The organism is Salinicoccus siamensis (assembly GCF_042429615.1).
Classification (GTDB): Bacteria; Bacillota; Bacilli; order Staphylococcales; family Salinicoccaceae; genus Salinicoccus; species Salinicoccus siamensis.
Genome location: NZ_JBHMAH010000029.1, coordinates 136,291 through 186,800 on the forward strand (window position 1 = coordinate 136,291; position 50,510 = coordinate 186,800).

Below are 50,510 nucleotides of genomic sequence, written 5' to 3' on the forward strand. Positions count from 1 at the left end.
CGGCGGGTGATTTTTATCAACTAAGATCACTTTGTGGAACTTGCTTAATTCCACCATCTCTTTCCGCATCATTGCGGATGTAGGTAAGCGTCTTGCCGGTCACTCCGAACAGGATTGTCATAATCGGACTGAGCAGGCAGAAGAAGGCGAATGGCAGATATGAAAGTGTAGGGACACCCAGCACACTTGCAATGAAGACGCCGCACACGCTCCACGGTACAAGGGGATTGATGACGGTGCCTGCATCTTCTGCAACCCTTGAAAGGTTCTTGTTTTCAAGCCCCACTTTCTCATATTGCTTCTGGAACGTCTCGGTCGTCAGCAAAATGGATAAGTATTGTTCGCCGATCAGTATATTGATGCCGATAGCATTGAGGGCCGATCCGATGATGACTGATTTCACATCCTTCAGTGTTCTCTCCACTGATGCGAACAATCGGGGCACGATGCCCAGCTTAAAGAGCAATCCACCCATGCCGAGGGCGAGGAGGACAATGCCGATTGTGAAGAACATACTCTCCATGCCGCCACGGGTCAAAAGTTCATCGATCTCCGCCACGCCGGTTTCAGAAACAAAGCCGCCGAACAGAATATTGAATATCCCTGTAAGAGAAGGCGAGGTATGTAGAGTCGACAAGAGGAGCGCACTGACGATCCCGGCTGTGAGTGAAAGCAGTGCTGGCGCACGCAGCATTGAAAAGACAAGAAGAACAGCCAGTGGTACTGCTGCGTTATACCAGCTTATCAGACCAGTATCAAGTAAACCTTGCTGGTAGACTTCCATTTCACCAAAGTTGACAGAAGATATATCCGGAGATAATAAGGCGAACAGAATAAATGTAATCAGGAAAACTGGAATGGTGGTCCACATCATATTTTTAATGTGATCAAACAAATCCACTTCCAATATACCGGATGCCATATTAGTCGTGTCGGACAAAGGAGACATCTTGTCGCCGAAGAATGCTCCAGACACAATGGCCCCGGCCGTCATGGCTAAAGAAAGGTCCAATGCACTGGACACACCGATAAAAGCGACCCCGACGGTACCGACAGTCGTCAGAGAACTGCCGACACATATACCGATGATGGCGGTTACGATGAATACGATGGAAAGATAGAAATAAGGGGTCACCAATTCAAAACCGCCATATATAAGCGTTGGGATGGTACCGCTGTAGATCCATGAAGCAATGAGCATGCCTATCAGAAAGAAGATGAACACAGCTCCCATCCCTGACTTAGCACCTTCAGAAAGTCCTTCTTGAAGTTTCTGGTGGGGGACGCGTTTGACGGTTCCGTAGATGACGAGCAGTATGATAGAAAACATCAATGCCATGTGAGGGGTAGTTTCAAAATGGATGATGCTTGTGCTGATTATAATGATGATGCTGATGACTGTAATGAGTGCTTCCAGTAAAGATGGTGTCTGGGCAGGTTGAATGCGGAACATCTTTGAACCTCCTATATAATTGGACTATGCAATAGAAACATGTTAACAGGTTTTTTTATGAAAATCTCGATTCATTCCAATTACGTTTAATTAAGAATATTCCCAACATTGTGATATAATCCCCTAAACTGAACTCAACAATAGGGGGGATGACTTATGAAACTTTTAACGTTCTATAAGGAAGGCAGACTTCAGCCGGGAATCTTGACTGAAAAAGGCATCCTGGATATTTCAGGGGCATACCCCACGATGATCGAAGCGATTGAAAGGCATAAGGGACTCGATGATTTCCTTGATTTCGCCATGGAAGCAGAGACCAACTTCTTTATAGAATTGCATAAAACTAAACTTGGCCCCTCAATAGATTGCCCGGAAAAGATCATTTGTGTCGGGCTCAATTACCGGCAGCACGCTATTGAGTCAGGAATGGCGGTGCCAGATAACCCCATCCTCTTCAGCAAGTTCAGAAACAGCTTGTCCGGCGATAAAAACATTGTGAGAATCCCGTCAGAAGCCAAGCAGGTGGACTATGAAGCGGAGCTTGCCATAATAATCGGCAAGAAGGCCTGCAAGGTCAGTGAAGTCGAAGCTGAAGATGTAATATTCGGCTACAGTGCGGCGAACGACCTGTCGGAACGTTCGTTCCAATTTAGAACTTCGCAGTGGCTACTTGGCAAGAATTTGGACGGATTCTGTCCAATCGGTCCATACATCGTCACAAAAGATGAAATTGAAGACTCCGATAAACTCAGGATCAAGTGCACAGTAAACAATGAAGTGCGTCAGGACTCAAATACCAATGATATGATCTTCAAATGTAAAGCGCTTGTCAGTTATATCTCCCATCACATGACGCTTACACCGGGTGATGTCATATTGACCGGCACTCCTGAAGGGGTCGCAATGGGGCACGGGGGAGAAGTACAGCCATGGTTGAAGGCAGGCGACGAAGTGGTGGTGGAGATTGAACAGCTCGGCCGGCTGACAACATATATCCAAACAGAATAATGGATGTGTCACAGGAAGGTCTGGGTGTGATGTTTGATTTTTGGTGCAGGCATATGCATGATATGGGTATAACAGAACATAGGAGGCAGACATAATGAGAGTACTCGTCATAGGCGCCAACGGCCAAATTGGCCAGATGGTCGTCAGTCGACTGAAGGAAAAAGGACATGAGCCTGTAGCCATGCTGCGTAAAGAGGAGCAGGCACAAGCTTTTGAAGATGATGGCATCGACACGGTAATTGCAGATCTCGAAGAGGATTTTAGCCATGCTTTTGAAGATGTGAATGGAGTAATATTCACAGCAGGATCTGGTGCTTCGACTGGAGGCGATAAGACCATCCTGATTGATCAGGAAGGTGCAATTGAAGCCATTGACCTCGCAAAATCACATGAACTGGATCATTTTGTCATGGTCAGTGGTCTTGGTGTTGAAAATCCCCGCGGTGTAGAAGGTGAGATACGCCCCTACCTCCACGCCAAGCACCGGGCTGATGAACATCTGATCGATTCCGGAGTCCCCTACACGATACTTCGTCCAGGATTATTGAAGAATGGAGAAGGTAAGGGCACCGTCACTTTCTATGAATACAAAGGAGAAACCAAGTCCGGTGAAATCATCCGTGAGGATGTAGCTGATGTGCTGGTTAAAATAATCGGCTATCCACCAGAGGATAAGATCTATTATGTGGTTAAAGGAGAGACTTCAATCAGTCAGATTCTATAAATACATTGGCAGTCATCTGAGAGATCTCTCGGGTGACTTTTTTGAGGTGATGAATGTCTTAGGTTCTTAAGTATGGGGCTGGGTTTTGTGTATATTAAAAGAAACGATATAATATAGGGGAAGCATAGGAGGTTTCATCATGAAACAGTATATGATCGGGCTCGATATCGGCACAACTGCGGTAAAGGCTGTCTTATTCACCACTCGGGGTGAATACATAGATAAGGAGACCCAACACTACCCGCTGCATACACCGGATGTCTACACGGCAGAGCAGGATCCGGACGAGATTCTAATGAAATCCATGCGTGCGCTGAATGAACTGGTGGAACGGAATGGATGCGGTGACGAGATTGCCTTCGTTTCCTGTTCTGCTGCCATGCACAGTATAATCCTTCTGGATCATTCAGGTGAACGGCTGACGGATTGCATCACCTGGGCAGACCGGCGGAGTGAGGATACGGCGGAGAAATGGAATGGTGACAAAGGGCTTGCCATCTACAGGCGTACAGGCACCCCAATCCATCCCATGAGCCCGTTCATCAAGCTACTTCATTTTAAGGAGGAGACGCCTGAAATCTACAGTCAGATCGGCAAGGTCGTGGGCATCAAGGAATATGTGCTCCATCATTTGACGGGAATATACGAAGTCGATAAATCCATCGCCAGCAGCACAGGCATGATGGACCTTGAAACGTCGCAATGGGACAGTGAGGTGCTTGAACTGCTGGATCTGACACCAAAACAACTCCCGGATATCGTCAGTACAATCAAGGTGCATCAAAGTATCGGACGGAATCTTGGCCAGACTGGTCTGGCCAAGGATACGAAAATCATTCTCGGAGCGAGCGATGGTGTCCTCGCCAATCTCGGTGTCAATGCCATACAGGAGGGGGATGTGGCAATCACCATCGGTACCAGCGGGGCGATCCGCACAGTCATTACAGAACCCCGGACCGACCCCAAGATGCGGACCTTCTGCTACCATTTGGTGGGAGATCGCCATGTCATCGGCGGGCCGGTGAATAATGGCGGTGTCATCCTGAGGTGGATACGTGACGAACTGTGCCAAGAAGAGGTGGGACAAGCGGATGCCTATAATGAAGACCCTTATGAAGTCATGACGCGTGCAGCGGATAGTGTTTCACCGGGCAGTAACGGCCTCATCTTCCACCCTTACCTTGCAGGGGAGCGGGCCCCTTTATGGAATGCAAAAGCGGTCGGTTCCTTCTATGGATTGACTTTATCCCACGAGCGGAGCCATATGATCCGGGCAGCTCTGGAAGGTGTAATCTACAATCTCTACAGTGTATATCTGGCGCTTCGTGAACAGATGAATGAAGTGAAAAGCATCAAGGCGAGTGGAGGATTTGCACGCAGTGAAATGTGGAAGCAGTTGATGGCTGATGTATTCGGGGAGCAATTGACTGTACCGAAATCCTATGAATCAAGCGCTTTCGGTGCCTGTCTCCTTGGTCTTTACGCCCTTGGTGAAATACGTGATTTGAATGAAGTTGCAGACTTCGTCGGTGAAAGCGATGCATATATACCGGAAGAGAAGGTATACTTGAAGTATCAGGAAATCATGAGCGTATATATCGAGCTTGGTCGGGCACTCGAACCTTTCTACGATAGGATGGACGAAATCAGATAACGGAGGTGGAACGCATGGAACTGCATGAATTCTTCTCATATTATATGGAAGAAAATGAATTGGCTCGCGCCAACCTCATCAATGACGGAGTGTTCGTGACACTCGCTTCATTGGTTGACTTTAAAGTGGCGGAAATCAAATTGATGGACGGGGACGCCTCCATTACTGATATGGTGACGATGACCGAAATAGCCCTTATCCGACAGCTGATCGATATTGAGCCGCCAGAAGGGTTGCACCGGGTGATCTATAGGGTCGATGATTACCCTATACTCATCGATTTTCAATATATACTGGAGGCTGGCGAGGGGCACGGCGTCATTCATCATGACATTGTAGAGGCGCTCTATAAAGCATTAAAAGAAAATCACACTATACCCGCCCATCCGATGTATATCGACAAAGATGAACCCCTCGACCAGGATGATGTCGCAATGCTTGACCGCATCTACCGTGGACCAATCTACTGGTTATATGACAATATCACCTGGCGTCAGTTGCGCCGGATGCTGAAGCGTCTGAATGCAGAGCCTGATGACCATCAAAAAGAGGACTACCTGCGCCATTTGACATCTATCATAACCAACCCAAAATATCTTGAGGGCATCCTGCTCCAGCTGAATACGGCGGATTTTGAGCAGATCAAAGACAATGTCCAAAAGGGATTCAATGTATATGAGGCGAGCTCAAGGTGGTCGGATGCCCGGAACCTCGGTCTCCTCGTCAAAATCCATGCTGATCATTATGTCATGCATGAAGCTGTCAGATCAGCATTGGAGGAAGTATCATTTGAAGCAGTCGAAGCTCATCGGAGAAAATCTGGCTCGCCGGTTGGGCGCCCGCCTGGTGGCGATTTCAATGCCTATGTCCTCCATGCGCAGATTGAAGATATAGACTTTGAAATTTCCCGGGAAATCATCATGCCGGCAGGCAGCAACTGTTTCGAGCTGCATCTGGTCATCCAGAAGGCGATGGGATGGCGGCAGAAGCACGATGCTTTGTTCGAAGCGGGGACATTGACGTTAGATGCAACAGGAGAGCCGTTGGGAAGTGATGGGCGATTGCCGGCCAGCTATATTCAGCTCGATGCGATGTTTGCACATCATGAGACCATCCGTTACATCTATGGAAAAGATTATCGGGTGACGCTCGACATTGAAGCCAAGACCCATATCCATCGGCCGATACCGAAGGTCCAAAAGCATCATGGGCCCGCCCCGATAGAGAATATAGGTGGTGCAGCACACCTTGCAGACACTCTTGAAGTGCTGGCTTCGGCAGATCATCCTGATTATATAAGGACTTATGAAAAGGTGCGGGCGACCAACTACAGGGAACGGTATCCTGTAACGGCCATCAACAATCAGCTTGAAAAAATGTTCAGGAAGTCATATCCGATTACGGAGTACAACATAGATGAGATAGAGTGACGAGAGGAGTAGCTCATATGGGAAAACCAAAAGTCCGGAAGTTGTTTACAGGTAAAGTAAAGACCATGGGAGATCCAGACGCAGAAAATAAGTTCGATCGGGAATGGCAAAGTGCCATATTCAAGACAGAGCGGCATGAAAAAGTATATCTTACAGAAACTGGGTTTGACACGGATTCAGTGGCAGACAAGAGGAACCATGGGGGGCCAGAGAAGGCGGTCTTTGCCTACCCAGTCGTCCACTACGCTACGTGGCGCCACGAGCTGGGGGTCGATATCGAAGCAGGTGGCTTTGGTGAGAATTTCGCAATTACGGGAATGGATGAATCTTCCGTCTCGATAGGCGATACATACAAGGTGGGAGGTGCAGTCATCCAGGTTTCGCAACCGCGCCGTCCCTGCTGGAAACCGGCACGACGCTACAGGATTATCGACCTTGCTCTGCAGATTCAAAATACGGGGCGTACAGGGTGGTATTTCAGGGTGCTGCAGGAAGGGTATGTACAGCCCGGCGACACTTTGGAACTGATTGAGCAACCATCTCCCGAATGGACAATCAATGCATGCAACGAAGTCATGTATGACCAAGTGGATAATGTCGGTCTTGCCGAAAGTTTAAGTGCATGTGAACATCTTGCCCCAAATTGGAGGAAGACACTCCAGAAACGCCTTTTAGGTAAAGAGGGGAGCAGTACGAAGCGGGTATTCGGTCCGAACAAGTGATGAGCAGACGGGGGATTAATGGTGTTTGATTTCAGAAATTTTCAAGCATTCTTTTAAGTTGACTATAAATAATGCATAAATCTTTAAAAAAGTTTTCTAATGCGGTAGAATTCATATGGAAACGGTTTTAGTGCTTTAGGATTGGGGTGCCCATCACAAGTACTGAACCAATTAAATTAAGGGGGAAGTCATTCATGGTAGTACCATACAGTGCAGAACCAGCTACGGATTTTACGAAAGAAGAAAATAAAAAAGCATTTAAAGATGCTTTGGAGCAGGTGAAGAAGGATTTCGGCGTCAAACGCCCATTGATCATTGGTGGAGAGCATATCGAAACTGATGATCAGATCACTTCCTACAACCCTTCGAATAAGGAAGAAGTCATCGGTCATGTATCCAAAGCCACGACTGAACACATTGATTCAGCAATGGAAGCAGCAGAAAAAGCTTTCGAAACATGGAGCGAGTGGGATCCGAAAGATCGTGCGGAGCTGTTCATCAGAGTGGCTGCGATCATCCGTCGCCGCAAACATGAATTTTCTGCGTTGATGGTTTATGAAGCAGGGAAGCCATGGAATGAAGCTGATGGAGATACGAACGAAGGCATCGACTTCATAGAGTATTATGCCCGCTCGATGATGGAGTTGGCAGACGGTAAACCGACACTTGACCGTGAAGGCGAACACAACCATTATTTCTATCAGCCTATGGGTCCTGGTGTGACAATCTCACCTTGGAACTTCCCGTTCGCGATCATGACAGGGACAACTGCAGCACCAGTCATTGCAGGAAATACAGTACTGCTTAAACCTGCAGAAGACACACCATTGATTGCGTATAAATTGATGGAAGTGCTTGAGGAAGCGGGACTTCCAAAAGGTGTCGTAAACTTCGTTACAGGTGATCCGGCTGAAATTGGGGATTATATGGTCGATCACCATAAGACGCACTTCATCACATTTACAGGATCCAAAGCGACGGGTCTGCGCATCAACAAGCGCGCAGCCGAAGTACAGGAAGGACAGGATTTCCTGAAGAGAGTCATAACTGAAATGGGCGGTAAAGATACAATCATCGTCGATAAGGATGCAGACTTGGACTTGGCGGCGGATTCCATCGTCAATTCAGCATTCGGATTCTCCGGTCAAAAATGTTCTGCCGGTTCCCGCGCAGTCATCCACAAAGATGTATATGATGAAGTATTGGCTAAATCCATTGAACTGACAAAAGAATTGACTGTCGGCAACCCTGTAGATGAAACTTATATGGGGCCGGTGATCAACAAGAAGCAGTTCGACAAGATCAGCGAATATATCGAAACAGGCAAAAAAGAAGGTAAATTGGAAATCGGTGGAGAAACTGATGATTCCACTGGATACTTCATCAAGCCGACAATCTTCTCAGGTCTGGATCCAAAAGCCGTCATCATGCAAGAAGAGATTTTTGGACCAGTTGTAGCATTCGCTAAAGCAGAAGATTTCGATGAAATGCTTGAAATCGCCAACAATACTGAATACGGCCTTACAGGTGCAGTCATCACGAATACCCGTGAGAACTGGATTCTGGCATGCCGTAAATTCAATGTCGGAAACCTCTACCTCAACCGTGGCTGTACTGCAGCTGTCGTAGGATACCACCCATTCGGTGGATTCAAGATGTCCGGTACAGATCAGAAGACAGGTAGCCCTGACTATATGCTCAACTTCCTGGAGCAGAAAGTTGTATCAGAAATGTTCTAAACCAATATAAATGGTAAAACGGTGGATGACTTTCCAGTCATCAACCGTTTTTTTATCCGCTATTTTATTGCTGGCTTTCCTGCGTATGGGATTCTGCCTTGAGATGGCCATCTTCAAGCGTAAGTACGCGGTCTGCGTACTCGAAGATGCATGAATCATGCGTAATCAGTATGCCAATCATACCGCGGTCTTTAACGATATCCCGGAGCATTTCGACGACTTCTATGGCGCGTGCACCATCAAGGCTTGCCGTAGGTTCGTCGGCCAGGAGCATCTTGGGCTTGTTCATCAATGCCCGCATGATGGCAGCGCGTTGCCTCTCACCACCTGACAGCATGCCTGGGTAGCTGTTGAAACGATGGCTGAGGCCGATTTCTTCGAGCAATGCCTTACTGCGCTTACGGGCCTCTTTTTTATTAAGTCCATTTTGCTCTGCTACGAAGCTAAGCTGTGAGACGATATCCATATAGGGTATGAGATGGGAGGATTGGAATATGAATCCGATGTCCGAAAGACGCATCTGCGTCAGTTCCTTTTCGCTAAGATCCAAGTAATCGACATCGTCTAACTTGACCTCTCCATCGGTGTGGGACAATAGGCCACCGAGTATCGACAATAAGGTCGACTTGCCGGAACCTGATGCGCCGCTCAAGATGATCAGTTCACCGCTTGAGGCACTGAAGTCGATTCCTTTGAGCACGTCGGTTTTCGCATCTCCCGTGCCAAATGTTTTCTTCAATCCATGTACTTCCAATGTCATATCATTCACTTGAGATCGCCTCCAACGGATCTATTCTTATTACTCTGACCAGTGATAAACCAGCACCGATGAACGCTACCACCAGAAACAGTGCCGAGACCAGTGCCATCAGATTGGTGTTCAGATAAAATGGCATATCGATTGGAATGATCATACCGATTACAGAAATGCTGATCAGCGACAACACGACGCCAGTCAACGTAATCAGTATGACTTGAATCAGGATGGATACGGCCAATGTACGGGAAGATGTTCCGATTGCCTTCAATATGCCGAACTGGGAAGTCTTCTGGATGGTGATGACATAGAAGAAGGCCGCAAGTACGATTGCCGAGATGACGAACAGAAAGACAATCATCAAGTTGAGCGGCTGCTGTTCGGCCTGATAGCTTGGAACGGCATTTTTCAGTTCAGAAGCGGAAACCATTGCCACACCAGACGCGTCTTCAATCGTTTGACGTTCCGCTTCACTGCTGTCACCGATTATCAGTGCAGCAGTCCGGGAATCCAACTCGTTGATTGCTTCAGGTGTCATAAAAGCCATCGAGTTATGGGCAAACATGATGTCTTCGGCAAATCCGCTGACTTCGTATGTCTGTTCATCGGTTAATGTAACGTCATCTCCAACGCTGAACCCCTCTGCCTTCAATTTTTCATTCAGAAGAAGTTCGGATTGCGATTTCGGAAAACTTCCTTCCTTTACAGCTGGTTGTTTCGACTGGTCGGTTGCTGCAATGAGCAGACTGATTTCCGAGTCGCCTGACTCTATCTTCTGCATCGATAACTTCAGAGGAGTAGCGGATGTCGTCACCTCTACGGCATCAACTTGGTCTTCAGACAGTCTTGAGCGCATGAGGTCATTTTCCACGTCCTCTTCTATGACAAAGTATTCACTGTCCAAGGCTTCGATTCCTGAAATGTTTTCGCGTGCCAAGCCTTGTGCCAATGCGGAAACGAACAGTACCAAAAAAGCGAGTAGGAACAGTATGGCAGTCACCATGATGTACTTGAACTTATAGAATTTCAGTTCTTTTAAGGCTAATTTCATCTTAATTCAATGCTCCCTTTCGGTTTGTATTGACCATAGTCTATCAGGGCGATATAAACCGGATGTAACGGCAATATAAACAGAAAATAAACTTTTTAAGGAAGATGGAAATAAAAAATGAGCACCCTTTTAAGGGTGCTCATTTCTGTCATCAAGCTACATCATGCTGCTGAACCAGAGACCAAGCGCAGTTCCGATGTAATTGCCAAGGATATAGCCGAGTGTGCCGACGATGAGGATCGGCCCGACGAGCCGTGTCCAGCCGCGTGAAATGGCCATGGCAGCCGCTGTTGTAGGACCACCGATGTTGGCATTACTTGAGAGGATGATTTCCTCAAGATCGAATTTGAATAGTCTGCCGAACGAGAACGAGACTATCATATTGATGAAGACGATGATGGCGGCGAACAACAGGATGAGTGGCGCGTTTTCGATGATCAGCGGGATGGACGCCGGCACTCCGATAACGACGAAGAAGATATAGATCAGGAAAGTGCCGATTTCCTGGGCTCCATTGATGCGTTCAAAGTATTTCGGGATGAATGAGACGAGTAGCAGCGTCAATGTTGTCAACATCAGATAATCGTCTCCAATCATCGCCCTTAGGGCACTCAAGAAAATGTTCGCATCTTCGGGTATGAGGAAGCGGAACATTTCTGCGAGCTTGAACGAAACGGCGACGATGACGAATGAAGAACCGACAGCGAGAGCGATGTCATTCAGTGCGATTTCCTTACGCTTCCAATAGGAGGCGGATGTCGTCTTATCCCCTTCATCTTGTGCCTCTATCGCATCGATGTGGGGAGTATTATATTTTTGGCGGAAAAACCCGATTGCTGGAATCAGTATCAGTATGAAGAAGTAGACCGCCATCAGCAGATTATCTGCAACAACCGCTGAAGAGACCGTTTCGCCGGGCACATCGAACCGCGTCGCCAAGGCAGCGAAGTTCACACTGCCTCCCGTATAGGAACCTGAAATCATAGCAGCGATATGGGGGAGGCCTGGTATCAGATCCTTCAGCAGGATGAACGCAACGATGGAGCCGGCAACGGTGCCAATCGAGCTGAGCAGGAAGATCATCAGCAGACGGCCGCTTTCCTGCCAAATTTTACGTAAATTGGACTGGAAGAGCAGAAGCGGGATGGATAAAGGAACGACGTACGTCCACACCGAATCGTAGACAGGCGACTCGACGGGGATCAGTCCTGTGTTCGCCATCAGCATCGCTCCGACAAGCGCAATGATCGCACCTGACAGCTTCGAAGCCCATTCATAGTGCTGTTCCAGCCATATGCTGACAGCCGCCCAACCCACGAGAAACGCCCACAGCAGCCAAGTTTCGTCGGGTGATATCAAAGCATTAATAATACCAAACTCCTTTTTAGTGCCAGTCGTCCTGGAGACTGCATCAGCAACGCATTTTGGATGTATATAGCTGAAATTATATAATAAATGAAAGGTGATTTCTAATATGTAGGATATGGAAAAAGAAAAATCCTCCACCCGCTGAAGGTGGAGGAATCAATGGAGCCAAGGGGATTCGAACCCCTGACCTCTACACTGCCAGTGTAGCGCTCTCCCAACTGAGCTATGGCCCCGTTTGTGCTACAACAATATTCTATATGATAACGCCGTAATATACAAGCCCATTTGTTGTTGAAAAATCCATTTTCGATTTCTGGGAAAACAAGTGTCGGCTAAGGTCTACAGAATTCCAACTATTGAAAAAATATAGACATGTCTGACAATTGATTGTAGTATAGTTATGTAAAACTGTATACGGAGCTAAAGTGTGTTCTATAGTTCTCCTAGGGAGCAAATGCAATCGTCAGCACTGTCTATACAGGTCCTGCTAATAGAGAGGGATAAGATGCACAAAAGCCACGTATAAAATAAAACAGTTGTGGGGTGCATAGTATTATGGAAAAGAAGAAAGGGTTTTTCTCAAAACTGCTGGATATAATAGAAAGGGTCGGCAATAAGCTGCCTGATCCATTCATGCTGTTCATCGGACTGGCGGTCCTGATGATTTTCATTTCCTATGCCTTCAGTCTGGCAGGAGCCTCAGTCGTTCACCCTGGTACAGGGGAGGACACCCCAATCCGGAATCTGCTGTCCGGCGAAGGGCTCCAGTTTATTTTGACGTCAATGCTTGAAAACTTCACCGGATTTGCACCACTCGGCCTGGTTTTGGCAATGATGCTCGGTATCGGCCTTGCCGAGAAGGTTGGACTGCTCGATTATGCAATCCGCAAGACGATCTTGAAATCCCCACCATTCCTTCTTACATATACGGTGGTGTTTACAGGTATTTTGGGTAACTTAGCCTCTGATGCCGCAGTCGTCCTGATCCCGCCTCTTGGGGCCCTTGTATTCTATAAGGTCGGCAGACACCCGTTCGTAGGCCTTGCAGCCGGCTTTGCTGGAGCCGGAGCCGGATTTACCGCCAATCTGTTCATTGCCGGTACAGATGCCCTCCTTGCAGGGATTTCGACGGAAGCGGCGGCCATCATCAATGAAGATATTGTCGTTACAGCAGTGGATAACTGGTACTTCAACATAGTTTCCGTCTTCCTGTTGACCTTCGTAGGCGGATTGCTGACTTCAAAATTCGTTGAGCCGCGCCTCGGCAAATATGAAGGGGAGGCTCTGGAAGATGAAGATGCAGAAGAGCTTCCGAACGCAAAGAAAGGGTTTTTGGCTGCATTGATAGCCGGGCTTCTATATTTTGCGGTCATCCTCACTGTCGTCATGCTTCCAGACAGTCCATTAAGGGGCGAGGGTGGAAGCATAATCCCATCACCTCTGATTGACGGCATTGTTCCATTAATCTTAATATTCTTCATTGTCATTGGTACAGCTTTTGGTCTAATCACAAAAAAGATAAAATCCGGCAAGGACATCACTCATTACATGACGGAATCCATAAAGGATATGGCAGGCTACATCGTGCTGGTCTTTGCAATCGCCCAGTTCATCGCCTATTTCAACTGGTCGAACCTCGGCACGTGGGTGGCCGTCAATGGTGCTGAATTTTTGCGTGATATCGAGTTCACCGGTTTCGGATTGGTCGTCGGATATGTCATCTTCACCGGCCTGATGAACTTTCTCATCACTTCTGGTTCTGCCAAATGGGCCATTGAGGCACCGATTTTTGTCCCGATGTTCATGCAGCTCGGCTATGATCCGGCATTTACACAAGTCGCCTACCGCATCGCCGACTCGTCCGTCAACATCATCACACCGCTTTTCCCCTATATGGTCATAATCCTCGCCTTCATGCAGCGGTATGATAAAAATGCCAGCATTGGGACATACATCTCGTTAATGCTGCCCTATTCCATCACGTTCCTTGTGGTATGGGTCATTCTGCTTGCTGTGTTTTATTTCACAGGCATACCATATGGACCGGGGGTCAGCACATACCTGGAAAATAGGCCGTAATGAATATAGAGGGAGGAAAATGAAATGGAACAGCTCGAAGCACAACTGGTGAGGTGGCGTCGTGATTTCCACCGATACCCGGAACTTGGTTTTCTTGAGATGCGTACTGCCACTATTGTGGCGGAAACACTTGAAAGTCTGGGATTTGTAATTCAGATCGGGAATGAAGTCATGGATCCTGATTATTGCATGGGCAAACCCGGCTTTGAAGAAACCGCACGCCATCTGGAATGGGCCAGGGAGAATGGCGCAGTGCTCAAGTATCTTGATGCAGTTTCTGAAGGCTATACCGGTATCGTCGCAACATTAGACACTGGGAGGTCAGGGCCGACTGTGGCTTATCGGGTGGATATGGACGCACTGCCGATTACTGAGGCAACAACAAAAGACCATGTGCCCATGGCAAAAGATTTCAGATCGACTACACCTAACATGCATGCGTGCGGCCATGATGCCCACACAGCCATTGGCCTGGGGTTGGCCACAAAGATCATGCAGCAGAGAGACCAGTTCTCGGGTATCATCAAAATAATCTTCCAACCGGCTGAAGAAGGTACGCGAGGGGCGCGCTCCATGGTCGAAGCCGGTGTAGCCGATGGTGTCGATTACTTCATCGCCTCGCATATAGGGATGGATGTACCAGATGGGCATTTCATCGCTGCAAACGACGGCTTCCTGGCCACATCCAAGATGGATGTCACTTTTACGGGAATCGCCTCCCATGCCGGGAGCCGGCCTGAAGAGGGACGGAATGCCTTGTTGGCTGCGGCTAACGCCGCAACAAACCTCTATACGGTGCCACGGCATTCTGATGGTGCTACCCGGATCAATGTCGGCGAGCTGCATGCGGGCAGCGGCCGCAACATCATTGCCGATCATGCCGCCATGAAGATTGAGACGCGCGGCGAGACATCTGAAATAAACGATCATGTCAAAAGGCAGGCCCAGTCCATCATTGAAGGTGCGGCTAAGATGCATGGGGCAGAATACGATATCGAGCTCGTTGGAGAAGGGGAGAGCGCGGAATGTTCGCCTGAAATAGCCCAGGTCCTAAAAGAAGCTGCGGAGGCAGAGGGGCTTCACAGTGTAATGAAGAGCGACGCGAGTTCTGGATCTGAAGATGCGACCTTCTTCATCAATGCTGTCCAACAAAACGGCGGACAGGCCACCTACTGCATTTTCGGAACTGAGCTTGCGGCGGGCCACCATAATGAAGCGTTTGACATCAATGAAGGAAGCATGCTCCCTGCTGTAGAAGTTCTATATGAATCGGCTGTGGAACTCTCAGGACGATAAAGTGATCAAATAGCAATATATCTTTAGGGCTGAAGCATAAAAGTACCCTGTCGGGACGTTCCGGCAGGGTACTTTTTTACATGCCCACAAATAGCCATGCGAAGAGATAGATGATTGGGAAGGAGATTATTGTCCGCAACACAAAAATCATGAGGAGCTCCCAGACTGATACTGGTATTTTGGATTTGAGCAAGAGTGCACCCACTTCGGAAAAGTAGATGATCTGCGTCAGTGACATCACGGCAATCAGGAACTTGGTGAATGTACTTTCGATGCCGGAACCGATGACCGAAGGCAGGAACATGTCGGTAACGCCGATAATGAATGCAGGAGCGGCTGCGGCTGCTTCAGGCACATTAATCAGTGATAGGAAAAGCTGGACCGGGTAGCTCAACAGTTCAAATACAGGCGTATATTCAGCAACGATCAGAGCCATTGTTCCTATGGCGATGACGACCGGAATCAATCCTCCATATATATCGATGACATTGATGGTGCCGTCCCGCACGATGCTTTTGGCGCCATCACTTTCGTCCGCCCTTCTGTACGCCCGGGTGGTAGCTGTCTTGACCATGGTGTCTTCAAATCCGCGATCGTCAATCTGTTTGCCCGTCAACTCATAATAAGTATCTTCCCGGCGTGACAAAGGTGGTATCCTGACCATTATAAAGGCCGTAATGATGCAGGCGACCGCCATTGTGAAGTAGAATTGGAGGAAATACTCCTCGATGCCGATGAATGTCGCAATGACGAGGCTGAATGGTATGGACAGTACCGAGAAGTTCGTCGCGATGTTCAACGCTTCGCGTTTTGTATAGAAGCCATTCTCATACTGCTGTGTGGTGATCATGACACCAACCGGACTGCTGCCCATCCAGGATGCCAGCGCATCGATCGAGGAACGGCCCGGCACTTTATACAATGGACGTATTACAGGTTCCAAAAATGTGCCGACAAACTCCATCAGCCCGAAGTTCATCAATAAAGGCATGAGGAAGGCGGCCAAAAGAAGCCAAGTGGCGAGTATCGGCACCAGATTGAACATCATCGTACCACCTGTCAGTTCACTGGTGATTGCTCCGGGGCCAAATCCGGTCACCGTCATGATGGCAAAAAGTGTACCGATGACGCGCAACATGAACCATAGCCAGCTGAGGACGAAGATATCCTTCAGTTTGGGTGAGTTTCTGAAACTGTTGCGGTTGATCAAGGTGGCGTAGAACGTTATCAACAAGAAGAGGGTCATGATGACCGTCAGGATGCCCGCAATTTTCCCTTCGAGCCCGGTCAATATGTAATCTGCAAAAATACCAAGTATGATGGTCCACTGGTCGTTGACATAGACGGGTACAATGAATAATAGTAGGGCAAGAGTGGATACCGTCCACGTTTTTACTTTAGTCTGAGTTGAAAAATTCATGAGATATCCCCTTATGTATAAATTGATAGCGCCTCCAATGATAATTTAAATTGTCGAAAATGTCCATATATTCTGTTATAATATATAGGTGAATATTTTTGAAAGAGGGATAGCATGCCACAGGCGAATAAGCATATGAAGCATATAGAAGTGCCCGGTACGAGGCAGTTTGCAAACAGGGTGGATGAATTTCCAGATGCAGTCGATCTGACACTCGGCCAATCGGATTTCAGTACACCGGAATCCGTCAAGGAAGCGGCCATCGAAGCAATCAAAAATAAGGAAATGAGGTATTCCCATAATACGGGGCTGCTTGAACTGCGGGAAGTGATAAGCAGCTATTACAAGGAGAAGTATGGCGGAGAATATGATCCGCATGGTGAAGTGCTGGTCACTGTCGGCGGCAGTGAGGGCATTGATGCCATATTGCGTGCCATACTGGACCCGGGGGATGAGGTGCTGGTCCCTGCCCCGACCTACCTTGGCTATGAACCGATCATCGAATTGAGCGGTGGGGTGACGAAGTTCATCGATACGACGAAAGATGGCTATATTGCCACGCCGGAAGCGATAGAGGCGAATATCACCAAACGGACGAAAGCTGTCATCCTGAACTATCCAACCAACCCGACGGGTGTTACCTATACAAAAGAACAGGTCGACCGCTTGGCGGAGATGTTCAAGCAACATGATATATTCGTCATCACCGACGAAATCTATGCTGAAAATACATTGGAAGGCGAGCATGCCAGCATGGCAGCCTATCCGGACATCAAGGACAGGGTGTTGGTCGTCAACGGACTCAGCAAATCCCACGCGATGACAGGATGGAGGATCGGGTATGTCGTCGGCCATCGTGACATCATGGAAGAGGTCATCACCGTGCATCTCTACAATACGATCTGTGCGGCGATACCGAGCCAATACGCCGCGATAGAAGCCCTGCGCAATCAGCGGCATGTACCGGCGGAAATGAATGAAGCCTATATTAGGAGACGGGATTATATCTACGGGAGGCTCGTTGATATGGGGCTTGAGGTATCGAAGCCGACCGGTGCGTTCTACATCTTCCCGTCCGTCAGCAAATATGATGAGGATTCCTTCAGGTTTGCAACAGATCTGCTCGAAACGGTACAGCTGGCAGTGGTCCCAGGTCGTTCATTCTCCGAATTCGGGGAAGGCCATATCCGTTTGTCATTCGCCTGCAGCATGGAGGAATTGACCGAAGCGGCAGATAGACTGGAAAAATACATTAAAATGCGTGAAGCACGATAAAGAGCAGCCCGCCTACCGGACGATCATCCGGTAGACGGGCTGTTTTATTGGCGCGGCTCTTTGAGCAGGAACGTCAGACTTAAACCGAATATTGCCAAGGCTGCCATCACAGCCAGGGCATAGGAAGTGCCCAAATATGTCCCTTCATTATAAGGCGCGTCCACCACAGACACCGTGATGCTGATGATCGAAGTCAATATGATGATGCCAAACGCCATGGCAAATTGGCGCACCGTATTGACGATTGCCGAGCCGTGCGGAATATCTCTCCCGCCGAGTTCCGACATGCTCACTGTCACAAGTGGCATAAGTGTAAGGCCAAAGCCGGCCATGAACAGGCAGAAATGAGCCATGATCCAGTAGGGCGAATCCATCATGCTGACAGTGTTAAGCAGTATGAGGGAGATCGCCGTGAACGAAAACCCGATCATCGCGATACGCTTACCGCCGTAGCGGTCATAGAGGTTGCCCGAAATGAAAGTCATGACAGACAGGATGACCGTCCCCGGCACGAGCAGGAACCCGGACAGGAATGCACTGGTGCCGAGTGCATCTTGGGCAAACATGGGCAGGATCGTCTCGGTAGACAACAGCAACATCATATTGATGAATATCAGGATGATGGCGAGCGTGAATGTCCTGTTCCGGAACAACTCCAAGTTCATTACCGGCGTGGCGATCTTAAATTGTCGGCTGCTGAAGAATAGTATGCCCAAAATACCTATAAGCATGGGGATAAGCGACAATGGGCCCAGGAATCCGTAGACACTGATATTGCTTAAACCATATATGAAGGAAGAAAAACCGATGGCGGATAAGATCACCGAACGGATGTCAAGCTTTGACTTGTTCTGTTCGAGCACGTCCTTCATCAGAAGCAGTGCGAGTATGAAAGTGATGGCGATGAAGGGCAGAAGCACCCAGTGTAGGGAGCGCCAATCCAGATAGTCGATGATGATGCCTGAGATCGATGGGGCGGAAGCGGGAGCGATGTTGGTCACGGCTCCGAGCAATCCCATGGCGAACCCCCGTCTATTGTAAGGGAAGACGATGAGCAGGATCGTCTGGATCAATGGTAGGATGATGCCTGCGCTGATTGCCTGGATCACCCGGGACGCAATCAGAACACCAAAAGTCGGCGACCAGCCACCGACAGCCGTTCCCAAAAGCAAGCAGCTGAGCGAGAATATGACGAGCGTCTTCGACGAAAAGTTGGTCGACAGGTAACCTGACATCGGAATGAAGATGATGGTCGTGAGGATGAAGGCGTTAGTCAGCCACTGGACCTCGGTTGCGTTGATGTTGAACTCTTCCATTATCGTCGGGAAAGCCGTAATCAATAGAAATTGGTTGAAGGTAAGCAGAAATGCTGCTGAGATGACCACTGCAACGACGCCCTTACTCTGTATCTTATCTTCTGCCACGCAGGTCACCCCATTACCACTAAGTTTTGTATTCATTGTGGCACAGAGGGGGATAAGGGTCAAAACAGAGTGGCGATATCCACGCGCCATGGCGAACAGGAAAATGCAGTTTTACGATGTAAATTGTAAATAATGTGGAATGTTGTGTCTGTTGATGCTACAATTATAAAAGAAAGCGCTTTCTAAAATGATCAGGGGGTTTTAAAATGTCCAAGAAGATTTTTGAAATTGACCTATCGAAGAAAATGCATGAACAGAAGCATCCCGGCCACAATCGATGGCATCCGGATATCCCGGCAGCCTTCTCAGTTGATCCTGGTGAATCTTTCAAGATGGAGTGCCTGGATTGGACGGATGGCCAGATCAGCAACAATGACGACCCTTCGGATATTGAGAAGGTAAATTTGAAGCGTGTGCATGTATTGAGCGGCCCAGTGTACGTCAATGGAGTGGAACCTGGTGATCTGCTTGTTGTCGATATTTTGGATATTGGGACGTTCAACAGTCATGAATGGGGATTCAACGGCATATTCGCTAAAGAAAACGGGGGAAGTTTCCTGGCCGAGCATTATCCTGAGGCGGCAAAGTCCATATGGGATTTTGAAGGCATCTATGCGACATCGCGGCACGTGCCGAACGTCAAATTTGCAGGCATCATCCATCCCGGTCTGATCGGCGTAGCGCCCTCACAGGAGCTGCTGGATGAATGGAACAGACGCGAACAGAAGCTCGTTGATAAAGATCCTAAACGTGTGCCACCGCTTGCCAACCTTCCCGATGCCGATTCGACCGTCCTCGGTACATTGAAGGGGGAAGATTATGATCGTGTGGCCAAAGAAGGGGCGAGAACGGTGCCGCCGAGGGAAAATGGCGGGAACTGTGACATCAAAAATCTTTCCAAAGGGTCCAGGGTCTATTTTCCGGTATTTGTAGAAGGCGCCAAACTATCTGTAGGCGACCTGCATTTTTCCCAGGGTGATGGCGAAATCACCTTCTGTGGAGGCATCGAGATGCCCGGGTGGATTGAACTTAAGGTCGATGTCATCAAAGGCGGCATGAAAAAGCATAATATCGAAAAGAACCCTGCGTTCCAACCTGGTCCAGTGATGCCGCACTACAATGAATATCTTGTATTCCAAGGCATTTCAGTCAATGAATTCAACGGGACACAGGAATATCTGGATGCGAATACCGCCTATCGCAACGCATGCCTGAATGCGATCGAATATTTGAAGACATTGGGCTTTACCGGCGAACAGGCCTATATGCTGCTTGGCTCCGCTCCCGTCCAAGGCCATGTTGCAGGCATTGTGGACATTCCGAACGCCTGTTGTACATTGTCGCTTCCAAAAGAAATATTCGATCAGAGCATCATTCCGGAGCTCGACTGATGCCAAGATATACATTCGAATGCAGGACATGCGGCAGCTATGAAACATGGAAGCGGAGCACAGAAGATCTTGCGGGCGATCAGTGTCCTGAGTGTGGGTCCGAAAGTAAAAGGGTGTTCCAAGTATTCAGAACAAGTTACCTCGACGCTAAAGTGACAAGGCATATCGAGCAGGGTATGACGCCAAAAGTTGTAAAGAAGACAGAACTACCGCAACGCAATAAAAGACAGGGAGAGAGGAATCCGAGGCCTTGGATGATGTGAAGCAATATATATGAGATAGGAGAGTATAGTAGATAAAAAGGAGAAGACTCTTAAGCTTCTCCTTTTTATCTGAAAATATAAGAGCAACAGCACAGACTTAAAAGTACTACTAGGAAGTCGGATAGTATCGCTTACAATATTTTTAAGTAACAACACAAAATTTCTAATCTCCACCTTGATGTTTTGTTAACATCCCCTCTCTTTTAGGTATCAGTGATGAAATGGTGCAGTCCCATGTATCCACGCTGCTCGCGGCCACGGCAGAGATTAAACAAGGCTTTGATTGAATAATTGTCTGAAATGACTCCAGTCTTTATGGGGTCGTTTTTTTATTACGCACACAAATCATTCAAACATCCATTTGAATATATTCATTGACACCTTTCCTGCATGCAATTAAAATATAATCAAACGATCATTTGAATGAGGTGTGGACATGAATGATACTTTAAATAAAGCAGTACCCGATACATGTGAAACATTCTGTTATGATGAAGCGCTGGTCAATCGCATTCAGCCGCGTGTCGAAGAGGTGGCGGGTGTAGAACTGATCTTCAAATCGTTGGCGGATAAGACGCGTATGAAGATTGCCTATGCACTTACTTTGGAAAATGAACTCTGCGTCTGCGATGTGGCGAATATAATCGGGGCGACGACGGCCTCCACTTCCCATCACCTAAGGCTTTTAAAAAACATGAATATAGCGAAAAGCCGGAAGGAAGGGAAGCTGGTGTTCTATTCACTGGCTGATGATCACGTGCACCAGTTGATTTCAATCGCCCTGGTGCACTCAAATGAAGAAACAGTTAAAGAGGAGGCCGGCAGATGAAGCAGGCACTAAAAGAACGTGAATCAGAGAAATCAGCGTGCTGCAGTGGAGGGGCGACAGAAGTAAAAGATGAAAGTGTAGAGGGAGAAAGCTGCTGCTCATCTACTGCAGAAAAGGCTGAAGAAACTTCCAGCTGCTGTTCTTCCACTCCGGAAGCGAGTGGGAACATCTCGAGTTGCTGCGGTTCAGGGGATGACGAAAGTGCTGTGGCTTCAGGGAAAGAATCTGCTGCTCCTCTGAATTCTGTAGAATACCGTATACAGGGGATGGACTGTCCTTCCTGTGCGGCAACCATAGAGAAAAGCTTGAAGAAAAGACCGGACATTGAATCGGTCCAGATCAATTACAGCACCGGAAAGATGACAGTAGCGGCAAATGGAGCAAGCGCTCATGATGAGATTCCAAAACAAGTCCACAAATTAGGTTTTGAAGCCTCGCAATTGTATAGAGGGCGCGGCACTGAAACGTATAAAGTGGAAGGGATGGATTGCGGTTCCTGCGCGATGACCATCGAAAAGCATCTCGGCAAAAATCCGAACGTTGAAGATGTGAAAGTTAATTTTTCCACCGGCAAGATGCACGTCAACCACTCACTGCAGCCGCGGGAGATCATCAAAGAGGTGAAGCGGGCAGGGTTTGATGCCACATTGGAGGAAAAAGGGCAAAGCGAAACTTCTGACATAAAACGAAAAGGTATACCGACGACCACATTATCCGGTACATTCCTGATTCTTGGCTTCATATTATCGTTCACTGGTACGCCAGAAAACATAGTGACGCTGCTTTATGCAGCTGCCATCGTCATTGGTGGAATGAAGCCGGTCAAGAGTGCATACTACGCCATCAAGAGTGGCTCATTGGATATGAACGTCCTGATGGCTTCTGCCGCCATTGGTGCGGCGCTTATCGGCGAATGGTTTGAAGGTGCGATGGTCGTGTGGCTGTTTGTTTTAGGGAATGCCTTGCAGAACAGGTCCATCGAACGGACACGCGATTCCATCCGTGGACTCATCAATTTGGCACCATCGGAAGCGAATGTCAAAAGTGGGGACACCCTTATATCCAAACCTGTAGAAGAGATTGATATCGGCGATGTCATCGTCATCAGGGCGGGCGAAAAGATGCCGCTTGATGGTGAAGTGATGGCAGGTTCTTCGAGCGTCAATCAGGCTCCGATTACAGGGGAATCGCTCCCTGTCGATAAAGGGCGAGGAGATACCGTTTATGCAGGAACAGTCAATGAAAGCGGCTCGCTTGAAGTCACGGTGACGAAATTGGTGGAGGACACGACGATTGCCAAAATCATCCACCTCGTCGAAGAAGCACAGGAGCAGAAAGCCCCGACGCAAGCCTTCGTCGACCGTTTTGCGAACGTATATACACCAATTGTCTTCATTCTTGCATTGCTGGTGATGGTCGGACCGCCGCTGTTTGGATTCGGCACATGGGGCGAATGGCTCTATAAAGGCCTTGCACTGCTTGTTGTCGCCTGTCCATGTGCCCTAGTCATATCGACACCTGTAGCAATCGTTTCGGCAATCGGTAATGCGGCGAAGAACGGCGTGCTGATTAAAGGTGGCACATTCCTTGAAAAGGCAGGAGCCATCCAGGCGATTGCATTCGACAAGACAGGTACATTGACTGAAGGACAGCCTAAAGTGTCCCAAGTCGCTTCTTTCGAAAAAGATTCCGAAGCCCTCCTCAGCATCGCCCGCACGATAGAAGCACATTCCACCCATCCGATCGCCAAAGCGATCATCGACTATGCTGAAGAAAGAAATATCGGCACCAAGCCCGGTGAAGATTATAGGACCATAGCCGGTAAGGGTGCCCAAGCCACGATAGACGGTTTGGAGTATTTTGCAGGAAACCCTAAGTTATTCAGGGAGATGGGTGTACAGCTCGGCAACATGGAGGAACAGATTGACACATTGCAGGCGGCAGGCAATACTCTAGTCGTAGTGGGGACGCGTTCAGAAGCACTCGGCTTGATTTCAGTCACCGATACGATCCGTGATATCACAGTCCGGTCGATAGAAAAACTCAAGAGTATGGGCATGAGCGAAATGGTCATGCTGACCGGCGATAACGAGGGCACCGCAAAGAATATTGCAGGTGAGACAGGCATCGACCGCTATTTTGCAGAATTGATGCCTGAAGATAAAGTTTCAGCTGTGAAGCAACTTCAGGATGAGGGACGCTTCGTTGCGATGGTCGGAGACGGCATCAATGACGCTCCGGCACTCGCGACCGCAGATCTCGGCATTGCCATGGGCGGTGCTGGAACGGACACGGCAATGGAGACGGCGGATATTGTACTAATGGCGGATAACCTTGAACAACTGCCGCACACCATCAGCCTGAGCCAGAAAGCATTGCGAATCATCAAACAGAACGTCTGGTTCTCACTGCTGACGAAATTCGCAGCGCTGGCATTGATATTCCCAGGCGTATTGACGCTGTGGATGGCAGTGTTGAGTGATACGGGCGCAGCACTCATTGTCATATTAAACAGTATGCGTCTGCTCAGACAGAAATAGTTGGAAATATAAAAGGAGAAAGCCGGTGGCTTTCTCCTTTTTGTGTTCAATCATCTTCATTGATCCTGCTGATGCTGCTTTTGGCCAGCCCGACCATCACCATGTCATCCATTGGTGGGTTATGGATGCCGGCGCGCACGTTGCGGTAATGCAGCTGGAGGTCGCTGTCTTCTGACAGGCTCTTTGCTCCGACGACACGCATCGCAAGATCGACAGCATCAACTGCTTTGTTTACGACTGAGGTTTTGACTGCGCCGAGCGTACCACCCATCTCAGCACGCATCTCATCATCACTTTCGTCCCACTGTCTGGCGACGGAGTAGAGGAAATGCTCGGATTCCATCAGCATCAATTCAATGCGCCCAAGTTTTTCCTGGACATTCGGCAGTTCTGAAATGGTGCCTTCAATGCTGTTTGGTGAATAGGACTTGGCGAACTGTACAGCAGAACGCTGTGCGGCCCGTGCGATGCCCAAGTAGCAGGCGGGTATATGGAGGAGCCATCCAGCGGGTTGCTTCTTACCTGGTGTCCGGTAGGATACAAGGTCATCCTCTTCGACTGCCACATTTTCCAACAGGAGATCGTGGCTGCCGGTCGCGCGCATGGCGATGGAATTCCATGTTTCCTCCACTGTGACACCTTCGAGGGCGGTATCGACGGTAAAATTGCCAACCTCGTCACTGCCTTCGATTGTTGCACTGACGATGGCATATTTAAGTATCGGGGACAGTGTGGCGAATGTCTTGCGTCCGTTCAGGATCCATTTGCCATTCTTTTTCTGTGCTGTCGTTTCGGGTCTACCTCCGCGCGTCGGACTGCCGGTGGCCGGTTCCGTAGCGATATTGTTGACTAAGGCCCCATCATTTAAGACATCCTGGACGACACTTCTGTATTTTTCGGTATCCCACGCACGCTTCTCACCGATGTCCATGATGATGCCCATATGCCAACCGATGGCCAGTGCAGTGGCGCCGTCATACCGGGCAATGATTTCCTGGTGTCGCATCAGTTCCTCGATCGAAATGCCTCCGCCGCCATATTCTTTCGGGATGGATAATTTGTGATACCCGATTTCTTTCAACGCTTCAAAATTCTCGAAAGGAAAGCTGATATTTTCATCATGCATCCGTGACGTCTCTTTGAAGCGTTTAGCCGTCTCACGAGTCAGGTCTAAACGGCTACTTTGATCCGATGCTTGCAGTGTATCCATATAATGCGCCTCCTATAAAACATACCTTGAAAATAAGATTTAAATCATCATACCACCATTGTACTTCTCAATTGAATAAAATAAAGCACTTTGCTTATTCTTCCATTTTCTTATCTTGGTGCATACAAATGTTTCCAAGGCACCCTGTCACGAAGACGGAATGTTTGGGAATGGACTGAAATATGATATTATTATCAAATAATACAGACTTTTCAGTAAAGTGGGGATATCATGGCAATCGATCCAAAAATCATAGAAGAAGTAGTGGTGTTCAGGCGTGAACTGCACCGCAATCCAGAGTTGAGCAGCGGGGAGCATGAAACATCGAGGCGGATCCGGCAAAGACTCGATGATATTGGAGTACCGTATACATGGGGGTATGCTGGTACCGGTGTGCTTGGGGTCATTCAAGGGGAGAAGCCCGGGCCGGTCATCGGACTCAGGGCGGATATTGATGCATTGCCTATAAAGGAAATGTCAGGCGAACCATTCTCTTCCGAAAAAGAAGGTGTGATGCACGCGTGCGGTCATGATGCCCATACAGCTATGCTGTATGGCACCGCCAAAAATCTGCTTAATCGAAGAGAAGAAATCGAAGGGACCATCCTGCTGATCTTTCAGCCTGCTGAAGAGCAATCGCCGACAGGCGGATCGCAGCGCATGATGGATGACGGGGTGTTTGACGAGTACAAACCGGAAGTGTTGATCGCCCAGCACGTCTGGCCACAGTTGCCGCCGGGTGAATTCGGTGTCATGGCCGGACCGATCATGGGCAACTCGGATCGCTTTAAGATAAAAGTGACGCGGTCAGGCGGCCATGCTGCAATGCCCCACGACACCACCGATGCCATAGTGGCGACCAACCAGATTGTCACGGCACTCCAGACGATAGTCAGCAGAAATGCAGATCCTTTCGATCCGGCTGTCGTGACAATCGGCAAATTCAATGCTGGATCACAATATAATGTCATCGCTGAAACTGCCTTATTGGAAGGCACGATCCGCACCCAAAGTGCGGCTATGAAGCATAAAGTCAAGAAGCGGTTCTTTGCAGTCGTGGAAAATGTCTCGGCTGCCATGGGAGCAGAAGTCGAAATCGAGTATTTCGACGGGTATCCGGCAACTGTGAATGACCGTAAATGGGCGGATCAGGTCCATACGACGCTTTCTGGCCTATACGGTGAAAAAGCGTTGCCTGTCGTCAAACCGAGTCTTGGGGGAGAAGACTTCAGCAGATTTTTGCAGAACTATCCAGGTGTATACTACTGGCTCGGGAGTTCAACCGGGAACACCCAGAAACCACTTCATAATCCTTCATTCAGATTTAATGAAGATGCGATTCCCTACGGGATAGAAGGCATGACAGAGATTGCCCTGGATACACTCCGGACATTGAAGAAAGACAAGTGATAAAAAATCCCCGACCATCAGCCGGATACATTCGGCTATGGTCAGGGGGAACATTAATTATTTTCGTCTTCGTCTTCACCTTCGTATTCTTCTCGCTGTGCTTTTTCCTTCTCCTTTTCCTTCTCACGCTGCTTTTTGATCTTTTCATGGCGCTGGCGCTGTCTGTAGCCATATGTGCTGTCGAGCACAACCTGCTCGTCTTCGAAAGCTGAGCCGAGTCCCCCAATGAGGGTCGAGATGCTGGCTGCAGTCCAGGCGATGATGAGAAAGTCGAAGATGGCGATGTCACGTGATAACTGGGTTTCGAGTCCACTTGGCGGAACCAGCATGAAGGTCGTCGCCAGAAATAGGATGAGAAGAAGAACATAATACATCATGACGGTTAGGAGTAATGTAAAGAAAGTCGAAGCATTGTTCATTTTGCGTATGAATTTGTTGTTATTTTCATCTTTCTTTTCCCAAAGTTGATGGGCCATGATGATCCATCCGACAAGTGCCAGGATGGCTGCACACATAAGTAGGAACAGTCGTATTACACTGTACTCATCGCTTAATTTCCATAATGTTGGAAACACCAAAGCATATGATCCAGTCGTAAAGGCGATGATCAGTATCTTCAAAAATGATGGGAACATCTTCCATGGCTCATTGGCGAAAACCATACCAGAAATAATGCGGAGCATGCCACTCATGCGCGATTTGACGGTATAGCGGACGGCAACCCCAGCGTCTTCCTCGATGGGCCTTTCACGGATAAGGGGTGAAAAACGTTCGAACAATCGACCCCCGATAAGTTCGCGCGACCCTTTATTGCGCAAAGCATCGTATTTCTGTGGATCTTTCGAGTCGATATATTCCTGTGCCTCTTCACGTGATGAATCAGATGTACCGTAATAGATTTCATTCACCAGCTGCAATATGGCTTCCTGTACCCGTTTCTCCATTTTGGTGAAGCCGAATCCCGGTAGGCTGATGAAGCCGACATTTTTATCTCTCAATGCTTCGGCGACCACTGGTTTCTCGTCTTCAAAAACTGGCAGATCAGTCAAGGCGATGGCGTAATCCCAATCCCCCTGGTCCTTCTTATCCGACACAGCTTCTATGACCTTATATGAATCGTTCGTCCCCCCCGTGAGAATATCCTCCTGATAATCGACATACCACTCATATTCATCTGTAATGTAATATTCGAGCATGCCGGGCAAGTTATCTATAAGGTTCGCACTGACGCGGCCGGCGATGCCAGGTGCTGTGAATAGTGCGATGCTGATCCTCTCCATATATCCAGCTCCTATCATTTAAACATTCTTGTTATTTATATAACCATAATGACAAAAAATATGTTTTATGTATATAAATTTTCGGCTTTTTTCGGGATTGTTCCCATGGCCATTTTACGGAAAGCGGCAATAATAATCCCCCACCCCAGATAAGCTCCAGAATGGGGGCCTACGCCTCATCATTTTAGGTTTTTTCTGATATATTGGATGATTTTACGCAGCTCATTTGGGTGCGGCCGGCCGAATGGGCTCGTCTGTTTCTGCTGATACATCAATCTACCGCCTTCATCCGTCAGGAAATAGGCTGGTTCAGGATGTCTTCCATGATCTTCATAGGGGGCGTCTTCCCCATGGTAATGTATACCATATTTATCGAGGAATTCATAATCATCATCGACGAGCACTGGGAAAGTGAACCCATGATCGTCAATCATTTTCTCTAGATCTTCCTTGTCGTCGTGCGTGATGGTGATCAAATTGATGTTGTGCTTGTCGAAGTAGCTTTTGCTTGATTCGAATTCATCCAATTCTTCCACGCACGCCGGGCACCATGAACCGCGGAAGTACACGATGAGATGCCAATGGTTCCCTTTTTCCGCTAAAACGTCGGAAAAAGTCAATGTTTCTCCTTCTAGCGATTCGAGTGAGAAGTCAGGGAATTGTTCATTCAGTTTAAATTGTGGCATTATTGCTCCACCCCTTTCCATCAATTCATATTACAGGAATCAGGATTGAACTGTCCAACTCTCTGCCTATTGGTTTTTCGATGGAAGAATAGGGTAGAAGTCCATCATCAGATACTCGAGGAGGCAATTATGATGATAAAGGCATTGGTGTTCGATGCGTACGGAACACTATATGATGTACATTCCCTAAAGAAAGCTTGTGAAAAATTTTTTCCGGAAAAGGGGAAATCAATCAGCATAGCATGGCGTAAAAAACAGCTGGAATATTTCTTCCAGCGTCAGCTGATGGGACGTTATCGGCCTTTCGATGAACTTACCGAAGATGCTTTAGTGTTTGCCTGTAAAGCAGAAGGCGTAAAGCCGTCACAGCAGGAAATCAAGACATTGATGGATGCCTATCTGGAGCTCGAATTGTTTGATGAAGTCGAAGATGTGCTTGCTGGATGCAAAGGGGTGCAACGCGTCATCTTTTCGAACGGATCTTCCAATATGATCGAGCCGCTTGTTTCCGGTTCGCAGATCGAACCGCATATCGACAAGATCATCAGTGCAGATGGCGTAAAACAATATAAGCCGGCTGCCCCTGCCTATGCCTATGCCCTTGACCAGCTTGATGTCAACCGAGATGAGGTGTTGTTCATGTCCTCCAACAGCTGGGACATTATGGGGGCGGCAAGTTTCGGTTTCCATACAGCATGGATCAATCGAGGACGCAATCAGCCCGACACCCTGGATATACAGCCTGAGAAGGCTTATACGGATCTTAGAGGCATACTTGAGTGGCTCTAAGCGTAGAAGACACAACAGAAGCAGCCTCATCCAACCGGATGGGGCTGCTTCTTTTCAGATATATATAACTGGAGCAATCCAGTTTAGTATAATTTAGTGGATCCGCCATCGACCATAATAGTCTGTCCAGTGATGTAGTCGGAGTCTTCGCTGGCTAGGAAGACAGCTGTTTTGCCGATGTCATTTTGAGGATCGCCAAGTCGGCGCAATGGAATGGCATTGACCATTTCTTCATATTGCTCAGGATCGCTCTTGCTCCATGCTTCAACACCTTCAGTTTTGGCAATCGGTGAGATGATGTTGACATTGATGTTGTCAGGCCCCCACTCGTTGGCTGCAACCCGAGTCATGCCACGGATGGCTTCTTTGGCTGCTGCATATGCAGTCTGTGTCGGCTGCCCGTTTATACCGGCGCCGGAAGCAAAGTTGATGACCTTGCCTTCACTTTTCTTCAAGTATGGGTGACATGCCTTCATGAAGTGGAAAGTCGGGTAGAATCCCGTATTGAATGACAGATCGAACATATCGAGTGTCGTATCCATCAGCATGGCTTGTTTGGATGCATGCGCATTATTGACGAGGATGTCGATGCCGCCAAATTTATCTGCAACACTGTCGACGATAGATTTGACATTTTCTTCTTTTGAAATGTCTTTGATGATCAACATGCCTTCAGTGTATTGGTTGATTTCCTCGAGTGTCTACTGTCCTTTTTCTTCATTGATGTCCACGATGGCGATGCGGGCGCCTTCTTTTGCCATAGCAAGTGCGATTCCGCGTCCGATTCCGGACGCACTTCCAGTGATGATACCTACTTTACCTTCCAGTCTCATGATCAAGCTCCTTTTAAATGATATTTTTCAACGGTCGTCATCCATCAGATGATGGAGCAGTTTCTTCTGTATGCTGAGATACTCGTTGAGTTCGTCATCGGTGAGTACAGAGTAGAGTGTCTCCCGCATCTTTAGCCCATGTGCATGGGCTTCTTCCAACAAAACCCTGCCGGCGTCTGTTATAACGAGCTTGCTGACACGCCTGTCGTTTTCTTGGGTACAGCGCCTCGCGTATCCTGACTGTATCAGCTTATTGGCGATGCCCGTCATGGCCCCTGTAGTATAGCCGAGGACGCGCGCGAGACGGGAAGGCATCTGGGGGCCTTCTTCATCCAGGCGGTTGAGTACGATGATCTGCGACACGCTGATGTTACGGTTGAATGTCTTCAAGTAATGGACGATCGCCTTATCACTCAGCATTTCTGAAGTATGAATAAGCTCGATAAATGTGGAATGCTTCATGATTGACACCTCCTTTACTTAGAAATTCTTCCTTGGAACCATTGTAGCATAAACTACCTTATAAATAAGATATTTAGCACTAAGATATATATGCAGCAAAAACCGCCTAGTTTATAGGCGGTTTCTACTTTTAGTATTGTGTAAGATACTCATCAAGTTCCCAATCGGTGACTTGCGCGCTGTACATCTTCCATTCAAGCGATTTGTTGTCGTGGAACTGCTTGTATATATGGCTGCCGAGGGCTTCTTGAATGACAGTGTCCTCGTTAAGCGCCTTAAGTGCAGTATAGAGCGTCGTCGGGAGGTCTTCTACATTTTCAACTTCCCTTTGATGCTTCGTCATCTCATAGATGTTTTCATCTACAGGCGTGTCGAGCTCGGTCTCGTTTTTGATGCCGTCGAGCCCGGCATTCAAGATGACGGCGGTTGCGAGATACGGATTGGCGGAAGGGTCGAGGGAACGCACTTCCGCCCGTGTTGCCGCTCCACGTGTGGAAGGTATGCGGAGGAGTGGTGAACGGTTATGTCCACTCCAGGCGATGTAACGAGGCGCCTCAAAGCCTGATTGGATACGCTTATAGGAATTGACAAGCGGATTGCATATAGCAGTATAGCCTCTGGCATGATCAAGCAGTCCGGCCATAAAGTGACGCATTTCCTTACTTAAGCCAAACTCATCCTTCTCATCATAGAAGACATTCTCGCCATCTCTGAATAATGAAACGTTGTAGTGCATACCGCTGCCGGACTGGTTATCGATTGGTTTTGGCATGAATGTGGCATGCAGATTATAACGTCTGGCGACAGTTTTAGCGACAAGCTTGAACGTCTGTATATTATCGGATGTGGTGACTGCATCTGAATATTCGAAACTGATCTCCTGTTGGCCGGGGGCATTCTCATGGTGGAACATTTCAATATCAAAGCCCATCTCTTCAAGTGTGCGCGATATTTCCCGGCGGCATTCTTCACCGTCATCCATCGCGGCTAAGTCGAAATAGCCACCTTCATCACTTGGCTCGGTTGTAGGTTGACCGGCTTTATCCAGTTTGAATAGGAAGAACTCCGGTTCCGCACCAAGGTTGAACTTGTCATAGCCCATCTCTTGCATTTCACTGACTACACGCTTTAAATTCGAACGGGGATCTCCTTCGAACGGCTGTCCATCAATGCAGTAGACATCGCAGATCAGTCTACCGATCTTAGTATCGTCTTGTGACCAGGGGAAGATGACCCAAGTATTCAGGTCGGGCTTAAGATACATATCGGACTCCTCCAGGCGCACAAAACCTTCAATAGAAGAACCGTCGAACATCATTTCTCCATCCAATGCCTTATCCAGGTGGCGGTAAGGAATTTCCACGTTTTTGATGTGGCCTACAATATCAGTGAATTGAAGCCTGATATACCTCACATTTTGTTCCTCAGCCATCTTTAGAATATCTTCCCTCGAGTACTCGGTCATAAAATTAACACACTCCTATGTTATTTGGTGTCGACATTATATTCGACACGCTTCTATACATATTTACCTCGACAGTGGGGTGTCCAAACATTGAGACAGGGTTTCTATCGAATAATTCTGTTGGCTGAAAAAGGGCTTAGGATATTCGAGATGTTATCTTCCCAATCGAATGTTTTTAGAATATTAAAATAAGCATTGTGATGTTCTTTGACATTTGGAATAATGAAACTATTGTCAAAAATCTAACTAAAAGGACGGTGTTTTATGGAAGGTAATAAGAAGAAAGGCCTATTCAACCGCTTCCTCGATATCGTCGAGCGGGTCGGTAACAGACTGCCCGATCCGATTGTATTGTTCATCATACTTATGTTCATTATCCTCGGTGCGTCATTCCTCGGGGGTACAATGAATTGGGAAGCTGAAAACCCGGCAGATGGCGAAACGATCCAGGCTGTGAATCTGCTGAATGGGGAAGGCATCGTCCGCATATTCACTGGCGCAATCACGAACTTCAGTGAATTCCCGCCGCTCGGCATGGTGCTGGTCGTTATGATCGGCATCGGCATCGCCGATAAGTCCGGCTACTTCGAAACAGCAATGAAGCGCGCGATCGAAGTTTCGCCGAAAGCACTCATACTCCCGGCCATCATCCTTGTCGGCATACTCGGCAACGTCGCCGGTGATGCAGCACCGATCATCCTGCCGCCCATCGCGGCGATGGTGGTCATGAAGCTTGGCTACCACCCATTCGTCGGTCTGGTCATGGCTTATGCGGCCTCCCTCGGTGCATTTGCCGCCAACCTTATTCCTGGTATGACAGAGGCGCTGGCGATTGCGTTCACAGAACCTGCGGCCCAGCTGATTGCGCCGGATTATACAGGCAACATACTGATGAACTACTATTTTACGGCAGTCGCAACTTTCTTCCTGCTGTTCATCGTCTATATCGTAACCAAGAAAATCACAGTGCCCCGCCTCGGTACATATGAAGGGGTGGAGACGGCTGATCATCAGCCGCTTGAGAAAAAAGAGATTATAGCGCTGCGTTGGGCCAATATTTCCGCGTTACTGACTTTCATTGTATTCATGGTTTTTCTATTGCCGGAAAATGGGATTTTCCGTAATGCTGAGACTGGCTCAATCATCCAGGAATCTCCTTTTATGGATTCGATCATTTTCATACTGACCATCCTCTTCTTTGTGCCTGGTCTGGTCTATGGAATGAAGGCGGGCACCGTACGGTCGACCAGGGATTTCGGCAGCATGCTCGGCTCGGCGATGGGAACGATGGGAAGCTACATCGTGCTTGTCTTCTTCGCCGCCCAGATGCTCGCTTATTTCAGCTGGAGTAATCTGGGGCCGATCATTGCGATCAAGGGCGCGAATTTACTGGAAGCGGCGAACGCTTCCGGCATCCCGCTCATCATCGGTTTTATCCTATTGGCTGGTCTCGTCAATCTGCTCATAGGCAGCGCTTCTGCAAAGTGGGCGATTCTGGCCCCGGTCTTCGTCCCGATGTTCATGCTGCTCGGTTTCGACCCAGCCTTCACCCAGATGCTCTACCGGATCGGGGATTCATTTACGAACCCGATCACTCCGATGCTGCCGTACCTGCCGCTGTTACTGGCTTTTGCGCAAAAGTACGATAAGGACGCGGGGCTTGGTACTTTGCTGTCAGCGTTGCTGCCATATTCGATCGTATTATTCTTTGCCTGGACGATCCTGCTGATTGTATGGTATTTGATCGGCATCCCTCTGGGTATTGATGGACCAATCTACTTGCCTGAAAAATAAATATCAAGGAGTAAATGGAAATGAATGTCAATCAACAGATAGAAGCAGTTATGGGAGCAGTCAAAGAATGGAGAAGGGAGATGCATCGTCATCCGGAAGTGTCGTTTCATGAGGTTTGGACGAGTGGATACATTGAAAAGGCACTCTCTGAAATGGGGGGTATTGAAGTATCACGGCCGACTGACACAAGTGTCCTCGGCGTGATAAAGGGTGCTCATCCCGGGAAAAAGATTGGCCTCCGGGCGGATATCGATGCGCTTGAGATCCAGGAAGAGCGTGAAGACATCGATTTTGTGTCTGAAAATGAAGGGACGATGCATGCGTGCGGCCATGATGGCCACGCCGCCATTTTGCTCGGGGCAGCAAAAGTGTTGAGCAAAAACGTTGATCAGCTACATGGCACCATCTATCTGATTTTCCAGCACGCTGAGGAAGTGCCGCCGGGCGGGGCGCGCGAAATGGTGGCGACAGGGCTTTTCGATGAACTCGATTTCATTTATGGCCAGCATCTTTTCACACCGATTCCAACCGGCAAGATTGGCATCACCAACGGTGCAGTCACATCCAATTCAGATACTTTTGAGCTTAAGATCCAAGGGAGCGGCGGCCATGCCTCCCAGCCTGAAAACGCAATCGATCCGGTGGTGATCGGCAGTCAGATCGTCGCCCAGTTCCAGAGCATCGTTTCGCGGATTACTTCCCCCTTGGATTCCGTGGTCATCTCTACGACGAAATTCAATGCAGGCACCGCAAAAAATATAATCCCTGATACTGCGATGCTTGAGGGCAGTGTCCGTACTATAGATGGAAATACACGGGAGTTAGTTAAAGAGCGGATGGAAAAAGCCATCGAAGGTGTATGCAGCATGTACAATGCGACGTTCAATTTCACCTTCAACTACGGCTATTCTGCTGTCATCAATAATCATGATATGACAGACCAGGTCAGAGAGATTGCAGTGGCGGAATTCGGTGGAGCCATCTTTGAATATCCGATGGCTATGGGCGGAGAAGATTTCTCGGCTTTCTCACAGAAGATTCCAGGGACATATGCCTTCATTGGTGCAGGCAGCCGCGAGAAGGATATGGAGTATCCCCACCACCACCCTAAGTTCGGCATCGATGAAGACAGTTTCAGCGACGGGGTCAAAATGATGGTCCTTGTCGCCTTGAATATGGGAAAACACTAAAATAAAGCAGCCCCTCCGCACGTCGATGACGCATGGAGGGGCCGCTTTATTTTCGTCAGGAATTCAACTTCTTTGGGAATCCGATGGCGATGGCGATAAGTCCAGAGATAAGCAGCATTGCTGGATAGATGGCGAACGGTATAAGGGCAATGGGTGAAATGCTGGCCAGCCCGGCCGCTGCAAGCATCTGTGCACCATAGGGGATGATGCCCTGGAATGCCGAGGCGAAAATATCGAGGATGCTGGCGGATTTCTTACGGTCGACCCCGTACTCATCAGCAATGTCACGGGCGAGGGGGCCTGTGATGATGATGGAAATTGTATTGTTGGCGGTACTCAAATCGGTCACGCTGACCAGGGTGGCAATGCCGAACTCAGCCCCGCGCCTAGTATGGATCCTGTCCGTAATGAAGTGGAGCAGGTAGTCGATTCCGCCGTAATGCTGGATCAGTGCGATGAGGCCGCCGATCAGTATCGTAATGACGGCAATCTCCTGCATGTTGCCGATGCCCTCGCCGGCAGCGGCGATCAGCGAAGTCACTGTATAGGAACCGTCGGCAAGACCGACAATTCCTGCAAACACGATGCCGCTCAAAAGCACGAGCAGTACATTGACGCCGCTCAGTGCGATGATGAGGACAAGCAGATACGGTAACACCTTAAGTAGGCTGTAACCCCCATCGCTTCCGGCAGTTGCAGATTGGCCGGACGAAATGAACCATAGTATGATCATCGTAATTATGGCACCGGGCAGGACGATCAGAAAGTTCGTCTTGAACTTGTCCACCATCTTCACCTCCTGGGATTGGGTGGAGACGATGGTCGTGTCAGAGATGATGGACAAATTATCCCCAAACATTGCGCCACCTATGACCGTCGCCACAGTCAACGCCAAAGCAAGGTCGGTTTGGCCTGCAATGCCGACGGCGATGGGGACCAGCGCGGCGACCGTACCGGTCGATGTGCCCATCGAGATGGAGATGAAGCATGAAATCACAAACAGGCCGACGAGCAGAAGGCTGCTTGGCAGAAAGGCCAGCCCGAAGTTGACGGTCGAGTCGACGGCCCCCATATTCTCTGCAACTTGTGAAAAAGCGCCGGCAAGCAGGAAGATGATGACCATCAGCATGATGTTTTCCTGTCCGGCACCCCGGGTGAGCACAGCGATTTTATCGTTCAGGCGTTCTTTTGGCTTGAGCAGCATGGCGGCGATGATGGCGATGATCACCGCGACGGTAATCGGCATGGCATAGAAGTCCTGCGCCACGATGCCCGTTCCAAGGAAAAGCAGTACGAAAACGAGCAGGGGCAATAGTGCGAGGGGATTACCGCGGGTGTTTTTTGTCATAATCTATCACTCCAGATGGTTGGTGGTCTGAGAAAATAAAAAGCCCTCTACATATGGAAGAAGAGGGCAATGATATCTCTTCTTATCTTTCAAGCATGATGCTTCTGGAATTGGCACAGTCCCTTGGGTGTTGCCGAGGCTTCATAGGGCCAGTCCCTCCACCTCTCTGGATAAGAAATTTCTCGATTTAATTTTAATCCACTCTACCTTTTTTTAGTTGGAGTGTCAATAGTGTGCGGCTGGAACCATATGATGGGCCCCGGGCCTTCATCGTCTGTTTTTGATGAGCTGTCTGTTCTTTTCCTTGAATATATCGTTATGGGAAGAGACCATGCCTTCTGCCGGCGCATCGGATTGAAGGAATTTCTTGGCGTGGTTCGCGGCTTGTGCCGCCTCTGTAAAACACCCTGCAATGAGGTGTACTTTATCGTCGTAGGTGATCTGGTCGCCACATGCAAATAATCCCGGCACAGGTGTATCGACGATATCATCAGTCAATATCATCTGGTGCTCGTTTAATGGAATTTTTCCCCTTAGCGCGTCGAGGAATGTGCAGTTTGATTCATATCCATGGCTGACCAGGACATCGTCGACATCAATCATGTGGCCGTTGGACAGGCGGACAGCGGCAATTTCCTCTGTTATCTCATCAGGGATGAGGGCGTCGATCTGGCACTGCGGACACATATGGAGATTTTCTTTTTGGTGGAGGGAGGCGATCATCGCCTCGTGCCCCTTCATCTCTTCGCTCCGGTAGACCAAGGTGACGGATGACGCGATATTGCACAGCGCTTCTGCCCAGTCAATGGCAGTGTTGCCGGCGCCAGAGATGAGGATGTCACGTCCCTTGAAACGATCAAGGCGCTTGACTGTATAATGGAGGTTGCTGAATCCACCAGACTCCGCACCTTCGACTGTAAGTTTGACGGGCGAGAAGATGCCCCGGCCGGAAGCGACGATGAGCGTGCGGCTGAATAGCGGTCCTTTGTCTGTAGCCACCTCGAAATAATCCTGGTGTTGATGGATTGCTTCACATGTCGTAGACACATGGATTTCCGGATCGAAAGTCTTTGCCTGATCAATCATCTGCTGGCGGATCTGGTCGGCAGGCGCAGGCGCGACGCCTCCGATATCCCAGACCATCTTTTCGGGATAGATGTTGAGTTTTCCTCCGAGTTCGGGGTGATGATCGATGAGCTGTACGCTCATGCCACGCAATCCTGCATAGAAACTGGCATATAATCCAGCTGGCCCGCCTCCGATTATGAGTGTGTCGGAAATTTTCATAATATTTCACCCTTAGTCATTGAAATTTGCTTCTTGGTCATTTATTATAAAGTCATTGAGAATGATTATCAATATACAGCACTTAAAAATTTGATATAGGCGGGTACATATATGAAGAAAAGGCTTGGATTACTTATGGTTTTCATTGTAATGTTGATGGCAGCATGCGGAGGCGGCACCTCCTCGGAATCAGACTCTAATGGAGAAACATCTGACGCGAAAGAAGAAACTTCAGAATCCGGCATAGAGGATAAAGAAATGGTTTCCTATACGACCGATGCGGGCGAAGAGGTCGAAATACCTGAAGACCCCCAACGCATCGTCATTTTGGCGACGAGCTATTTCGGCAATCTGATGCAGATGGACGCGAACGTAGTGGGCGTGCATGAGCGCGTTACAGAAAGTGAAGTGTTGAAACCTTATACTGAAGACATAGAATTGATTGAGGAAGGAAACGTCGAGCAGGTCATGAGCTTGAATCCTGATTTGATTATCGCCTTCAACTCAGACCAGAACCTCGACAAACTGAAATCTGTGGCACCAACGATTCCAATCGACTATGCGAAGTGGAACTACCTGGATATCCATAAAGAACTGGCAGACATTACAGGTAATCAAGACAAGGCGGAGAAATGGCTGGAAGAATGGGATTCCAAGACGGAAGAAGCCCGACAAAAAGTTGAAGAAGCCGTGCCTGAAGGCGCCACCGCCACAGTCATGGAACAGTTTGCCAAAGACATTTATGTCTACGGTACAAATTGGGGCCGCGGTACAGAAATCATCTATCAGGAGCTCGATATGGAAGTCCCTGAAGCAACTCAGGAAGAAGTAGTGGAGACAGGGTGGAAAAAGATATCGGCTGAAGAAGTGGAGAAATATGCAGGGGATTATATATTTGTCGGAACGGGAGATTCCGGTGCAGATAATGCATACCGCGAAACAGAAGTGTGGAAAAATCTCGACGCTGTTCAAAATGATCAGGTAATCGAATTCGATTCTCCGACATTCTATTACAACGACCCCTATTCACTCGAACACGAGTTGGATGTCATCGTTGAAGAATTGACGAAAAAATGATGGGCAGGTGTCTCACATGACGCATGTAGAACTGAAGGATATAACAATCGAGCTTAATAACCGGACGATCCTGGACGATATTGATATGGAACTGATGGAAGGGAAGATTACGACCATAATAGGGCCGAACGGATGTGGCAAATCGACCATGCTGAAGACGATTTCGAGAATCATTTCTGCAAAAGAAGGCGGGGTCTACATCAATGATATGGATATCCGTCAGATGAAATCCAAGGACATCGCCAAAAAGGTCAGCATCCTATCCCAGAAGAACAGATTGCAGTACGATGTCAAAGTACGCGATCTTGTCAGCTTCAGCCGTTATCCACATCTTAAGCGGTTCCAGGGTTTGAAGCCGGATGACTATAAGATAATCGATTGGGCATTGAAGGAAACAGGCGCCATTGAATTTGAAGGCCGTATGATGAGCGAGCTTTCAGGAGGACAAGCGCAGCGTGTATGGATCAGCCTGTTGCTTGCCCAAGGAGCGGATGTACTGCTGCTTGACGAGCCGACGACATATCTTGACATCCACCACCAGCTGGAAACCTTGAACATCGTCAAAAGGTTGAATGAGGAGACGAAGCAGACGGTCGTCATGGTGCTCCATGACATCAATCATGCCATCAAGTACTCCGATCATCTAGTAATAATGAATGAAGGGAAAATCATCACAAGTGGACATCCAAGTGATGTCTTGACGAATGATATCCTAAACGAAGTCTTCAATATAAATGGTACAATCGCCATCGATCCCGCAACTGGAAAACCGATCATGACAGATTATGAACTGTTCTGCGAAACGGTAAAAGGTGTCCAGGATGGATCGTAGATGGTACCCACTACCCATCTTTATGATGGGTATTATTTTGTCCTTCTTCCTCTCGATGATGTATGGCACCAATGCATACAGCCTGGGGACCGTGGCGCAGGTCATCTTCAATCTGGATATGACCGACCAGGTCCATCAGATCCTCTATGAAATACGCATGCCGAGAGTACTGGCGGCTCTGGTTGCTGGTTTTATGATAAGCATATCCGGTCTGATACTGCAGTCTGTGACGCATAATGACCTCAGTGAGCCGAGCATACTTGGCATCAATGCAGGGGCAAATCTCGCAATCATCGTTGCCGCGCTCGCACTGCCGGCACTCCCCTTCATCGGAGTGATGGGTGCCGGATTCATTGGGGCGATGTTGGTGGGGATGGTCATCCTCTCAGTCACCCGCTCAAAGTCTCCAATGCATCTCATCCTTGCCGGGGCCGGGATCAGTCTCTTGCTTTACGCTGTAACAGATTTTCTTGTCATCACCTTCAACCTAGGGCAGTACATCGCCTTTTTCACGGCCGGAGGGGCAGCTGGGCAATCGCTCTCCAACATAGCTCTCATCCTGCCAGCTGCGCTTCTGTTGACGGCGGTGCTTCTGTTTTTATCAAAAGAACTCGACATACTGTTGTTTGGGGATGAAATGGCGACTTCACTCGGTCAGAATCAGGCATTATATCGGCGCGTTACGCTGACGCTTGCCATCATGTTGGCAAGCATGGCGGTAGCGATGGTTGGAAATGTCGTCTTCCTCGGACTACTCGTGCCACATATCGTCAAGATGATATTCGGCAATCTCCACCGCTTCACCATCATCTATACCGGTATGACGGGTGCGATGGTGTTCGCCATATCGGATATGCTCGCACGTATATTCAATGAGGCCCCCGTCAACGCAATCATTGCCATGATTGGACTGCCATTCTTCATCTATATCATCAGGAAGCGGGGCGATCAATATGCGTAATCGGACAAAGTTCATCCTGGTCATCGGATTGCTTATGGCTATCGTGGTGCTCCATCTTCTGACCGGCACGTACAGTCTAAGCGTGGATGATCTATTCAATCTTATGGCTGGGCATGCAGGAGATGATATCAAACTGGTACTGTTTGAGTTCCGGCTGCCGAGAATCATCATCACGCTGGTCTGCGGGGCGGCCTTGGCATTGAGCGGGCTCATACTCCAGGTCATTTCCAAAAATGGGTTGGCTGATCCTGGAATCATCGGCGTCAATGCCGGAAGTGGCTTCGGGGTTGTACTATACATTCTGTTCGTCAGTGGTTCGATGACACAATCGCTCTTCGCTCTGCCCCTGATGAGTTTTCTTGGCGGATTATCAACCGTCCTCATCATCTTCTTCCTGTCATTCATCGGTGGCACATTCAAAAGCAACATATTCATCCTCATCGGTATTGCCACAGCAATGGGTGTAACTGGTTTCGTATATGTCTTTACATCCATGTTCGATGAATCACAGATGGAGATGCTCAACCGTTATTTTGCAGGCAATATATGGGGGGATACTTGGCCATTCGTCCTTGTTTCAGTGCCATACATCATGATTATAACCGTTATCATCTTTTTTAGGATAAGGGAGATGGAGATGCTGAATCTGGATGATGAGATGTTGACGGGGCTCGGCATGAACGTAAGCCGGGAGAAGGTGATGCTGATCATCTTGTCCGCCATGCTCTCGAGCCTTGCGGTAAGTGTCAGTGGGGCGATCAGTTTTATCGGTCTGTTGGCCCCACATATTTCCCGACTGGTATTCGGTCAGAACATGAAAGTGTTATTTGCTTCCACCCTGATGATGGGGGGTGTCCTGTTGACGGGTGCTGACCTGCTCGGCAAAGTGTTGCTGGCCCCGGTCATCATTCCGACGGGCATCGTGGTGGCACTGATTGGAGGTCCGTACTTCCTGCGGCTGTTGTTGAAAGCCAGACAGATCTAAACGGGCATGTTAAGATGGTCAAAAACATTTAGAAAGAGTGATGGAGTGAAATATTTTGCGGCTTTATCTCCCATGAAAGACGAAGAAAAAAGTAAACAGTATCGTGAGCAGCATCTGGAATTCATCAAGGAAAAGCGCGAGGAAGGCAGCGTTCTGATGTTCGGCCGTTTCACTGATGGTGTAGGGGGGCTTGTCATCTACAAAGGTGAATCAAAAGAAGCGGTGGAGGCACTTGTCTCTCAGGACCCTTACTTTATGCACGATGCCCGTCATCTCGAACTCCACGAGTGGGACATGCAGACAGATTATACAATCAGCTGAATGGCGATATAGGAACGTCAGGTCTTGGCTTAAGCCATCCAGGCCTGGCTTTTTTGTCGAAATTAAGAACGAGCATCGTCGGTGGTGCAAAACTATAATGCTAAAAGCTGTAACATAAGTGTGAAAGATGTATCATAGGGAATATAGAGCATAAGAATAGTGGAGGGAGGGGAAATCATGAAACAGAAATTACTTACAAGTGCAGTCCTCCTGATGAGTCTGATGATGATTTTCACAATTTATGCGCCCCAAAACACCTCGGCAGCCAGCCAGAGCCTCAATAATATGCTGGAGATCCGAAGTGATGATGGGGTTTATGATGCAAATGAAGCCCAAGCGATGATCAACCGGCTCAATCGTGTCGACGAACGTATCCTATACCATACAAGTTTGGCGGGGGTAAAGATCATATTGACCGATATGCCCCTTACTGAGCTGCCGGAATTCCAATACTTGTCCGGTGTCACACCCAATGGTTGGGAAGGAACCGGATCCACATGGGATGATGTGCCCGGAGCAGGAGGATATACGACAGCTGCACGCATCGGCTACAGTAATCCAGGCAACGGCCACTCGACGATCAACCTTGAGCTGCACGAATATGGCCACGCTGTGGACGACTTTGCAGCAGGGACGACACTCAGCGAATCACAGGAATTCCTGAACATCATGAGCCAGGAGAAAAACAGCCTGTTCCATGACCATGAAGTGCCATCTTATTTCGATGCACCAGGGGAGTATTTCGCTGAAGCATTCGGCATGTATTATCTGGGAGGTAATGCGAACGCAAAACTCGCAAACCGCGCGCCCCAGACATATCAGTTCATTCATACCCTGCATAACCGCCTGATCAGCATCCAGGGTGCAACAGGCAACACCACCCAGTTTGCATGGGATGCTAACAGTAATGCCGCCTATTATGAGATCTACCGGAACAACCAACTGATTGATACCACCACAAAGAGTTCCTATAAAGATACAGGACTTGAAACCTCGACCAGCTACAATTATTACATTCGTGCGATGGGGGCGAACGACAATCCATTATATACATCGTACTATAGGACGGCAACGACCGGTAATCAGGCAGATGCTCCCGAGGTAGACCGGACAGGACTTGAACAGATGGTGGCAGAAGCAAAAAAGGTCCCGCTCGAAAAACGTTCTCCAGCACTCCAGACCGCCCTTGAGAATGCTGAAGAGCTGCTACAGACCGAAAATGTGGAGCAGTCACAACTGGATGAAACGGAACAATCGCTCAAATCTTCCATTTCGGACAATGAAGATGTCCAAGTATCGAAAGATAGTAACGAGGAATCTTCGTCTACAGATGAAAATGGAGAAACTTCAGATTCTAAAGACACTGAAAAAACCGATGAAGAGGAATCTTCTGAAAAGCCAGAAGACGAGGCAACAGAAGAATCTACATCTGCCACCGAGCAGTCTTCGGCAGAGTCTTCCGGAGAAACTGGAGAGACTGAAGAAGATACTGCTGAAGCACAAATGGCATCGGAGGAAACAAACGAAGACTCAGAAGAAGGCAAGGCTGAAGATGAAACAGAAGAAGAGAGTGCCGAATCAGTTGATACAGACAAAGAAAGTGCCCAAGCAAGCGATGGAGATTCATCGAATGTAGTATTAATATTTGGTTCAATTCTACTGTTTATACTTGGTCTCGTGGCCGCAATCGTATTATGGATGAGAAGGAATTGATATTAGAAGACGAGTGCCAGAATTCTGGCACTCGCTTTTTTTCTCGTATCATATGAATGAAATGTGATATTTTAAATATAGAGAAGGGATGGTAATACTTCCGTCAGCAATATATTTATTCGATAGAAAGTCTCTTGAGAAGAATAAGTGAAATGTTGCAGGAATCCCGCAATACCAATGGACTTAAACATTTAAATACATCAAGGTCAAAAAACAAACTATGTATTCTTTAAAACTATTAAATTCTCTGTTTAGTAGTACAGGCCGTAAATATAAGCGCATGCGGAAAAAAATGAAATTAACCCGAATCGACAACATCAAAAATGCCACATTCGCCAATCACATTGTACCCGAGGGATTTACCACCAATTCATCCCCTTCTTTAGTGACGCCCAATTGACTGCCTTATACAAGACCGCTGTGAATCGTTTGGCCACATTTGATCTAGATGCCATCCAACAGAACGATGCCATCACCTATGGCCTGGAATCCTCGGTTAAAGCCCTCCGTCGGTACCACCGGGGCGAAGGCGAGCCCGTCTATAATCTCTATGCCTATACCAATGCGGCCGATTTTAGAACTGCGATGGCCTGATCAGGATGTTACGATCAGGCCAGACAGACAACTGATATTTCGGATATTATTCGATTACAGAGGGGACATCCGACATAATTTTTCAGTTCAAAGGATTCAAAAAGAAAAGGAGGGGCATTATTGAAGTTAAATAAAACGCTGTTTTTTTCATATCTCTTGATATGGATTATCGTGGGCCTGATCGTCTTTGACAAAATAGTGCCGATGATTGTGTTTATCATCATTGGCGGAGGATCCACCGGGTTGATTATTGCGACTAAAACAAAAAAGAGTGAGGCCACTACCAGAATATAGAGTCAATATACACCCGGTTTTATATAAAGGAGATACAGTATGAAAATTATTGACCCGTCTGTACAGAAAACCAATTTAGCAATACAAGTCTTTGTTCTTTGGTATTTGAAGCTCATTACATTTGGAAGGTCTAAAAAAATAAATAAGCGATATGAAAGAGTATTGAAGTCTTTCAGCGAAATCCGTACCCATGATAAGCTCTAACCTTATTGGCAAGTGAAGCCGGTGTGTGATCATAAAAAGCAATATATCAACATGATAGATGGCTTGAACTCTGGCAACAATCGACAAAAAATCCACTCATCACGCAAGTCGACATCAGACGGATAAAACACACTGACAACAAAAAAGAAATCTCCGAAATTGCCAAATACAGTGCCAAAAACAGCGACTATCTCCAAGACGAAACCGTATTTGACACATTCTATAACACACTTTCCGGCAAACGCCTCATTGTATATTCCGGCCGCTTTAAAGACGCCAATACACTCTATGAAACCAAGGAACTCGACCACTATAAAGATATAGATCCAATCTACTACATCTACCAAATTTTTTATCACTGGGGTAAAACTGACTACATCGAAACCGAACGCAAACTCATGAATCAAGACATGCAAAAAGAAATCAATCAGACCCTATTAGACGAATCAGACATCGAAGAATAACCGACACCCCCGCACCGAAATACACACCTAAACGCCCCCATTTACTCTTGACCTCCCTAACCCTGCACGTGGGTATAGGGAGGTCAAGAGTTGAGTATAGTAATTTATTACGAAACGAATTGGGGGAGAATGTCGGTGGCTCAATCGGTGCGGGTGTGTTGTGTGATTCTAAATAAAAAAACGGCTTTACCCCTCAATTACCCTTCGATTTCCCTAGTTTTAGAATTTATTTAGAATACACTCTTGAAGCGAATTATCCCAGTGCAGCATGCGGAATTTTTGATAAAAAATGACGTGTGCGTAACTGGGCAGTACTGAGATTTGAATTCAAACCGAACTGAGAGTTAGACACCATTTCAGAGTCCAAATAAGCGTATATGAGCGTTTAAATCATTTTTTGGGTGTATGTTAGTAAATCAAGAAATAAACCAAGACCACCACTCTCGAACCCAATCTTTTGAGTGTAAGGGTTTAAAAATAGAATTCTATTTTTAAGAAATGCCTTCAGGTAGAGTGAGTTTTGTTTAAAATTAACGATAAGTATGAGCGAATAGGAGGATGACAATGTCCAAAAGTATATTGAGTTTCAAACTAAAAGAATACCGAGAACATAATAACCTTACACAAGAAGATGTTGCGGAGTTATTAGGTGTGAGTGACAAATCAATTTCAAAATGGGAATTGGGGAACGGCTATCCAAGTAAGAAGAACATGATAAAACTATCAGAGTTATTGAATGTATCACTGGAAGTGTTGGTCATTGAAGAACAAACTGTGGACGACAAATTGAAGAGAAGCGTTAAATATGGTCTGGTGAGTTATTGTATAATTTTTGCATTAACAATATTGATTAGAGGGATTAAAGATACTAATCGTTATCAAGAAATATTAAGTAGAGATCTTGATGAAATCATTAAAATAGTACTTATTAATTTTGGACAGAATATTTATATTGCCATTGTACCGGCTGTGATTATTGGTCTGGTATGTTACTTCTACATCATTCCGCGGCAGCAAGTCGATTAAATAACCCCATGAGATTTGCTTCAATTTATGATTTGGAAGATGGATTTCCAATTATTTTTAGAGTGTATTCCATTTAAAATGAAATACAAAAGCTGAAAATCAGTAAACGTAGTAAGAGCATAAGGAGGTTTTTCCGGATTTTCATCCTACAAAACCTCAAAACCCTTGATATGTCGGCAGTGCCGACAATATATTTTTCCGTCCGGATTTTAACCAAATGTACCTGTTTAAGTACATGAAAACAGCTATTTTTTGATGTAATATTACAAATGTACCTGTTGAGGTACATCTAAATCGGAAGGAGATTGATAAAAGTTGGCACGAATTGATGTAAAAGATGTTGATGAACATTGTACCATTTCGAAGGTGTTTTATATTGTCTCAAATAAGTAGGTTAGTCTAATAACTAGTGGCGGTCCTTCGATTTTTTCTATGGGAAAATTCCCAGTAAGAAGTTCAAAATGAGTATTGATAGGATAGTAGGAATTAGAATCGAGACAATTCCTAAAATATTTATCTTCTCGTTTTCGCCGATTGTAAAATTAAGCTAGACACATAAAAAGGTCACGCATGATACACTCAAATGGTTTTCCGACCAAAGAAATCATAGGAGTGATCATGCATGACCCATACCCATATTACCACGGATGAACTGGTAATCATAGAAGCCTATTTCCATCACGACACACCGATTTCTCATATTGCGAAACGGATTGGCCGTGCCCGTCAGACCTTCAGGCGAAATATCTCTGAAAGAGCAGCTGACTATCCCACCTTCGATGAAGAATTCGGTCACCTAGAAGGCGATACTATCGTTGGTGTGCGTCATAAAAGTGCCGTCATCAAGCTGGTCGAACGGCTATTAAAAGCCATCATCACCTTGAAGCCTGAAGGTCGGACGGCCAAAGATATCGAAGCCGCCATCAACACATGGTGCCACTGGGTGCCGAGAAACCTATTCAAGTCCATCACCTTCGATTGTGGCAAGGAATTTTACAACTGGCGGGCACTGAGCAACCAGCATGATTGGGCCATCTATTTTGCCGATCCGGGCACACCATCACAGCGGGGACTGAACGAACATTCAAATGGATTGCTCAGAAGGGATGGCCTGCCTAAAGATATGGATTTCAACATGGTCGACCAGACATTCGTCTCATCGGTTGCGCCAGGAGAAACCATATCCCGAGAAAATCATTGAACTATCGTACACCATTGGAAGTCTTTTTGAGTTACATGGGTGAAAAGCAACTGTCTAGCTTATTTTGACAAATGAAATCTTGTAATTTCCAATCCATTTTAATGATTTTTCATTTCCAATTGATGAATTAGATGAGTAATCATATCGTTATTCGGGGTTTTGATCCCATATTCTTTTCCATATTCAGAGATTTTACCATTTAGATAATCTACTTCTGTCTGAACACCTTTTGCCAAGTCTTGATGCATCGATGGATAATGCAGTCCCGCCGCACTGTCAGGGAATGCCGCCTTGATTTTTTCTAATGAAGCATCAAAATCTAAATTTACACCACGAGCACCTGCAACTTCTATAATTTCTTCAATTATTGGGGTGATCATTTCAATTACGGCACCGTAAGCGGCAAATTCCCCAATCCTTTTATCCAAAATTGAACATAAAGGATTTAAGACACTATTTAAGGTTGCTTTAGCCCAAATAGAGTGTTGAACATCCCTACTTATAATAGAGTTTAGGTTAGCTGTGTTGAATATATCGTTGATTTCCTCTGTCATTTTTGACGCAATGCCATCTGCTCTTTGAATCTGGATGCCACCTGATCCTGTTAATACAATCTGTCCCGGCCCTTTGAGTCCAGCGGTCCACATCGTCACTGCCAAGTATATGCGATCCTTGGACACATACTTGGCTAGACGGTCCCCATGGCCTAATCCGTTCATCATAGTGAGGATTGCTGTTTCTGCGTGTATTGAATTTTTTTCATACAACGCTTGCAGCATGTCTTCTGCATACATGGCTTTAGTTAAAATAATGATTAAATCATATGATTCATCTATATCTTCCAATAATTTTGCTTTTACAGGAACTTGATATACTTTATCCTCTGTGTGTACTTCCATTCCTTTTTCGTTAATGGCGTTGACATGTTCCTCCCATCTATCTATGAGTGTTACATCAACGCCTGATTCGTGAAGCTGTATCCCTACTCTACCGCCTAGTGCACCTGCGCCTGCTACTGCAATTTTCATTTACTATACATCCTTCCATATTATGATTCTGCTTCAAAATAGAAAATAGTTGGCTTATATATCTTAAGTATTTTGACGAAGAGATAGTGGAATAGGAGTGCTGAAATTAAAGGGACAATAACGTATGCAAAGATTACTTTAAATATGACACTCCCAATGCCGCCATCTAACAAAGCCATGGACTGAATTGGACCTACAAAACCCACAAGTCCGAATCCCGCTGATGCAGGGGTGCCCTGGATGTTAAGTAAACCAGAGACAAGCCCCGACACTGCTGCTGTTAAACTTACTGGTAGCAGTAGGATTGGATAGCGGATCATGTTCGGCATCATCATCTTCATCGCCCCGAGTATAACTGCGATGGGCACCCCTATTTTATTTACTTTATACGTGCCAATGAACAACATAATTGCAGCTGAAGCGACTCCAATTGCTGCGGAACCCGCTGCAACCCCCGAGATGCCAATTGCGTATGCAATTGCCACAGTAGAGACAGGTGAGATAATTACTATTGAAAACAATACTGATATAAGAATAGACATAATTATAGGCTGTGTAGTTGTAATACTATTAATCAGTAGCCCGAGTCCAAGTGTAATTGTGTTTACGTATGGTAAAAGTAATATACCAGCTAATCCCGCAATCCCCCCGCCAATAATGGGGAGCAGAATGATACTGAGACTCCCGAGTTTATCTTTGATGATTAACATGATTCCAACTGCAATGGCTGAAGTAATCATCGTGTTAATGAGATCCCCAATTCCTGTTATAATCCAGCCGGAATCTGTGAATTCAGCAGCACCTGATCCTACGAAAGCAGCCGTTCCCACGACGACTGTTTGTAATGGAGTCATACCAAACTGCATTGCAATCAATACACCGGTCAGGACAGGAATAGTAAATTGAATACCTACGACCACATTTTGAAGCGTAGTAAAAATATCTCCGTATTGAGCAAGGTACCCAAACAGCCCTCCGAGGATCGCATTTGGAATTAGACCAACAACAATCGCAAGGGCCACCCCATTGAGTATATTAAACAAGAATTTTTTTGGTGTTATTCTTTCTTTAGCTCCATCCATGTAATTCCCACCTTCTATTTGTGATTTATTTCACGATAAATATACCATTTACCATGCTGTCTGGCAATATCCTGAATTAAATTCTGAATTATCAGTTCTCTCGTTTAATAAATACCAACCCCTGGTAAATCAAAATAATATTTGCGTTACAATAAAAAGAGAACAATTATTAGAAAGGAAGATTTGAATGGAAGAAAATCAAAAATATTATGGCTATATGAAAAAAATTGGGGAGTAAGTGAAAATCGGTCTTATAGACGGCAAAGCGATGAGAGGAAAATTGTTGTTTGTCAGTAAATATGAATTTTATCTAGAAATAGAAGGAAAAGAAGTTACGATATTCAAACATGCTATATAATACGTTATGTAACCAAAAATAATTATTTCTCTTTTCAATAACATGATATATATTTATACCGGTGCCCATTTTCTTTGAGTAAACGGATTTGTACCAATTGTCTGTAACCGTCAAGTGGTTCTGGGCTCTTACGCTAAGTTGGGGAGAAACGGGTATGTATCAGTAAAAAGGAATGGTGACCATGTATGATCAT

42 protein-coding genes, 1 tRNA gene, 2 pseudogenes and 1 riboswitch are annotated in these 50,510 nt (G+C 47.2%); of the genes and pseudogenes, 28 read left to right on the top strand and 17 right to left on the bottom strand.

The window, feature by feature from the left end; genetic code table 11:
- Positions 1-16: 16 nt before the first annotated feature.
- Positions 17-1,453 (bottom strand): Na+/H+ antiporter NhaC, encoded by a 1,437-nt coding sequence (nhaC, locus tag ACFFLE_RS09160; protein WP_380570802.1) that lies wholly within the window; start codon positions 1,451-1,453, stop codon positions 17-19.
- 156 nt (positions 1,454-1,609) lie between these two features.
- On the opposite strand from nhaC, the gene ACFFLE_RS09165 reads away from it, so the two are divergent.
- The 6 genes from ACFFLE_RS09165 (at position 1,610) to pruA (ending at position 8,730) form a co-directional block, all read left to right on the top strand.
- Entirely contained in the window at positions 1,610-2,461 is an 852-nt protein-coding gene (locus ACFFLE_RS09165; protein WP_380570803.1) for a fumarylacetoacetate hydrolase family protein, read from the top strand.
- A 94-nt stretch (positions 2,462-2,555) separates the two neighbouring features.
- The gene (locus ACFFLE_RS09170) at positions 2,556-3,185 is read left to right on the top strand and encodes an SDR family oxidoreductase (protein WP_380570804.1); all 630 of its coding nucleotides are present in this window, start codon (positions 2,556-2,558) and stop codon (positions 3,183-3,185) included.
- Between the two features lie 139 nt (positions 3,186-3,324).
- Positions 3,325-4,839, top strand: a complete 1,515-nt coding sequence (gene gntK, locus ACFFLE_RS09175; protein WP_380570805.1) for a gluconokinase — start codon at positions 3,325-3,327, stop codon at positions 4,837-4,839.
- A 14-nt stretch (positions 4,840-4,853) separates the two neighbouring features.
- On the top strand, positions 4,854-6,269 hold the full coding sequence (locus ACFFLE_RS09180; protein WP_380570806.1) for an IS1096 element passenger TnpR family protein: 1,416 nt from the start codon (positions 4,854-4,856) through the stop codon (positions 6,267-6,269).
- 17 nt (positions 6,270-6,286) lie between these two features.
- Positions 6,287-6,991 carry an MOSC domain-containing protein gene (locus tag ACFFLE_RS09185; protein WP_380570807.1) on the top strand — a complete coding sequence of 235 codons (705 nt, stop codon included), beginning with the start codon at positions 6,287-6,289 and terminating at the stop codon, positions 6,989-6,991.
- 194 nt (positions 6,992-7,185) lie between these two features.
- The gene (gene pruA, locus ACFFLE_RS09190; RefSeq protein ID WP_380570808.1) at positions 7,186-8,730 is read left to right on the top strand and encodes an L-glutamate gamma-semialdehyde dehydrogenase; all 1,545 of its coding nucleotides are present in this window, start codon (positions 7,186-7,188) and stop codon (positions 8,728-8,730) included.
- Between the two features lie 64 nt (positions 8,731-8,794).
- On the opposite strand, the gene ACFFLE_RS09195 is transcribed toward pruA, so the two are convergent.
- The 4 genes from ACFFLE_RS09195 to ACFFLE_RS09210 form a co-directional block, all read right to left on the bottom strand.
- Positions 8,795-9,490, bottom strand: coding sequence for an ABC transporter ATP-binding protein (locus ACFFLE_RS09195; RefSeq protein ID WP_380570842.1), 696 nt, complete (start codon positions 9,488-9,490; stop codon positions 8,795-8,797).
- A 1-nt stretch (position 9,491) separates the two neighbouring features.
- Positions 9,492-10,538: an ABC transporter permease gene (locus ACFFLE_RS09200; protein WP_380570809.1), complete on the bottom strand. Its 1,047-nt coding sequence runs from the start codon at positions 10,536-10,538 to the stop codon at positions 9,492-9,494.
- 156 nt (positions 10,539-10,694) lie between these two features.
- Positions 10,695-11,909 carry a DUF819 family protein gene (locus tag ACFFLE_RS09205; RefSeq protein WP_380570843.1) on the bottom strand — a complete coding sequence of 405 codons (1,215 nt, stop codon included), beginning with the start codon at positions 11,907-11,909 and terminating at the stop codon, positions 10,695-10,697.
- Between the two features lie 157 nt (positions 11,910-12,066).
- A tRNA-Ala gene (locus ACFFLE_RS09210) sits at positions 12,067-12,139 on the bottom strand.
- A 322-nt stretch (positions 12,140-12,461) separates the two neighbouring features.
- Here ACFFLE_RS09210 and ACFFLE_RS09215 point away from each other — a divergent pair.
- Together ACFFLE_RS09215 and ACFFLE_RS09220 are read left to right on the top strand one after the other, a co-directional pair.
- Positions 12,462-13,985, top strand: coding sequence for an AbgT family transporter (locus tag ACFFLE_RS09215; protein WP_380570810.1), 1,524 nt, complete (start codon positions 12,462-12,464; stop codon positions 13,983-13,985).
- Between the two features lie 24 nt (positions 13,986-14,009).
- Positions 14,010-15,281, top strand: coding sequence for an amidohydrolase (locus ACFFLE_RS09220; RefSeq protein ID WP_380570811.1), 1,272 nt, complete (start codon positions 14,010-14,012; stop codon positions 15,279-15,281).
- 76 nt (positions 15,282-15,357) lie between these two features.
- Here ACFFLE_RS09220 and ACFFLE_RS09225 read toward each other — a convergent pair whose 3' ends face one another.
- Complete coding sequence (locus ACFFLE_RS09225; RefSeq protein ID WP_380570812.1) at positions 15,358-16,701, bottom strand: YjiH family protein; 1,344 nt, start codon at positions 16,699-16,701, stop codon at positions 15,358-15,360.
- Positions 16,702-16,815: 114 nt separating this feature from the next.
- Here ACFFLE_RS09225 and ACFFLE_RS09230 point away from each other — a divergent pair, with 114 nt between their 5' ends.
- Positions 16,816-17,976 carry an aminotransferase class I/II-fold pyridoxal phosphate-dependent enzyme gene (locus tag ACFFLE_RS09230; RefSeq protein WP_380570813.1) on the top strand — a complete coding sequence of 387 codons (1,161 nt, stop codon included), beginning with the start codon at positions 16,816-16,818 and terminating at the stop codon, positions 17,974-17,976.
- 44 nt (positions 17,977-18,020) lie between these two features.
- Here the strand turns inward: ACFFLE_RS09230 and ACFFLE_RS09235 are convergent, their stop codons facing one another.
- Entirely contained in the window at positions 18,021-19,400 is a 1,380-nt protein-coding gene (locus tag ACFFLE_RS09235; RefSeq protein ID WP_380570814.1) for an MFS transporter, read from the bottom strand.
- A 206-nt stretch (positions 19,401-19,606) separates the two neighbouring features.
- Here ACFFLE_RS09235 and fmdA point away from each other — a divergent pair, with 206 nt between their 5' ends.
- From fmdA to ACFFLE_RS09255, 4 genes are all read left to right on the top strand, one after another.
- On the top strand, positions 19,607-20,791 hold the full coding sequence (fmdA, locus tag ACFFLE_RS09240; RefSeq protein ID WP_380570815.1) for a formamidase: 1,185 nt from the start codon (positions 19,607-19,609) through the stop codon (positions 20,789-20,791).
- Complete coding sequence (locus tag ACFFLE_RS09245; protein ID WP_344704336.1) at positions 20,791-21,054, top strand: FmdB family zinc ribbon protein; 264 nt, start codon at positions 20,791-20,793, stop codon at positions 21,052-21,054. Before fmdA ends, ACFFLE_RS09245 begins: the two co-directional genes overlap by 1 nt.
- Before the next feature lie 436 nt (positions 21,055-21,490).
- A complete protein-coding gene (locus ACFFLE_RS09250) occupies positions 21,491-21,883 on the top strand; it encodes an ArsR/SmtB family transcription factor (RefSeq protein ID WP_380570816.1) in 393 nt (130 codons plus the stop codon).
- Entirely contained in the window at positions 21,880-24,423 is a 2,544-nt protein-coding gene (locus tag ACFFLE_RS09255) for a heavy metal translocating P-type ATPase (RefSeq protein WP_380570817.1), read from the top strand. Before ACFFLE_RS09250 ends, ACFFLE_RS09255 begins: the two co-directional genes overlap by 4 nt.
- Before the next feature lie 46 nt (positions 24,424-24,469).
- Here the strand turns inward: ACFFLE_RS09255 and ACFFLE_RS09260 are convergent, their stop codons facing one another.
- Complete coding sequence (locus ACFFLE_RS09260; protein WP_380570818.1) at positions 24,470-25,633, bottom strand: acyl-CoA dehydrogenase family protein; 1,164 nt, start codon at positions 25,631-25,633, stop codon at positions 24,470-24,472.
- Positions 25,634-25,864: 231 nt separating this feature from the next.
- On the opposite strand from ACFFLE_RS09260, the gene ACFFLE_RS09265 reads away from it, so the two are divergent.
- On the top strand, positions 25,865-27,043 hold the full coding sequence (locus ACFFLE_RS09265; RefSeq protein ID WP_380570819.1) for a M20 metallopeptidase family protein: 1,179 nt from the start codon (positions 25,865-25,867) through the stop codon (positions 27,041-27,043).
- A 53-nt stretch (positions 27,044-27,096) separates the two neighbouring features.
- Here ACFFLE_RS09265 and ACFFLE_RS09270 read toward each other — a convergent pair whose 3' ends face one another.
- Positions 27,097-28,323 carry a hypothetical protein gene (locus ACFFLE_RS09270; RefSeq protein ID WP_380570820.1) on the bottom strand — a complete coding sequence of 409 codons (1,227 nt, stop codon included), beginning with the start codon at positions 28,321-28,323 and terminating at the stop codon, positions 27,097-27,099.
- A 179-nt stretch (positions 28,324-28,502) separates the two neighbouring features.
- Positions 28,503-29,009 carry a peroxiredoxin family protein gene (locus ACFFLE_RS09275; RefSeq protein WP_380570821.1) on the bottom strand — a complete coding sequence of 169 codons (507 nt, stop codon included), beginning with the start codon at positions 29,007-29,009 and terminating at the stop codon, positions 28,503-28,505.
- Positions 29,010-29,138: 129 nt separating this feature from the next.
- Between ACFFLE_RS09275 and ACFFLE_RS09280 the strand changes: the two genes are divergently transcribed.
- Complete coding sequence (locus tag ACFFLE_RS09280) at positions 29,139-29,798, top strand: haloacid dehalogenase type II (RefSeq protein WP_380570822.1); 660 nt, start codon at positions 29,139-29,141, stop codon at positions 29,796-29,798.
- 83 nt (positions 29,799-29,881) lie between these two features.
- Here the strand turns inward: ACFFLE_RS09280 and ACFFLE_RS09285 are convergent.
- From ACFFLE_RS09285 to glnA, 3 genes and pseudogenes are all read right to left on the bottom strand, one after another.
- A pseudogene (locus tag ACFFLE_RS09285) lies at positions 29,882-30,631 on the bottom strand (SDR family NAD(P)-dependent oxidoreductase).
- A 27-nt stretch (positions 30,632-30,658) separates the two neighbouring features.
- On the bottom strand, positions 30,659-31,093 hold the full coding sequence (locus ACFFLE_RS09290) for a MarR family winged helix-turn-helix transcriptional regulator (protein WP_380570823.1): 435 nt from the start codon (positions 31,091-31,093) through the stop codon (positions 30,659-30,661).
- A 130-nt stretch (positions 31,094-31,223) separates the two neighbouring features.
- On the bottom strand, positions 31,224-32,558 hold the full coding sequence (gene glnA, locus ACFFLE_RS09295; protein WP_380570824.1) for a type I glutamate--ammonia ligase: 1,335 nt from the start codon (positions 32,556-32,558) through the stop codon (positions 31,224-31,226).
- Positions 32,559-32,822: 264 nt separating this feature from the next.
- Between glnA and ACFFLE_RS09300 the strand changes: the two genes are divergently transcribed.
- Both ACFFLE_RS09300 and ACFFLE_RS09305 read left to right on the top strand, forming a co-directional pair.
- Positions 32,823-34,352: an AbgT family transporter gene (locus ACFFLE_RS09300; RefSeq protein WP_380570825.1), complete on the top strand. Its 1,530-nt coding sequence runs from the start codon at positions 32,823-32,825 to the stop codon at positions 34,350-34,352.
- 20 nt (positions 34,353-34,372) lie between these two features.
- Complete coding sequence (locus ACFFLE_RS09305) at positions 34,373-35,542, top strand: M20 metallopeptidase family protein (protein ID WP_380570826.1); 1,170 nt, start codon at positions 34,373-34,375, stop codon at positions 35,540-35,542.
- 55 nt (positions 35,543-35,597) lie between these two features.
- Here ACFFLE_RS09305 and ACFFLE_RS09310 read toward each other — a convergent pair whose 3' ends face one another.
- Both ACFFLE_RS09310 and ACFFLE_RS09315 read right to left on the bottom strand, forming a co-directional pair.
- Positions 35,598-36,890, bottom strand: a complete 1,293-nt coding sequence (locus ACFFLE_RS09310; protein ID WP_380570827.1) for a Na+/H+ antiporter NhaC family protein — start codon at positions 36,888-36,890, stop codon at positions 35,598-35,600.
- Positions 36,891-36,969: 79 nt separating this feature from the next.
- Positions 36,970-37,067, bottom strand: a riboswitch (SAM riboswitch).
- Positions 37,068-37,157: 90 nt separating this feature from the next.
- The gene (locus ACFFLE_RS09315) at positions 37,158-38,177 is read right to left on the bottom strand and encodes an NAD(P)/FAD-dependent oxidoreductase (RefSeq protein WP_380570828.1); all 1,020 of its coding nucleotides are present in this window, start codon (positions 38,175-38,177) and stop codon (positions 37,158-37,160) included.
- A 111-nt stretch (positions 38,178-38,288) separates the two neighbouring features.
- Between ACFFLE_RS09315 and ACFFLE_RS09320 the strand changes: the two genes are divergently transcribed.
- The 11 genes and pseudogenes from ACFFLE_RS09320 to ACFFLE_RS09370 form a co-directional block, all read left to right on the top strand.
- Complete coding sequence (locus ACFFLE_RS09320; RefSeq protein ID WP_380570829.1) at positions 38,289-39,254, top strand: ABC transporter substrate-binding protein; 966 nt, start codon at positions 38,289-38,291, stop codon at positions 39,252-39,254.
- 16 nt (positions 39,255-39,270) lie between these two features.
- Positions 39,271-40,086 carry an ABC transporter ATP-binding protein gene (locus tag ACFFLE_RS09325; RefSeq protein ID WP_380570830.1) on the top strand — a complete coding sequence of 272 codons (816 nt, stop codon included), beginning with the start codon at positions 39,271-39,273 and terminating at the stop codon, positions 40,084-40,086.
- Entirely contained in the window at positions 40,076-41,047 is a 972-nt protein-coding gene (locus ACFFLE_RS09330) for a FecCD family ABC transporter permease (protein WP_380570831.1), read from the top strand. The genes ACFFLE_RS09325 and ACFFLE_RS09330 overlap by 11 nt, the downstream gene beginning before the upstream one ends.
- Positions 41,040-42,032: a FecCD family ABC transporter permease gene (locus tag ACFFLE_RS09335; RefSeq protein ID WP_380570832.1), complete on the top strand. Its 993-nt coding sequence runs from the start codon at positions 41,040-41,042 to the stop codon at positions 42,030-42,032. Before ACFFLE_RS09330 ends, ACFFLE_RS09335 begins: the two co-directional genes overlap by 8 nt.
- A gap of 45 nt (positions 42,033-42,077) precedes the next feature.
- Positions 42,078-42,353 (top strand): YciI family protein, encoded by a 276-nt coding sequence (locus ACFFLE_RS09340; protein ID WP_380570833.1) that lies wholly within the window; start codon positions 42,078-42,080, stop codon positions 42,351-42,353.
- Positions 42,354-42,530: 177 nt separating this feature from the next.
- Complete coding sequence (locus tag ACFFLE_RS09345) at positions 42,531-44,066, top strand: anthrax toxin lethal factor-related metalloendopeptidase (protein ID WP_380570834.1); 1,536 nt, start codon at positions 42,531-42,533, stop codon at positions 44,064-44,066.
- Positions 44,067-44,462: 396 nt separating this feature from the next.
- Positions 44,463-44,660, top strand: a complete 198-nt coding sequence (locus ACFFLE_RS09350; RefSeq protein WP_380570835.1) for a hypothetical protein — start codon at positions 44,463-44,465, stop codon at positions 44,658-44,660.
- A gap of 120 nt (positions 44,661-44,780) precedes the next feature.
- Positions 44,781-44,954: a hypothetical protein gene (locus ACFFLE_RS09355; RefSeq protein WP_380570836.1), complete on the top strand. Its 174-nt coding sequence runs from the start codon at positions 44,781-44,783 to the stop codon at positions 44,952-44,954.
- A 245-nt stretch (positions 44,955-45,199) separates the two neighbouring features.
- Positions 45,200-45,622 (top strand): protein rep, encoded by a 423-nt coding sequence (locus ACFFLE_RS09360; protein WP_380570844.1) that lies wholly within the window; start codon positions 45,200-45,202, stop codon positions 45,620-45,622.
- A gap of 564 nt (positions 45,623-46,186) precedes the next feature.
- Positions 46,187-46,648, top strand: coding sequence for a helix-turn-helix transcriptional regulator (locus ACFFLE_RS09365; RefSeq protein WP_380570837.1), 462 nt, complete (start codon positions 46,187-46,189; stop codon positions 46,646-46,648).
- Between the two features lie 718 nt (positions 46,649-47,366).
- A pseudogene (locus ACFFLE_RS09370) lies at positions 47,367-47,917 on the top strand (IS30 family transposase); the annotation flags it as partial.
- Positions 47,918-47,947: 30 nt separating this feature from the next.
- Here ACFFLE_RS09370 and ACFFLE_RS09375 read toward each other — a convergent pair.
- On the bottom strand, positions 47,948-48,877 hold the full coding sequence (locus tag ACFFLE_RS09375) for a 2-dehydropantoate 2-reductase (RefSeq protein WP_380570838.1): 930 nt from the start codon (positions 48,875-48,877) through the stop codon (positions 47,948-47,950).
- Positions 48,878-48,897: 20 nt separating this feature from the next.
- Positions 48,898-49,959, bottom strand: coding sequence for a PTS sugar transporter subunit IIC (locus tag ACFFLE_RS09380; RefSeq protein WP_380570839.1), 1,062 nt, complete (start codon positions 49,957-49,959; stop codon positions 48,898-48,900).
- Positions 49,960-50,510 lie beyond the last annotated feature (551 nt).

Excerpts from the sequence above, each read along its gene's own strand:
- ACFFLE_RS09305 (WP_380570826.1), top strand. The coding sequence starts at position 34,373 with ATGAATGTCAATCAACAGATAGAAGCAGTTATGGGAGCAGTCAAAGAA.
- ACFFLE_RS09300 (WP_380570825.1), top strand. The coding sequence starts at position 32,823 with ATGGAAGGTAATAAGAAGAAAGGCCTATTCAACCGCTTCCTCGATATC.
- ACFFLE_RS09170 (WP_380570804.1), top strand. The coding sequence starts at position 2,556 with ATGAGAGTACTCGTCATAGGCGCCAACGGCCAAATTGGCCAGATGGTC.
- ACFFLE_RS09195 (WP_380570842.1), bottom strand. The coding sequence starts at position 9,490 with ATGACATTGGAAGTACATGGATTGAAGAAAACATTTGGCACGGGAGAT.
- ACFFLE_RS09260 (WP_380570818.1), bottom strand. The coding sequence starts at position 25,633 with ATGGATACACTGCAAGCATCGGATCAAAGTAGCCGTTTAGACCTGACT.
- nhaC (WP_380570802.1), bottom strand. The coding sequence starts at position 1,453 with ATGTTCCGCATTCAACCTGCCCAGACACCATCTTTACTGGAAGCACTC.
- ACFFLE_RS09200 (WP_380570809.1), bottom strand. The coding sequence starts at position 10,538 with ATGAAATTAGCCTTAAAAGAACTGAAATTCTATAAGTTCAAGTACATC.
- ACFFLE_RS09220 (WP_380570811.1), top strand. The coding sequence starts at position 14,010 with ATGGAACAGCTCGAAGCACAACTGGTGAGGTGGCGTCGTGATTTCCAC.
- ACFFLE_RS09230 (WP_380570813.1), top strand. The coding sequence starts at position 16,816 with ATGCCACAGGCGAATAAGCATATGAAGCATATAGAAGTGCCCGGTACG.
- ACFFLE_RS09325 (WP_380570830.1), top strand. The coding sequence starts at position 39,271 with ATGACGCATGTAGAACTGAAGGATATAACAATCGAGCTTAATAACCGG.
- ACFFLE_RS09320 (WP_380570829.1), top strand. The coding sequence starts at position 38,289 with ATGAAGAAAAGGCTTGGATTACTTATGGTTTTCATTGTAATGTTGATG.
- fmdA (WP_380570815.1), top strand. The coding sequence starts at position 19,607 with ATGTCCAAGAAGATTTTTGAAATTGACCTATCGAAGAAAATGCATGAA.
- pruA (WP_380570808.1), top strand. The coding sequence starts at position 7,186 with ATGGTAGTACCATACAGTGCAGAACCAGCTACGGATTTTACGAAAGAA.
- glnA (WP_380570824.1), bottom strand. The coding sequence starts at position 32,558 with ATGACCGAGTACTCGAGGGAAGATATTCTAAAGATGGCTGAGGAACAA.
- ACFFLE_RS09345 (WP_380570834.1), top strand. The coding sequence starts at position 42,531 with ATGAAACAGAAATTACTTACAAGTGCAGTCCTCCTGATGAGTCTGATG.
- ACFFLE_RS09310 (WP_380570827.1), bottom strand. The coding sequence starts at position 36,890 with ATGACAAAAAACACCCGCGGTAATCCCCTCGCACTATTGCCCCTGCTC.
- ACFFLE_RS09265 (WP_380570819.1), top strand. The coding sequence starts at position 25,865 with ATGGCAATCGATCCAAAAATCATAGAAGAAGTAGTGGTGTTCAGGCGT.
- ACFFLE_RS09250 (WP_380570816.1), top strand. The coding sequence starts at position 21,491 with ATGAATGATACTTTAAATAAAGCAGTACCCGATACATGTGAAACATTC.
- ACFFLE_RS09225 (WP_380570812.1), bottom strand. The coding sequence starts at position 16,701 with ATGAATTTTTCAACTCAGACTAAAGTAAAAACGTGGACGGTATCCACT.
- ACFFLE_RS09330 (WP_380570831.1), top strand. The coding sequence starts at position 40,076 with ATGGATCGTAGATGGTACCCACTACCCATCTTTATGATGGGTATTATT.
- ACFFLE_RS09255 (WP_380570817.1), top strand. The coding sequence starts at position 21,880 with ATGAAGCAGGCACTAAAAGAACGTGAATCAGAGAAATCAGCGTGCTGC.
- ACFFLE_RS09335 (WP_380570832.1), top strand. The coding sequence starts at position 41,040 with ATGCGTAATCGGACAAAGTTCATCCTGGTCATCGGATTGCTTATGGCT.
- ACFFLE_RS09315 (WP_380570828.1), bottom strand. The coding sequence starts at position 38,177 with ATGAAAATTTCCGACACACTCATAATCGGAGGCGGGCCAGCTGGATTA.
- ACFFLE_RS09245 (WP_344704336.1), top strand. The coding sequence starts at position 20,791 with ATGCCAAGATATACATTCGAATGCAGGACATGCGGCAGCTATGAAACA.
- ACFFLE_RS09180 (WP_380570806.1), top strand. The coding sequence starts at position 4,854 with ATGGAACTGCATGAATTCTTCTCATATTATATGGAAGAAAATGAATTG.
- ACFFLE_RS09215 (WP_380570810.1), top strand. The coding sequence starts at position 12,462 with ATGGAAAAGAAGAAAGGGTTTTTCTCAAAACTGCTGGATATAATAGAA.
- ACFFLE_RS09375 (WP_380570838.1), bottom strand. The coding sequence starts at position 48,877 with ATGAAAATTGCAGTAGCAGGCGCAGGTGCACTAGGCGGTAGAGTAGGG.
- ACFFLE_RS09290 (WP_380570823.1), bottom strand. The coding sequence starts at position 31,093 with ATGAAGCATTCCACATTTATCGAGCTTATTCATACTTCAGAAATGCTG.
- ACFFLE_RS09365 (WP_380570837.1), top strand. The coding sequence starts at position 46,187 with ATGTCCAAAAGTATATTGAGTTTCAAACTAAAAGAATACCGAGAACAT.
- ACFFLE_RS09165 (WP_380570803.1), top strand. The coding sequence starts at position 1,610 with ATGAAACTTTTAACGTTCTATAAGGAAGGCAGACTTCAGCCGGGAATC.
- ACFFLE_RS09185 (WP_380570807.1), top strand. The coding sequence starts at position 6,287 with ATGGGAAAACCAAAAGTCCGGAAGTTGTTTACAGGTAAAGTAAAGACC.
- gntK (WP_380570805.1), top strand. The coding sequence starts at position 3,325 with ATGAAACAGTATATGATCGGGCTCGATATCGGCACAACTGCGGTAAAG.
- ACFFLE_RS09270 (WP_380570820.1), bottom strand. The coding sequence starts at position 28,323 with ATGGAGAGGATCAGCATCGCACTATTCACAGCACCTGGCATCGCCGGC.
- ACFFLE_RS09280 (WP_380570822.1), top strand. The coding sequence starts at position 29,139 with ATGATGATAAAGGCATTGGTGTTCGATGCGTACGGAACACTATATGAT.
- ACFFLE_RS09380 (WP_380570839.1), bottom strand. The coding sequence starts at position 49,959 with ATGGATGGAGCTAAAGAAAGAATAACACCAAAAAAATTCTTGTTTAAT.
- ACFFLE_RS09275 (WP_380570821.1), bottom strand. The coding sequence starts at position 29,009 with ATGCCACAATTTAAACTGAATGAACAATTCCCTGACTTCTCACTCGAA.